Source organism: Pseudomonas sp. TMB3-21, assembly GCF_054898145.1.
Genome location: NZ_CM142718.1, coordinates 2,167,566 through 2,224,301, shown reverse-complemented (window position 1 = coordinate 2,224,301; position 56,736 = coordinate 2,167,566). Strand labels below are relative to the sequence as shown.

Sequence of the window (56,736 nt, the reverse complement as noted above, 5' to 3'; positions counted from 1 at the left end):
AAAGGTGCGCTCCTCCAGCCCCGCCTGCCCGGCCATCGCTGTCAGCGACACATCCGTCGCGCCATTGCCCTGCAGCCAGTGCTGCACCTTGAGAATCGACGCGTCGCCATGGTTGAGAATCGGTGAAAAGTTGCTGCCACACAGGCTGGCACTGTCGCTGTGTTCCACCACCAGAAAGCGCGCCGTGGCCGTAGCAATGCTCGGCCCCAATAACCGGTCGACCAGACGCAAACCCAGTTCCGACCAGGCCATCAGCCCAGCAGTAGTGATTAAATCGCCGTCGTCGACGATCGGCGTATCGGCCTTGAGCTTGATCGCCGGGTATCGCTCGGCGAAGGTTTTAGCCGAGGTCCAGTGGGTAGTGGCGCTGCGACCGTCGAGTAATCCACTTTCCGCCAGAAGAATCGAACCCACGCAAACACCGCCCAGCGTTGCACCGTTGGCATGCTGATCACGCAGCCACTGAATCAGCGCCTGCGGAGCCTGACCTTCAGAGAAACCGCCAATCGACGGGGGGATCAACAGCGCCACCAGCGCTCGTTCCGGCGCGGGATGACTGTCATGGATGCGCACGGGTGGCAGATCCGCGCTGCTTTGCCAATGCGTGACGCGCAGTATGGGCAGTTGCACAGCCTGATGCTCGGCTGCGATGGCATTGGCCACCCCGAACAGATCGGTCAGACCATGCACCGCCGCCATTTGCGCACCGGGATAAATCAGCACACCCAGCTCGGCAATAGCCCTTTGCGCAGTCATTGTCAGTTTTCCCCTCGTAATTGTCGGTGTGGCCAATCCTCAGCGTACCAGCCTGAGCCGATACTTGATTCCACACCCAAATGCATTTCGAGGAAACAGTCATGGCCAAGCAAGCACTCATCGTAGTCGATATCCAGAACGACTATTTCGCGCAAGGCAAATGGCCCTTGGTCGGTGCTGATGCGGCGGCGGACAACGCGGTACGATTGCTCGAAGCGTTTCGTGACGCCGGTGAGTCGGTGGTGCACATCCGTCACGAATTCACCTCCGACGATGCGCCGTTCTTCACCCCAGGTTCGGAAGGCGCAAAGCTGCACCCCAAAGTCCTCAACCGCGCCGACGAGCCAGTGGTGCTCAAGCACTTCGTCAACTCGTTCCGCGAAACCGAATTGAAGTCGATCCTCGACGAGCAGGACATCAAGGAACTGGTCGTTGTCGGCAGCATGAGCCACATGTGCATCGACGGCATCACCCGCGCCGCTGCGGATTTCGGCTACGCCGTCACCGTCATCCACGACGCCTGCGCCTCGCGGGATCTGGAGTTCAATGGTGTGACGGTGCCGGCTACTCAGGTGCATGCCGCGTTCATGGCGGCGCTGGGGTTTGCTTATGCGAGTGTGGTGTCTACGGCTGAGTTTTTGGCAGCGAAATAATCCATCAGTCAATTTTTCTCGCCCATGAAAAAAGGCCCGATGTGGTAAGCATCGGGCCTTCTTGTTCAGATCGAATGAAGCTGTTGATCAGAACGGAATATCATCATCAAAGCTGTCGAAATCCGGAGCCGGCTGCGGTGCGGCCTGCTGAGGCGCCGAACGCGACTGCTGTGGTGCTGCCGACTGCTGCGGACGCGGAGCCTGCTGCTGGCGCGGAGCCGGAGCGGACTGCTGATAGTTGTTGCCCCCGGCTTGCTGATCGCCCTGCTGTGGACGGCCGCCGAGCAATTGCATGGTGCCCTGCATGTCGACCACGATTTCGGTGGTGTAACGCTTGATACCGTCTTTTTCCCACTCGCGGGTCTGCAGCTTGCCTTCGATGTAGACCTGCGAACCTTTACGCAGGTATTCGCCGGCAATCTCTGCCACCTTGCCGAACATCGAGACACGGTGCCACTCGGTCTTCTCGACTTTCTGACCGGTTTGCTTGTCGGTCCACTGTTCGCTGGTCGCCAGACTCAGGTTGGTCACGGCGTTACCGTTAGGCAAGTAGCGAACTTCGGGATCCTGGCCGCAAGTGCCGACCAATATGACTTTGTTAACCCCACGGGCCATAACGTTCTCCTAGGCTTCGCACGCTGTCGCGGTCGGGTTGTTCACCAGACGCTCGAGGGTGGTGCGATCCAATAGTTCGGTGTCCAATTTGATGTAAATGGCCGCTTCATCAGCGACCACGACTGCATCTGTTACCCCTACAACGGCCATGAGGCGCTCGACCAGACCCGCTTCGCGGATGGCCTCCGGCGACAGCGGCACGCGCAGACTCGTTACGTAGGGAGGTTCGCGCATGGTAACAGCAAAGGCCAGCCAAAGTGCAGCCAGGCCAGCGCATCCCAGGAACACAACCGACAGACCGCCATGCTGGAACAGCCAGCCGCCCATGATCCCGCCCAACGCTGAACCGAGGAACTGGCTGGTGGAATAAACCCCCATTGCCGTGCCTTTGCCGCCTGCCGGTGAAACCTTGCTGATCAGCGATGGCAACGAAGCTTCCAGCAGATTGAACGCGGTGAAGAACACCACCGTACCGATCACCAGAGCCCGCAAGCTATCGCCGAACTGCCAGAAGAATAGCTCAGTGAGCATCAGCGTCAGCACCGCGCCCAATAAAACTCGTTTCATTTTGCGTTTCTTCTCGCCGTAGATAATGAACGGGATCATGGCGAAGAAAGAAATCAGCAGTGCCGTGAGGTAGACCCACCAGTGCTGCTCCTTGGGTAACCCGGCTTTTTCGACCAGGGCCAGGGGCAAGGCGACGAAGCTCGACATCAACATCGCGTGCAACACAAAAATGCCCAGGTCGAGGCGCAGCAGATCAGGATGTTTCAACGTTGGTATCAGCGCCTGACGCGCTACGCCCGACTCGCGGTGCTGCAACGGCCCGGTCGAACGCGGCACCATGAACATCACGATCACAATGCCGAGCAGCGCCATAGCGCCTGTGGCGAGGAACAACCCCGACAGCCCGAATGCGCGGGTCAGCAAGGGTCCTACAACCATGGCGACAGCGAACGACAGACCGATCGTCATGCCGATCATGGCCATGGCTTTGGTCCGATGCTGTTCGCGGGTCAGGTCCGACAGCAACGCCATGACTGCCGCAGAAATGGCCCCGGCGCCCTGCAGGATCCGTCCGGCGATCACGCCCCAGATCGAATCGGCATTGGCCGCCAGTACGCTGCCCAGGGCAAAAACAATCAGCCCGAGGTAGATCACCGGACGACGACCGATACGGTCGGAAATGAAACCGAAAGGAATCTGGAAAAGCGCCTGCGTCAGGCCATACGCGCCAATCGCCAGACCGATCAGGGCCGGGGTCGCGCCTGCCAGATCCATCCCATAGGTCGCCAACACCGGCAACACCATGAACATGCCCAGCATTCGAAAGGCGAACACGAGCGCCAGACCGCTTGCTGCGCGGGTCTCGCTGCCACTCATGCGTTCGCTGTGGGGATCGTGCATGGAAAAACCTCATGTGAACCGGCGGCGATTCTACCAGTCCCATCGATTGACAGGGTACATCGCGACGCTTTGACGCGCTCCGCTGACAGAGTCTTCATGCAAGCCTGCGACCCGGTCATTCGATAGTGTGCATCCATCCAGTATTTGGCCGTATACTGCTACGTTTTCGACGCCCGCCAAGCGAGGCCACTTTGGACAAGATCCTGATTCGTGGGGCCCGAACCCACAACCTGAAGAACATCGACCTGACCCTGCCACGGGACAAACTGATCGTTATCACCGGCCTGTCCGGATCCGGCAAATCGTCCCTGGCCTTCGACACGCTGTACGCCGAAGGCCAGCGCCGGTACGTCGAATCGCTGTCGGCTTATGCCCGGCAGTTTTTGTCGATGATGGAAAAGCCGGATGTCGACACCATTGAAGGTTTGTCGCCAGCCATTTCCATCGAACAGAAGTCGACCTCGCACAACCCGCGTTCGACGGTTGGCACCATTACCGAAATCTACGACTACCTGCGCCTGCTGTATGCGCGTGTGGGTATTCCGCGCTGCCCGGATCACGACATTCCGCTGGAAGCGCAAACGGTCAGCCAGATGGTCGATCTGGTCCTCGCGCAACCGGAGGGCAGTCGGCTCATGCTGCTGGCCCCGGTCATCCGCGAGCGCAAAGGCGAACACCTTTCCGTGTTTGAAGAGCTGCGCGCCCAGGGCTTTGTCCGGGCCCGGGTCAACGGCCGGCTGTGCGAGCTGGACGAATTGCCGAAGCTGGATAAACAGAAGAAGCATTCGATTGATGCTGTAGTGGACCGCTTCAAGGTCCGCGCCGATCTGCAACAACGTCTGGCGGAGTCTTTCGAGACCGCGCTGAAGCTGGCGGACGGCATTGCCCTGGTCGCTTCAATGGATGACGAGCCCGGTGAAGAGATGATCTTCTCCGCGCGTTTCGCCTGCCCGATTTGCGGTCACGCAATCAGCGAGCTTGAGCCGAAACTGTTTTCCTTCAACAACCCGGCCGGCGCCTGCCCAACCTGCGACGGTTTGGGTGTGAAGCAGTTCTTCGACATCAAACGCCTGGTCAATGGCGATCTGACACTGGCCGAGGGGGCGATCCGTGGATGGGACAGGCGAAATGTCTATTACTTCCAGATGCTGGGGTCCCTCGCCTCTCATTACAAATTCAGCCTGGACGTCCCTTTCAACGAACTGCCCGCCGACCAGCAGAAATTTATTCTGCACGGCAGCGGTTCGCAGAAAGTCGACTTCAAGTACCTGAACGATCGTGGCGACATCGTCAAACGCTCGCATCCGTTCGAAGGTATCGTGCCGAATCTCGATCGGCGCTACCGCGAAACCGAATCGGCCTCGGTGCGCGAAGAGCTCGCCAAGTTCCTCAGCACCCAGCCCTGCCCGGATTGCCGTGGTACGCGACTGCGCCGTGAAGCAAGGCATGTCTGGGTCGGCGAAAAAACCCTGCCGGCGGTGACCAACCTGCCGATTGGCGATGCGTGCGAATATTTTGGTGTGCTCAAGCTGACGGGCCGCCGGGGCGAAATTGCCGACAAGATTCTCAAGGAAATCCGCGAGCGTCTGCAGTTCCTGGTCAACGTCGGCCTGGATTACCTGTCGCTGGATCGTAGTGCAGACACCCTGTCCGGCGGTGAAGCCCAGCGAATCCGCCTGGCCAGCCAGATTGGTGCGGGTTTAGTTGGGGTTCTGTACATCCTCGATGAGCCGTCGATCGGCTTGCACCAGCGCGACAACGACCGTCTCCTCGGGACGCTCAAGCATCTGCGTGACATCGGCAACACGGTGATCGTGGTCGAGCACGATGAAGATGCGATCCGCCTGGCCGACTACGTAGTGGATATCGGCCCGGGTGCCGGCATACACGGTGGGCACATTGTTGCCGAAGGCACGCCGGCGGAAGTCATGGCGCATCCCGATTCGTTGACAGGCAAGTACCTGTCGGGCCGGGTGAAGATTGCAGTGCCAGCCAAGCGGACGCCACGCAACAAAAAATTGTCCTTGTCGCTCAAGGGTGCGCGGGGCAACAACCTTCGGAATGTCGATCTGGAGATTCCGATCGGTTTGCTGACGTGTGTCACCGGCGTGTCCGGCTCAGGCAAATCGACGCTGATCAACAACACGCTGTTTCCGCTGAGCGCCACGGCCCTCAACGGCGCGACCACGCTGGAAGCAGCCGCTCACGACAGCATCAAGGGGCTGGAGCACCTGGATAAAGTCGTCGACATCGACCAGAGCCCGATCGGCCGTACACCGCGCTCAAACCCGGCGACGTACACCGGTTTGTTCACGCCGATTCGCGAACTGTTCGCCGGTGTCCCGGAATCGCGCTCACGCGGTTATGGACCGGGCCGTTTCTCCTTCAACGTGAAAGGCGGACGGTGCGAAGCGTGCCAGGGCGATGGCCTGATCAAAGTGGAAATGCACTTTCTGCCGGACATCTATGTCCCTTGCGATGTCTGCAAGAGCAAGCGCTACAACCGCGAAACGCTGGAGATCAAGTACAAGGGCAAGAGCATCCACGAAACCCTCGAGATGACGATCGAGGAAGCCCGGGTGTTCTTCGACGCCGTTCCAGCGCTGGCGCGCAAACTGCAAACGCTGATGGACGTCGGGCTCTCGTACATCAAGCTCGGGCAGTCAGCGACCACACTGTCGGGCGGTGAAGCTCAACGCGTGAAGCTGTCCCGCGAACTGTCCAAGCGCGACACGGGCAAGACCCTGTACATCCTTGACGAGCCGACTACCGGTCTGCACTTTGCGGATATCCAGCAGTTGCTCGACGTGCTGCATAGGCTGCGCGACCACGGCAACACCGTAGTGGTCATCGAACACAACCTGGACGTGATCAAAACCGCTGACTGGCTGGTGGATCTTGGGCCAGAGGGCGGCTCGAAAGGTGGGCAGATCATCGCGGTCGGCACGCCGGAGGAAGTCTCGGAGATGAAGCAATCTCATACCGGGTTCTATCTCAAGCCACTGTTGGCAAGAGATCGGGATTAAATTGCAGGCATGAAAAAGCCCCTGTCACTTGATCAGTGACAGGGGCTTTTTATTGCGTTTCTTGCAGCGGCTTACTCCTGCAATAGCATCACTCGGCGTGCGATTGCAGGTAGTTCTCCAGCCCAATCAGCTTGATCAGCCCCAACTGCTTCTCGAGCCAGTAGGTGTGATCTTCTTCGGTGTCGTTCAGCTGAATACGCAGCATCTCGCGACTGACGTAGTCCCGGTGCAACTCGCAGAGCTCAATGCCCTTGCAGAGTGCGGCGCGGACTTTGTATTCCAGACGCAGGTCAGCCGCAAGCATGTCCGGCACTGTAGTGCCGACATCGAGATCGTCCGGACGCATGCGCGGCGTGCCTTCGAGCATCAGAATTCGACGCATCAAAGCATCGGCGTGCCCTGCTTCCTCTTCCATCTCGTGGTTGATTCGTTCGTAGAGCTTGGTGAATCCCCAGTCCTCATACATCCGCGAGTGAACAAAATACTGGTCACGCGCGGCCAGTTCGCCGGTCAGCAACGTGTTGAGGTAATCGATAACATCTGGGTGGCCGTGCATCGCCCTACATCTCCCTGCTTGAAAGTCTGTAGTTTGAACCAAGGCGACCGTTTGGTCACCCTGCTTACGCGATAAAAGAGAAGATATTCTGAGAAAAGTAGTTTAAATAACGCAAAAACCGCTCAAATGTGAGCGGTTCTGCTTCTCGTTTAGACTTCGTTAAGCTGTACGTTCAGCGCGGTTGCGATTGCTTCTCCGTACGCCGGATCTGCCCGGAAGAAATGCTGCAGCTGGCGATCAACCACATCGTTTGAGACTCCAGCCATGGCGCCTGCGATGTTGCTAACCAACAGCGCTTTTTGCTCATCGCTCATCAGGCGGAAGAGGGCACCGGCGTGACTGTAGTAATCGGTATCTTCGCGGTGATCGTATCGGTCAGCCGAACCGCTCAGTGCAAGAGCGGGCTCCGCGTAACGAGGCGCTTGTTTTGGCGATTCGACGTAGCTATTCGGTTCGTAGTTCGGCATCGCGCCACCATTGCTGCCGAACGCCATGGAGCCGTCGCGCTGGAAAGTGTTAACGGGGCTGCGCGGTGCGTTCACCGGCAATTGCTGGTGGTTGGTGCCAATGCGGTACCTATGAGCGTCCGCATAGGCGAAAACGCGTCCTTGCAGCATGCGGTCAGGCGAAAGGCCAACACCTGGCACCATGTTGCTGGGGCCAAACGCAGCTTGCTCGACTTCGGCGAAGTAATTTTGTGGATTGCGATTGAGCTCCAGCTCGCCCACTTCAATCAACGGGAATTCTTTCTGCGACCAGGTCTTGGTCACGTCAAATGGATTCTCATAGTGAGCCGCCGCTTGCGCTTCGCTCATGATCTGAATGCACACACGCCATTTGGGAAAATCCCCGCGCTCGATCGCCTCGAACAGATCCCGCTGGGCGTAATCCGGGTCAGTACCGGCCAAACGAGCGGCATCGGCCGGGGCCAAGTTCTTGATGCCCTGCTGGGTTTTATAGTGCCATTTGACCCAGTGACGTTCGCCGCTGGAACTGATCAAGCTATAGGTGTGGCTCCCGAAACCATGCATATGACGATAGCCGTCGGGAATGCCGCGATCGGAGAACAGGATGGTCACCTGGTGCAAAGCCTCAGGAGAATGAGACCAGAAGTCCCACATCATCTGCGCACTTTTGAGGTTACTTTGCGGCAGGCGTTTCTGGGTGTGAATGAAATCCGGGAATTTCATCGGATCCCGAATGAAGAACACGGGCGTGTTGTTGCCTACGATGTCCCAGTTACCTTCTTCGGTGTAAAACTTAAGCGCAAAGCCACGCGGATCGCGTTCTGTATCAGCCGAACCACGCTCACCGCCCACGGTGGAAAATCTGAGGAAGGTCGGGGTTTGTTTGCCGATGGCTTCGAACAGTTTTGCGCTGGTGTATTGGCTGATATCCCGTGTAACAGTGAATGTTCCGTATGCGCCCGAGCCCTTGGCGTGCACTCGACGCTCAGGGATGTTCTCGCGATTGAAATGCGCAAGCTTCTCGAGCAAGTGGAAGTCGTCAAGCAATAATGGGCCGCGCGGGCCGGCGGAACGAGAGTTCTGATTATCTGCGACAGGTGCACCACTGGCGGTGGTCAGCGTTTTATTCTGGCTCATGCATTTCTTCCTCTGTCAGTCTCTAGCTACCGTCTATCGGCTTGAGAGGATTGTTAACGATCAGCGGCCCACACACAAATTCATTAACTTGCGCACATCAATAGATAATTACTAATAGAGGGGTCATTCCGAACGCGACAATGTAGACCTGCCAACGCCTGAATCAGGACGAAGGTTTATTTCAGGCAACAAAAAACCGGGCACTAGGCCCGGTTTTATGTTTTCAGACTGACGTCTTACTCAGCGGATACAGCTTCACCACCGACAGGACGGTCAACCAACTCGACGTACGCCATAGGCGCGTTGTCGCCAGTGCGGAAACCGCACTTGAGGATGCGCAGGTAGCCACCCTCACGGGTAGCGTAACGCTTGCCCAGGTCGTTGAAGAGCTTACCAACGATAGCTTTCGAACGCGTACGGTCGAAGGCCAAACGGCGGTTAGCCAGGCTGTCTGTCTTGGCCAAAGTGATCAGCGGCTCAGCAACGCGACGCAGTTCTTTAGCTTTCGGCAGTGTAGTTTTGATCAGCTCGTGCTCGAACAGCGACACCGCCATGTTTTGAAACATGGCCTTGCGGTGCGAGCTGGTGCGGCTCAGGTGACGACCACTTTTACGATGACGCATGGTTCATTCCTTACCAAACACAACGTTCGGTGATTACGACGATCAGGCAGTCGCCTTGTCGTCCTTCTTAAGACTTGCAGGCGGCCAGTTGTCGAGGCGCATGCCGAGGGACAGACCGCGGGAGGCCAGAACGTCCTTGATTTCAGTCAAGGATTTCTTGCCAAGGTTCGGAGTCTTCAACAGCTCTACTTCGGTACGCTGAATCAGGTCACCGATGTAGTAGATGTTTTCCGCCTTAAGGCAGTTAGCCGAACGTACAGTCAGTTCCAGATCGTCAACCGGGCGAAGCAGGATCGGATCGATCTCGTCTTCCTGCTCGACAACCACTGGCTCACTGTCACCTTTGAGATCGACGAACGCAGCCAACTGCTGTTGCAGAATGGTTGCAGCGCGGCGAATAGCCTCTTCAGGATCCAGAGTACCGTTGGTTTCCAGATCAATAACCAGCTTATCCAGGTTAGTACGCTGCTCGACACGGGCGTTTTCCACCACGTATGCGATACGGCGAACCGGGCTGAACGAAGAGTCAAGCTGCAAGCGACCAATGCTGCGGCTTTCGTCTTCATCGCTCTGACGCGAGTCGGCCGGTTCATAACCACGACCACGAGCTACGGTGAGCTTCATGTTCAGGGCGCCGTTAGACGCCAGGTTAGCGATTACGTGATCGGGGTTAACGATCTCGACATCATGATCCAGCTGAATATCGGCAGCGGTAACCACCCCCGAACCCTTCTTCGACAAGGTCAGCGTAACTTCGTCACGACCGTGCAGCTTGATAGCCAGACCTTTAAGGTTCAACAGGATTTCAATTACATCTTCCTGTACACCTTCGATGGCGCTGTACTCATGGAGTACACCGTCAATCTCGGCCTCGACCACTGCACAGCCGGGCATTGAGGACAACAGGATGCGTCGCAGCGCGTTGCCCAGGGTGTGGCCAAAACCACGCTCGAGAGGCTCGAGAGTGATCTTGGCGCGGGTTGGACTGACAACCTGCACATCAATATGGCGGGGTGTCAGGAACTCATTTACCGAAATCTGCATGGATGCACCTATTTTCTAGCCCTTACTTGGAGTAGAGCTCGACAATCAGGCTTTCGTTGATGTCGGCGGACAGATCACTGCGAGCAGGAACGTTCTTGAAAACGCCCGACTTCTTCTCAGTGTCTACTTCTACCCATTCTACGCGGCCACGTTGGGCACACAGATCGAGAGCTTGGACAATGCGAAGTTGGTTCTTTGCTTTCTCGCGAATCGCGACCACGTCACCAGCACGAACCTGGTAGGACGGTACGTTTACGGTCTGACCGTTAACGCTGACGGACTTGTGCGATACCAGCTGACGGGATTCGGCACGAGTAGAACCAAAGCCCATACGGTATACAACGTTGTCCAGACGGCATTCGAGCAGCTGCAGCAGGTTTTCACCGGTTGCACCTTTCTTGCCAGCAGCTTCTTTGTAGTAGCCGCTGAATTGACGCTCGAGAACGCCGTAGATACGACGGACTTTCTGCTTTTCACGCAGTTGGGTGCCGTAATCGGACTGGCGACCGCGGCGTTGGCCGTGGATACCAGGTGCTGCTTCGATGTTGCACTTCGATTCGATCGCGCGCACGCCGCTCTTCAGAAAGAGATCGGTGCCTTCGCGACGAGCGAGTTTGCATTTTGGACCAATGTAACGAGCCATTCTTTACAATCTCCTGGATTACACGCGGCGCTTCTTCGGCGGACGGCACCCGTTGTGCGGGATTGGCGTCACGTCGGTGATGCTGGCGATCTTATAGCCACAGCCGTTCAATGCACGGACAGCAGACTCACGACCTGGACCTGGACCCTTGACGTTAACGTCGAGGTTTTTCAGGCCATATTCCAGCGCAGCTTGACCAGCACGTTCAGCAGCTACTTGAGCAGCAAACGGGGTGGACTTGCGGGAACCGCGGAAACCCGAACCACCGGAGGTAGCCCAAGAAAGCGCGTTACCTTGACGGTCGGTAATGGTCACGATTGTGTTGTTAAAAGAAGCATGGATGTGGGCGATGCCATCAACCACTGTCTTTTTAACTTTTTTACGAGGACGAGCAGCAGGTTTTGCCATGATTAATTTCCTGTCGATTCGCTGGGGCGATTACTTGCGGATCGGCTTACGCGGACCTTTACGGGTACGCGCGTTAGTCTTGGTACGCTGACCGCGTACTGGAAGACCACGACGATGACGCAGACCGCGATAGCAACCGAGGTCCATCAAACGCTTGATTTTCATGTTGATTTCGCGACGCAGGTCACCTTCAGTGGTGAACTTCGCCACTTCGCCACGCAGCTGTTCAATCTGCTCGTCGCTCAGATCCTTGATCTTTGCGGCTGGGTTTACCCCAGTCACTGCGCAAATTTTCTGCGCAGTAGTGCGACCAACACCATAGATGTAGGTCAGCGAGATAACAGTATGCTTGTTATCTGGAATGTTAACGCCTGCAATACGGGCCATTCAGTGGGACTCCAATTGACAGCTACCTACGCCCCGGAAGCCAAGAAATAGGGCGCGAGATAATATCGCTGTAATAACAAATAATCAACCCGGCAGCGCACTAGCTGCCGGGCTTGAAGCACAATCACACTCAGCCTTGGCGCTGTTTGTGACGCGGTTCCGCGCTGCAAATTACTCGAACAACACCTTCGCGGCGAATAATCTTGCAGTTACGGCACAGCTTTTTCACCGATGCACGAACTTTCATCACCAACTCCTCGAACCTTATGGGTACTCAGCGCAACATGCCGCTGCCGTAACCCTTCAGGTTGGCTTTCTTCATCAGGGATTCGTACTGGTGCGAAACGAGGTGCGATTGTACTTGGGACATGAAGTCCATCACAACCACGACGACGATCAGCAACGAGGTCCCGCCAAGGTAGAACGGAACGTTTGCTGCTACCACCAGGAACTGGGGCAACAAGCACACGGCCGTCATATATAGAGCACCGAACAGGGTCAAACGAGTCAGAACGCCATCAATGTAGCGCGCTGACTGCTCACCTGGACGGATGCCCGGAATAAAGGCACCGGACTTCTTCAGGTTTTCCGCTACGTCTTTCGGATTGAACATCAACGCCGTATAGAAGAAGCAGAAGAAAATAATCCCTGCACTAAACAGCAGAATATTCAACGGCTGACCAGGAGCGATCGACTGCGAGATGTCCTGCAGCCAGCCCATACCTTCAGACTGACCAAACCAGGTACCCAACGAAGCCGGGAACAGCAAAATGCTGCTCGCGAAAATGGCCGGAATAACGCCGGCCATGTTCACCTTCAGCGGCAAGTGGCTAGTCTGCGCAGCAAAGACCTTGCGGCCCTGCTGACGCTTGGCGTAGTGAACAGCAATACGACGCTGACCACGCTCAATGAACACCACAAAACCGATAATCGCTACTGCCAGCAAACCGATCGCAACCAGGGCGAAAATGTTGATGTCACCCTGACGCGCAGACTCGAAAGACTGCCCGATCGCTCTCGGAAGACCGGCGACGATACCTGCGAAAATCAACATCGAGATACCGTTGCCAACACCACGCTCAGTAATCTGCTCACCCAGCCACATCATGAACATCGCACCAGCCACAAAAGTGGATACCGCGACGAAATGGAAGCCAAAGTCACCAGTGAACGCTACGCCCTGCCCCGCAAGACCAATGGACATGCCAATAGCCTGAACGAGAGCAAGAACGACAGTGCCGTAGCGGGTGTACTGGGCAATCTTGCGACGCCCAGATTCACCTTCCTTCTTCAACTGTTCCAGCTGCGGGCTGACGGCGGTCATCAGCTGCATGATGATCGATGCCGAAATGTACGGCATGATCCCCAGTGCAAAGATGCTCATCCGTTCCAGCGCGCCGCCGGAAAACATGTTGAACAAGCTAAGAATGGTCCCCTCATTCTGTCGAAACAGGTCCGCGAGTCGGTCCGGGTTGATACCTGGAACCGGGATGTGTGCGCCTATTCGGTAGACGATAATCGCCAGGAACAGAAAACGCAGACGAGCCCAGAGTTCAGACATACCGCCTTTGCCGAGCGCAGAGAGAGCACCTTGCTTAGCCATTTATTCCTCGAACTTGCCGCCAGCTGCTTCGATAGCCGAACGCGCACCTTTGGTGGCGCCGATTCCCTTTCCGATGGTAACAGCGCGAGTAACTTCGCCGGACAGCATGATTTTCACACGCTGTACGTTGACGTTGATCACGTTGGCATCTTTCAGGGACTGCACGGTTACGATATCGCCTTCCACTTTAGCCAGCTCGGACAAACGCACTTCTGCGCGATCCATGGCTTTCAGGGAAACGAAACCGAACTTCGGCAGACGACGATGCAGCGGCTGTTGGCCGCCTTCAAAGCCTGGAGCAATGGTGCCACCGGAGCGGGAGGACTGACCTTTGTGGCCACGGCCACCGGTCTTGCCCAAACCACTACCGATACCACGGCCCGGACGATGCTTTTCGCGACGGGAACCCGGCGCTGGACTCAGATCATTGAGTTTCATCGATTAACCCTCGACACGCAGCATGTAGTAAGCCTTGTTGATCATCCCGCGATTCTCGGGAGTATCAACTACTTCTACAGTGTGACCGATGCGACGCAGACCCAGACCCTTAACGCACAATTTGTGGTTAGGGATACGGCCGGTCATGCTTTTGATCAGCGTTACTTTAACGGTAGCCATGATCAGAAGATCTCCTTGACGCTTTTGCCACGCTTGGCGGCAATGGATTCAGGAGACTGCATAGCCTTCAAACCCTTGAAAGTGGCGTGAACCACGTTTACCGGGTTAGTCGAGCCGTAGCACTTGGCCAGAACGTTCTGAACGCCAGCAACTTCGAGGACAGCACGCATAGCGCCGCCAGCGATGATACCGGTACCTTCAGAAGCAGGCTGCATGTACACCTTCGAAGCGCCATGAGCGGACTTCATTGCGTACTGCAGAGTGGTGCCGTTCAGGTCAACTTGGATCATGTTGCGGCGAGCAGCTTCCATTGCCTTCTGGATCGCAGCAGGCACTTCACGCGACTTGCCACGGCCGAAGCCAACGCGCCCTTTACCATCACCAACCACGGTCAACGCGGTGAAAGTGAAGATACGGCCGCCTTTAACGGTTTTGGCTACGCGGTTAACTTGAACCAGCTTCTCAATGTAGCCTTCGTCGCGCTTTTGGTCGTTATTTGACATAACTTAGAACTCCAGCCCAGCTTCACGAGCAGCATCAGCCAGCGCTTTAACGCGGCCGTGGTACTTGAAGCCAGAGCGGTCGAAAGCCACTTGCGAGACGCCAGCGGCCTTAGCACGCGTAGCGACCAGCTGGCCAACTTTAGTGGCCGCGTCGATGTTGCCAGTGGCACCATCACGCAGTTCTTTATCCAAAGTCGAGGCAGAAGCCAGAACTTTGGCGCCGTCGGCCGAAATGACCTGGGCGTAGATGTGCTGCGACGAGCGGAACACGCAGAGACGCACGACTTCGAGTTCGTGCATTTTCAGGCGTGCTTTGCGAGCGCGACGCAGTCGAGTAACTTTTTTGTCGGTCATTTGCTATGCCCTACTTCTTCTTGGCTTCTTTACGACGGACGACTTCGTCCGCGTAGCGCACACCTTTGCCTTTGTACGGCTCTGGTGGACGGAAGTCGCGGATCTCGGCGGCCACTTGACCTACCAGCTGCTTGTCGATGCCCTTGATCAGGATATCGGTCTGGCTAGGAGTCTCAGCGGTGATGCCTTCCGGCAGTTCATAATCCACTGGGTGCGAGAAGCCAAGAGCCAGGTTCAGCACTGTGCCTTTTGCTTGCGCTTTGTAACCAACACCGACCAGCTGGAGCTTGCGCTCGAAGCCTTGGCTTACGCCTTGGACCATGTTGTTTACCAACGCACGAGTGGTACCAGCCATTGCGCGAGTTTGTTGATCGCCATTGCGAGCAGCGAAACGCAGCTCACCAGCTTCTTCAACAATCTCAACGGACGAATGGATGTTCAGTTCGAGAGTGCCCTTGGCACCCTTCACCGAAAGCTGTTGACCTGCGAATTTGACTTCGACACCGGCTGGCAGCTTAACGGGGTTCTTAGCGACGCGTGACATGCTTATCCCCCCTTAGAACACAGTGCAAAGAACTTCGCCGCCGACACCGGCAGCGCGCGCAGCACGATCCGTCATCACACCTTTGTTGGTGGAGACGATAGACACACCGAGACCGCCACGAACTTTTGGCAGATCATCGACGGACTTGTACTGACGCAGGCCTGGACGGCTAACGCGCTTCACTTCCTCGATGACCGGACGGCCTTCGAAGTACTTCAGCTCGATGGACAGCAGTGGTTTGATTTCGCTGCTGATCTGATAACCCGCAATGTAACCCTCGTCCTTCAGGACTTTGGCAACAGCTACCTTCAAAGTAGAAGATGGCATGCTTACGACGGACTTTTCAGCCATCTGGGCATTACGGATACGAGTTAGCATGTCCGCTAACGGGTCCTGCATACTCATGGGCTAGACGCTCCTAATACAAAAAAATTAGCCTTACGGCTACTACGTGTCGCCGAGTACATCCATGCGAAAAAAGCACGGGCTCAGGCGAGCCGGGTATTCTAGACACACCCCACAAATGAATCAAGCCCCAAAAGGGGCTTGATTCAAGTTCAAGGTCACCGGCGGTCAGGATCTTGCGAACCCTTCCACCGAGACTTTGAGATGCTACTTACCAGCTGGCTTTAACCAGACCCGGTACGTCGCCACGCATTGCTGCTTGACGCAGCATGTTACGGCCGAGGCCGAACTTGCGGTAAACGCCGTGCGGACGACCGGTCAAGCGGCAGCGGTTACGCATGCGCGAAGCGCTTGCGTCACGTGGCTGCTTCTGCAGAGCAACTGTTGCTTCCCAACGCGCTTCTGGACTTGCGTTCAGATCCACGATGATAGCTTTCAGTGCTGCACGCTTTTTGGCGTACTTGGCAACAGTGAGCTGACGCTTCAGCTCACGGTTCTTCATGCTCGTCTTGGCCATTTTCCTACTCCAATCAGTTGCGGAACGGGAATTTGAAAGCACGCAACAAGGCGCGACCTTCATCATCGTTCTTGGCAGTGGTGGTCAGGGTAATGTCCAGACCGCGGAGAGCATCGATCTTGTCGTAGTCGATTTCCGGGAAGATGATCTGCTCTTTAACGCCCATGCTGTAGTTACCACGACCATCGAAGGACTTGGCATTCAGGCCGCGGAAGTCGCGAACCCGAGGCAGGGAGATCGACAGCAGACGATCCAGGAATTCATACATACGCTCACGGCGCAGGGTCACCTTGACGCCGATCGGCCAACCTTCACGGACTTTAAAGCCAGCGATGGATTTCCGAGCGTAAGTCACGATGACTTTCTGACCGGTGATCTTTTCCAGGTCGGCAACAGCGTGCTCGATGACTTTCTTGTCACCGACCGCTTCGCCCAGACCCATGTTCAGGGTGATTTTGGTAACGCGTGGAACTTCCATCACGTTCGAAAGCTTAAGTTCTTCCTTAAGTTTCGGTGCGATTTCCTTCCAGTAAATCTCTTTTAGTCGTGCCATGGTCTTCTACCTAGCAGTGTTCAAGCATCAACCGCTTTTTGGGTCGACTTGAAGACACGAATTTTCTTGCCGTCTTCTACTTTAAAACCAACGCGATCAGCCTTGTTGGTTTCGCCGTTGAAAATGGCGACGTTAGAAGCGTCCAGTGGAGCTTCTTTTTCGACGATACCGCCTTGTACGCCCGACATCGGGTTAGGCTTGGTATGACGCTTAACCAGGTTCAGACCACCAATAACCAGACGGTTGTTAGCGAGAACCTTAAGCACCTTACCGCGCTTACCTTTGTCTTTGCCGGCGATCACGATGATCTCGTCGTCACGACGAATCTTTTGCATGTCGGATCTCCTTACAGCACTTCTGGGGCGAGCGAGACGATCTTCATGAACTTCTCAGTACGAAGTTCACGGGTCACTGGCCCAAAGATACGGGTGCCGATCGGCTCTTGCTTGTTGTTCAGAAGAACAGCAGCGTTGCCATCAAAGCGGATAATGGAGCCATCAGCACGACGTACGCCGTGACGAGTGCGGACTACAACAGCAGTCATCACTTGGCCTTTTTTCACTTTACCGCGAGGAATTGCTTCCTTCACGGTAACTTTGATGATGTCACCGATACCAGCGTAACGACGATGGGAGCCACCCAGCACCTTGATGCACATAACGCGGCGTGCGCCGCTGTTATCGGCCACATCGAGCATGGATTGAGTCTGAATCATATAATTTCTCCGACCCCTAGTCCTTAGACTTCCACAGCGCGTTCGAGAACATCAACCAGCGCCCAAGACTTGGTCTTGGCCAAAGGACGAGTTTCACGAATAGTGACTTTGTCGCCGATGTGGCACTGATTGGTTTCGTCGTGCGCGTGCAGCTTAGTCGAACGCTTAACGTATTTACCGTAGATCGGGTGCTTTACGCGACGCTCGATCAGAACGGTGATGGTCTTGTCCATTTTGTCGCTGACAACACGGCCAGTCAGCGTACGGACGGTTTTTTCGGCTTCAGCCATGATTACTTACCTGCCTGCTGTTTGAGCACAGTCTTCACGCGAGCGATGTCACGCTTAACTTGCCGGAGCAGGTGAGACTGCCCCAACTGGCCAGTTGCTTTCTGCATACGCAGATTGAACTGGTCGCGCAGCAGGCCGAGCAGTTGCTCGTTAAGCTGCGGCGCGTCTTTTTCACGAAGTTCGTTCGCTTTCATCACATCACCGTCCGTTTAACAAAGGCGGTGGCGAGCGGCAGCTTTGCAGCAGCCAAGGCAAAAGCCTCACGCGCCAGCTCTTCAGTAACACCCTCGATTTCATACAGGACTTTGCCTGGCTGAATCTGGGCAACCCAGTATTCCACGCTACCTTTACCTTTACCCATCCGAACTTCGAGTGGCTTTTTGGTGACAGGCTTGTCCGGGAATACACGGATCCAGATCTTTCCGCCACGTTTTACGTGACGGGTCAGAGCACGACGCGCTGACTCGATCTGACGAGCGGTGAGACGACCACGAGCAACAGACTTCAGCGCGAACTCGCCGAAGCTGACTTTGCTACCGCGCAATGCCAGGCCACGGTTGTGACCAGTCATTTGCTTGCGGAACTTCGTACGCTTTGGTTGCAACATTTGGCGTACCCCTTACTTAGCAGCTTTTTTACGAGGCGCTGGTGCTTGTGGTTTCAGCTCTTCTTGGCGACCACCAATTACTTCGCCTTTGAAGATCCAAACCTTTACACCGATCACACCATAAGTGGTGTGAGCTTCGTAGTTGGCATAGTCGATGTCGGCACGCAGGGTGTGCAGAGGCACACGACCTTCGCGATACCATTCAGTACGTGCGATTTCAGCACCGCCGAGACGACCGCTCACTTGGATTTTGATGCCTTTGGCACCAATGCGCATGGCGTTCTGTACAGCGCGCTTCATAGCGCGACGGAACATTACGCGACGCTCCAGCTGCTGAGCTACGCTCTGCGCAACCAACATACCGTCGAGTTCCGGCTTGCGGATTTCTTCGATATTGATGTGCACAGGCACACCCATTTGTTTGGTCAGGTCCTGACGCAGTTTCTCAACATCTTCACCTTTCTTCCCGATAACGATACCCGGACGAGCGGTGTGGATGGTGATACGTGCTGTTTGAGCCGGACGATGGATATCGATACGGCTTACGGACGCGCTTTTTAGTTTGTCTTGGAGATACTCACGCACTTTCAGATCAGCGAACAAATAGTCCGCATAAGTCCGACCGTCTGCGTACCAGACGGAGGTGTGCTCCTTGACGATTCCCAGGCGAATGCCAATGGGATGTACTTTCTGACCCATCTCTTCGACTCCGTTACTTGTCAGCAACCTTGACAGTGATATGGCAAGACCGCTTGACGATGCGATCAGCACGGCCTTTGGCACGTGGCATGATTCGCTTCAGCGAACGCCCTTCGTTGACGAAAACGGTGCTGACTTTAAGGTCATCAACGTCTGCGCCTTCGTTATGCTCGGCGTTGGCTACGGCCGACTCCAGCACTTTCTTCATGATCTCGGCGGCTTTCTTACTGCTGAAAGCCAACAGGTTGAGCGCTTCGCCCACCTTCTTCCCGCGGATCTGGTCGGCGACCAAGCGGGCTTTCTGGGCGGAGATTCGAGCGCCCGACAACTTAGCGGCTACTTCCATCGTTCCTTACCCCTTAACGCTTGGCTTTCTTGTCTGCCACGTGCCCACGATATGTGCGGGTACCGGCAAACTCGCCTAGTTTGTGGCCGACCATGTCTTCGTTCACGAGAACTGGGACATGTTGACGACCGTTATGCACTGCAATGGTCAGACCGACCATTTGTGGCAGGATCATCGAACGACGCGACCAGGTTTTAACTGGTTTGCGATCGTTCTTTTCCGCCGCCACTTCGATCTTCTTCAGTAGGTGAAGATCAATAAAAGGACCTTTTTTCAGAGAACGTGGCACTGTCGTATCCCTCTATTTACTTGCGACGACGGACGATCATTTTGTCGGTACGCTTATTACCACGAGTCTTCGCGCCCTTAGTCGGGAAGCCCCATGGCGATACCGGATGACGACCACCAGAGGTACGACCTTCACCACCACCATGTGGGTGGTCAACCGGGTTCATGGCAACACCACGAACGGTTGGGCGAACGCCACGCCAGCGTTTGGCACCAGCTTTACCCAGCGAACGCAGGCTGTGCTCGGAGTTCGAGACTTCACCCAGGGTCGCGCGGCATTCAGCCAGCACTTTACGCATCTCACCAGAACGCAGACGCAGGGTCACGTAGACACCTTCACGAGCGATCAGCTGAGCCGAAGCACCAGCGGAACGAGCGATTTGTGCGCCTTTACCTGGCTTCAATTCGATGCCGTGTACGGTACTACCAACTGGAATGCTGCGCAGTTGCAACTGGTTGCCCGGCTTGATCGGAGCCAAAGCACCCGAAATCAGCTGGTCGCCAGCGTTCACGCCTTTAGGGGCGATGATGTAACGGCGTTCGCCGTCTGCGTACAACATAAGAGCGATGTGAGCAGTACGGTTTGGATCGTATTCGATACGCTCGACAGTGGCCGGGATGCCATCTTTGTCGTTGCGACGGAAATCGACCAGACGATAATGCTGCTTATGGCCACCACCGATGTGACGAGTGGTAATGCGACCATTGTTGTTACGACCACCAGACTTCGATTTCTTCTCGAGCAGCGGTGCGTGAGGAGCGCCTTTATGCAGCTCCTGGTTGACCACCTTGACCACATGACGGCGGCCAGGGGAAGTCGGTTTGCATTTAACGATTGCCATGATGCACCCCTTCCTTACTCAGCACTGCTGCTGAAATCGAGATCTTGGCCTGGCTGAAGGGAGATAACCGCCTTCTTCCAGTCATTACGCTTGCCCAGACCGCGAGCAGTGCGCTTGCTCTTACCCAGAACATTCAGGGTAGTAACACGCTCTACTTTCACGCTGAACAGGCTTTCGACGGCCTTCTTGATTTCCAGCTTGGTTGCGTCAGTTGCAACCTTGAAAACGAACTGGCCTTTTTTGTCAGCCAGAACCGTAGCCTTCTCGGAAACGTGCGGGCCGAGCAGAACTTTAAATACGCGTTCCTGGTTCATCCCAGCAGCTCCTCGAATTTCTTCACGGCCGACACGGTGATCAACACCTTGTCGTATGCGATCAGACTAACTGGATCGGAACCTTGCACGTCACGTACATCGACGTGTGGCAGGTTGCGAGCAGCCAGGTACAGGTTCTGATCAACAACTTCAGACACGATCAAGACGTCAGTCAGGCCCATGCCAGTCAGTTTGTTCAGCAGATCTTTGGTCTTCGGTGCATCAACAGCGAAGTCCTGAACCACAACCAGACGATCAGTACGCACCAGCTCAGCAAGGATGGAACGCATTGCTGCGCGATACATCTTCTTGTTCAGCTTCTGGGTGTGATCCTGAGGACGAGCTGCGAAAGTGGTACCGCCGCCACGCCAGATTGGGCTACGGATAGTACCGGCACGAGCACGGCCAGTACCTTTCTGACGCCAAGGGCGCTTACCGCCACCACGAACGTCGGAACGGGTCTTTTGCTGCTTGCTACCTTGACGGCCGCCGGCCATGTAGGCCACGACTGCTTGGTGAACCAGCGTCTCGTTGAATTCGCCGCCAAATGTCAGTTCGGAAACTTCGATCGCTTGAGCGTCATTTACATTTAATTGCATGTCAGCTTCCCCTTAACCGCGAGCCTTGGCTGCTGGACGTACAACCAAGTTGCCGCCAGTAGCGCCAGGAACAGCACCCTTGACCAACAACAGATTGCGTTCAGCGTCCACGCGCACTACTTCAAGAGACTGCACGGTCACGCGCTCAGCGCCCATATGACCGGACATTTTTTTGCCCTTGAATACACGACCAGGAGTCTGGCACTGGCCGATAGAGCCTGGAACGCGGTGGGACACGGAGTTACCGTGGGTATTATCTTGCCCGCGGAAGTTCCAACGCTTGATCGTACCCTGGAAGCCTTTACCCTTGGACTGACCGGTTACATCAACCAGTTGACCAGCGGCGAAGATTTCAGCGTTGATCAGATCGCCGGCCTGGTACTCGCCTTCTTCAAGGCGGAATTCCATTACGGTACGACCAGCGGCAACGTTCGCCTTAGCGAAGTGGCCAGCCTGAGCAGCTGTAACACGCGAAGCACGACGCTCGCCTACAGTGACTTGCACTGCACGATAGCCATCGGTCTCTTCAGTTTTGAACTGGGTGACGCGATTCGGCTCGATCTCAATGACCGTGACCGGAATGGAGACACCTTCTTCGGTGAAAATACGGGTCATACCGCATTTACGACCGACTACACCAATAGTCATGTTGTAAACCTCATGAGTGTACGGGGCTTTCACCCGCTATGGCCGCCCATTTCAGAGCGTTACACGACTAAGACCGAGTCTTAGCCGAGGCTGATCTGTACTTCCACACCGGCCGCAAGATCAAGCTTCATAAGAGCATCAACGGTTTTATCCGTTGGCTGGACGATGTCCAGAACGCGCTTATGAGTACGGATCTCGTACTGGTCACGCGCGTCTTTGTTGACGTGCGGGGAGACCAGAACGGTGAACCGCTCTTTACGGGTAGGCAGTGGAATTGGACCACGCACTTGAGCACCAGTACGTTTCGCGGTTTCCACGATTTCCTGGGTGGATTGGTCGATCAGGCGATGGTCAAAAGCCTTCAACCTGATACGGATTTGCTGATTTTGCATTGGATTTCAGACTCCGGCTGCTATTCCCACCGAGCGCAATACGCCCGTTAAAAGGAGGCGCAATTCTATAGACGCCCCATATAGGTGTCAACCCAATAAAAAAGCCCCCGCTAAGCGGGGGCTTTTTCAGACCATCACTTATTAAGCGATGATTTTGGCTACGACGCCAGCGCCGACGGTACGACCGCCTTCACGAATAGCGAAACGCAGACCGTCTTCCATTGCGATGGTTTTGATCAGGGTGACAACCATTTTGATGTTGTCGCCTGGCATTACCATTTCAACGCCTTCCGGCAGTTCGCAGTTACCGGTCACGTCAGTGGTCCGGAAGTAGAACTGTGGACGGTAGCCTTTGAAGAACGGAGTGTGACGACCGCCTTCTTCTTTGCTCAACACGTACACTTCAGCTTCGAAGGTAGTGTGCGGCTTGACCGAACCTGGCTTGACCAGAACCTGGCCACGCTCAACGTCGTCACGCTTGGTGCCGCGCAGCAGCACGCCGCAGTTCTCGCCAGCACGACCTTCGTCGAGCAGCTTACGGAACATTTCAACACCGGTGCAGGTGGTCACGGTAGTGTCACGCAGACCAACGATTTCCAGTGGATCCTGAACCTTGACGATACCGCGCTCGATACGACCGGTAACAACAGTACCGCGACCGGAGATCGAGAATACGTCTTCGATTGGCATCAGGAACGGCTTGTCGATAACACGGACTGGATCTGGAATGTAGCTGTCCAGAGTCTCAACCAGTTTACGAACGGCAGTGGTGCCCATTTCGTTGTCGTCTTGGCCGTTCAGAGCCATCAGAGCCGAACCGATGATGATCGGAGTGTCGTCACCTGGGAAGTCGTAAGTGCTCAGCAGATCGCGCACTTCCATCTCAACCAGTTCCAGCAGCTCAGCGTCGTCTACCATGTCAGCCTTGTTCAGGAAGACAACGATGTACGGAACGCCAACCTGACGGGACAGCAGGATGTGCTCACGGGTTTGCGGCATCGGACCATCAGCGGCCGAACAAACCAGAATAGCGCCGTCCATTTGAGCAGCACCGGTGATCATGTTCTTCACATAGTCAGCGTGACCTGGGCAGTCAACGTGAGCGTAGTGACGGATCAGCGAGTTGTATTCAACGTGAGCGGTGTTGATGGTGATACCACGAGCCTTCTCTTCCGGAGCGCTGTCGATTTTGTCGAAAGCAACAACGGCCGAACCGAAAACTTCGGAGCAGACGCGAGTGAGAGCAGCGGTCAGCGTGGTTTTACCGTGGTCGACGTGACCGATGGTGCCAACGTTGACGTGCGGGAGGGTACGGTCAAATTTTTCTTTAGCCACGACAATTAACTCCTAGCCTAAAGGGGCTGAATCAGCCTTGTTTTTTGGTAACGGTTTCGACGATGTGCGACGGAGCCGTATTGTATTTTTTGAATTCCATAGAGTAGCTAGCGCGACCTTGGGACATGGAGCGAACGTCGGTTGCGTAACCGAACATCTCACCCAACGGAACCTCGGCACGAATCACTTTGCCGGAAACCGTATCTTCCATACCCAGAATCATGCCGCGACGACGGTTAAGGTCGCCCATCACGTCACCCATATAGTCTTCAGGTGTAACAACCTCTACCGCCATGATCGGCTCAAGCAACTCACCACCGCCCTTCTGGGCCAGCTGCTTGGTCGCCATGGATGCAGCCACCTTAAACGCCATCTCGTTGGAGTCGACGTCGTGGTAGGAACCATCAAACACAGTAGCCTTCAGGCCGATCAGCGGATAGCCGGCAACAACGCCGTTCTTCATCTGCTCTTCGATACCCTTCTGGATAGCCGGGATGTATTCCTTAGGAACCACACCACCCACTACTTCGTTCACGAATTGCAGACCTTCCTGACCTTCGTCAGCAGGAGCAAAACGGATCCAGCAGTGGCCGAACTGACCACGACCGCCGGACTGACGAACGAACTTGCCTTCGATTTCACAGTTCTTCGTGATGCGCTCACGATAGGAAACCTGAGGCTTACCGATGTTGGCTTCGACGTTGAACTCACGGCGCATCCGGTCAACCAGGATGTCCAGGTGCAACTCGCCCATGCCAGAGATGATCGTTTGACCCGTCTCTTCATCAGTCTTGACGCGGAAAGATGGATCTTCCTGAGCAAGTTTGCCCAGAGCGATACCCATTTTTTCCTGGTCGTCCTTGGTCTTAGGCTCAACGGCAACCGAGATAACCGGCTCCGGGAAGTCCATACGAACCAGGATGATTGGCTTGTCAGCGCTGCACAAGGTTTCGCCAGTGGTGACGTCCTTCATGCCGATCAAGGCCGCGATGTCACCAGCGCGTACTTCCTTGATTTCTTCACGGGCGTTTGCGTGCATTTGCACCATACGACCCACGCGCTCTTTCTTGCCTTTGACCGAGTTGATCACGCCGTCGCCGGAGGCCAACACGCCCGAGTAAACTCGAACAAAGGTCAATGTACCCACGAATGGGTCGGTAGCGATTTTGAAAGCCAGAGCCGAGAACGGCTCGCTATCATCTGCATGACGCTCCATCTGCTTTTCCTCGTCATCCGGGTCAGAACCCTTGATGGCAGGAATGTCAGTTGGTGCAGGCAGGTAATCGATAACGGCGTCGAGAACCAGGGGAACACCCTTGTTCTTGAAGGAAGAACCGCAAACAGCCAGGACGATTTCGCCAGCGATAGTACGCTGACGCAGTGCGGCCTTGATTTCCGCGTTGGTGAGTTCTTCACCTTCGAGGTACTTGTTCATCAGCTCTTCGCTGGCTTCAGCCGCAGCCTCAACCATGTTACCGCGCCACTCGTCAGCCAGTTCCTGCAATTCAGCAGGGATAGGCTTGCGAACTGGGACCATGCCTTTGTCGGAGTCATTCCAGTAAACAGCTTCCATGGCCATCAGATCGATCTGACCCTGGAAGTTGTCTTCGGAACCGATAGCCAACTGGATTGGAACCGGAGTGTGACCCAAACGCTGCTTGATCTGACCGATCACGCGCAGGAAGTTCGCACCAGCACGGTCCATCTTGTTTACGTAAACAAGACGTGGAACGCCGTATTTGTTGGCTTGACGCCATACGGTTTCCGACTGAGGCTCAACACCCGAGGTGCCGCAGAACACAACGACCGCGCCGTCGAGAACACGCAGGGAACGCTCAACTTCAATAGTGAAGTCAACGTGGCCCGGGGTGTCGATGACGTTAAAGCGGTATTGGTCCTTGTGCTGCTTCTCGGAACCCTGCCAGAAGGCGGTAATGGCAGCAGAAGTAATGGTAATACCACGCTCCTGCTCCTGAACCATCCAGTCTGTGGTCGCGGCGCCGTCATGCACCTCGCCCATTTTGTGACTTTTGCCAGTGTAAAAAAGGACGCGCTCGGTGGTGGTGGTTTTACCAGCATCCACGTGAGCAACGATACCAATGTTACGGTAGCGATTAATCGGTGTTGTACGAGCCATAAAGCCCTCGCAAAATTAGTGACGCTAAAATTAGAAGCGGTAGTGCGAGAAAGCTTTGTTGGCTTCAGCCATACGGTGCACGTCTTCACGCTTCTTAACTGCAGCACCTTTACCTTCAGCAGCGTCCAACAGTTCGCCAGCCAAACGCAGGGCCATAGACTTCTCGCCGCGCTTACGGGCGAAGTCTACCAACCAGCGCATTGCCAGGGCGTTACGACGGGACGGACGAACTTCAACCGGAACCTGGTAAGTAGCACCGCCTACACGGCGCGACTTTACTTCGACCAGCGGAGCGATGGCGTCGAGAGCTTTCTCGAAGATTTCCAGGGGGTCGCTGTTCTTGCGTTCTTTAACCTTTTCCAGCGCGCCATAAACGATACGCTCGGCAACGGCTTTCTTGCCGCTTTCCATCACGTGGTTCATGAACTTGGCCAGAATTTGGCTTCCGTATTTTGGATCGTCAAGCACTTCGCGCTTGGCTGCTACGCGTCTTCTTGGCATGGATAAGCCCTCAAACGGTCTTCAGGTTCGCTCGGAATCGGTGCCCTTGCGGGACGCCTCCGACCTTACTCTTATCGACTCAGAAAAATAGATGATTCAGTTTTTACAAAAAGCCGCTACTACTTAGGCTTCTTGGTACCGTACTTCGAACGACCCTGGTTACGACCTTTAACGCCGGAAGTATCCAAAGAACCGCGAACGGTGTGGTAACGAACACCTGGCAAGTCTTTTACACGACCGCCGCGGATCAGTACCACGCTGTGCTCTTGCAGGTTGTGGCCTTCACCGCCGATGTACGAGGAAACCTCGAAACCGTTGGTCAGGCGAACACGGCATACTTTACGCAGTGCCGAGTTAGGTTTTTTCGGCGTGGTGGTATACACACGGGTGCATACGCCACGACGTTGCGGGCAGTTCTGCAGCGCAGGCACGTCGGATTTCTCGACGATACGCTTACGCGGCTGACGTACCAGCTGGTTGATAGTTGCCATCTACTAGCTCCACTGTTGTCTTGCGACGCTATTGTCTTGCAAGAAAAGCAAAATGGCAGGAACGAATTCCCGCCAAATTTAGGGGTACAAGAGTCTAAAGAGGATCTTGCCCCCAGTCAAGGCAAGGCCCCGACGTCTCCTCTCATCCAACCTCGACAAATTGTCTCGATTCGATGAACGGAGCGGCCAGGGCCTTACGCTCATTTAGTGCAGAACTCAGTTACCGCTTGAGTTCAGCGCTTCGGTCAGTGCAGCTTCCACTTCACTGGCGCTTACGCGCAGCGGCTTGTCTGCTTCACGACGACGCTTACGTTCGCTGTGATAAGCCAAACCGGTACCGGCAGGGATCAAACGACCCACAACCACGTTTTCTTTCAGGCCGCGCAGGTAATCCCGCTTGCCGGTTACCGCCGCTTCGGTCAGCACTCGAGTGGTTTCCTGGAAGGAAGCCGCCGAGATGAACGATTCGGTGGACAAGGACGCCTTGGTGATACCCAACAGCACGCGGGTGAACTTGGAAACGAATTTCTCGTCGCCAGCCAGACGCTCGTTCTCTACCAGAACGTGAGTTAACTCCATCTGGTCGCCCTTGATGAAAGTCGAGTCGCCGGATTCAGCAATTTCAACTTTACGCAGCATCTGACGCAGGATGGTCTCGATGTGCTTGTCGTTGATCTTCACGCCTTGCAGACGATAAACGTCCTGGATCTCGTTCACGATGTACTTGGCCAGCGCACTCACACCCAGCAGACGCAGGATGTCGTGTGGATCGCTCGGACCGTCGGAGATAACTTCGCCGCGGTTTACCTGTTCGCCTTCGAAGACGTTCAGGTGACGCCACTTCGGAATCAGCTCTTCGTACGGATCAGTACCGTCGTTCGGAGTGATGACCAGACGGCGCTTGCCTTTGGTCTCTTTACCGAACGCGATGGTGCCGCTGACTTCAGCCAGAATCGAGGCTTCTTTCGGACGACGCGCTTCGAACAAGTCGGCAACACGTGGCAGACCACCGGTGATGTCACGGGTCTTCGAAGTCTCTTGCGGGATACGAGCGATAACATCACCGATCGCAATCTTCGCGCCGTCCGCTACACCAACCAGGGCGTTGGCAGGCAGGAAGTACTGAGCAATTACGTCAGTACCCGGCAGCAAGAGATCCTTGCCGTTGTCATCAACCATCTTCACAGCAGGACGGATATCTTTACCGGCAGCTGGACGGTCTTTGGCGTCGAGTACTTCAATGTTGGTCATACCGGTCAATTCGTCAGTCTGACGCTTGATCGTGATGCCTTCTTCCATGCCCACGTAGGTCACGGTACCTTTCATTTCGGTAACGATTGGGTGAGTGTGCGGATCCCACTTGGCCACGATTGCGCCAGCGTCGACCTTGTCACCTTCTTTAACCGAAATCACAGCACCGTACGGCAGCTTGTAACGCTCACGCTCACGACCGAAGTCATCAGCGATTGCCAGCTCACCGGAACGAGACACAGCAACCAGGCAACCATCCACTCGCTCAACGTGCTTCAGGTTATGCAGGCGGACGGTACCGCCATTCTTCACCTGAACGCTGTCGGCTGCGGAGGTCCGGCTTGCCGCACCACCGATGTGGAACGTACGCATGGTCAGCTGGGTACCCGGCTCACCGATGGACTGGGCAGCGATAACGCCGACCGCTTCACCGATGTTCACCTGGTGACCACGAGCCAAGTCACGGCCGTAGCACTTGGCGCAAATGCCGTAGCGGGTTTCGCAGCTGATCGGCGAACGCACGATCACTTCATCAATGCTGTTCAGCTCGATGAACTCGACCCACTTCTCGTCCACCAGAGTGCCACCAGGAACAATAACTTCCTCGGTACCCGGCTTGAACACGTCACGAGCGATGACACGACCCAGTACGCGCTCACCCAACGGTTCAACAACGTCACCGCCTTCAATGTGCGGAGTCATTACCAGGCCGTGTTCGGTGCCGCAATCGATCTCGGTCACGACCAGATCCTGCGCCACGTCTACAAGACGACGAGTCAGGTAACCGGAGTTCGCAGTTTTCAATGCGGTATCCGCCAAACCTTTACGAGCACCGTGAGTGGAGATGAAGTACTGAAGTACGCTCAAACCTTCACGGAAGTTCGCAGTAATCGGCGTTTCGATGATGGAACCGTCCGGCTTGGCCATCAGGCCGCGCATACCGGCGAGCTGACGGATCTGCGCAGCAGAACCCCGTGCGCCCGAGTCGGCCATCATGTACATCGAGTTAAAGGACTCTTGGTCGACTTCGACGCCATGACGGTCGATGACTTTCTCTTTCGAGAGGTTGGCCATCATCGCCTTGGAAACTTCGTCGTTCGCCTTGGACCAAAGGTCGATCACTTTGTTGTACTTCTCGCCCTGAGTTACCAGGCCTGAGGCGTACTGACTTTCGATCTCTTTCACTTCATCAGTTGCAGCATTGATGATGCGGGCTTTCTCGTCCGGGATAACAAAGTCGTTAACACCGATGGAAACGCCGGAGATGGTCGAATAAGCAAAACCGGTGTACATCAACTGGTCAGCGAAGATCACGGTCTCTTTCAAACCAACCACGCGGTAGCACTGGTTGATCAGCTTGGAGATCGCCTTTTTCTTCATCGGCTGGTTGACGACGTCGTACGACAGGCCAGGTGGAACAACCTGGAACAACAGCGCACGACCGACGGTTGTGTCGACGATACGGGTGTTCTTGACGCTGCCACCGTCACGATCGTTCACGGTTTCGTGGATGCGGACTTTGACTTTGGCGTGCAGTGCGGCTTCGCCGGCACGGAACACACGGTCAACTTCCTGCAGATCCGCGAACACACGACCTTCGCCCTTGGCGTTGATCGCTTCACGAGTCATGTAGTACAGACCCAATACAACGTCCTGCGAAGGAACGATGATTGGCTCACCGTTGGCTGGCGACAGAATGTTGTTGGTCGACATCATCAACGCACGCGCTTCCAACTGGGCTTCCAGTGTCAGCGGTACGTGCACGGCCATTTGGTCGCCGTCGAAGTCGGCGTTGTACGCAGCACAGACCAGAGGGTGCAGCTGGATAGCCTTGCCTTCGATCAGTACTGGTTCAAACGCCTGGATACCCAGACGGTGAAGGGTCGGTGCACGGTTGAGGAGAACCGGGTGTTCGCGAATTACTTCAGCGAGAACGTCCCAGACTTCCGGCAGCTCGCGCTCGACCATCTTCTTGGCAGCTTTGATGGTGGTAGCAAGACCACGCATTTCCAGCTTGCCGAAAATGAACGGCTTGAACAGCTCGAGGGCCATTTTCTTCGGCAGACCGCACTGATGCAGACGCAGGGTCGGACCTACGGTAATTACCGAACGACCGGAATAGTCAACACGCTTACCGAGCAAGTTCTGACGGAAACGACCCTGCTTACCCTTGATCATGTCAGCCAGGGATTTCAGAGGACGCTTGTTCGAACCAGTGATAGCGCGGCCACGACGACCGTTGTCGAGCAGTGCATCGACAGCTTCCTGCAACATACGCTTTTCGTTGCGCACGATGATGTCCGGAGCGGACAGATCAAGCAGGCGCTTCAAGCGGTTGTTACGGTTGATCACTCGACGATACAGATCGTTGAGATCGGAAGTCGCGAAGCGACCGCCATCCAGCGGGACCAGTGGACGCAGATCTGGCGGCAGAACCGGCAGAACGGTCAGCACCATCCATTCTGGAAGGTTGCCGGAACCCTGGAAGGCTTCCATCAACTTCAGACGCTTGGACAGCTTCTTGATTTTGGTTTCGGAATTGGTTTGCGGAATTTCTTCACGCAGACGGCCAATCTCGTGCTCCAGGTCGATAGCGTGCAGCAGTTCACGGACAGCTTCAGCACCCATGCGGGCATCAAAATCGTCGCCGAACTCTTCCAGCGCTTCGAAGTACTGCTCGTCGTTCAGCAGCTGACCTTTCTCAAGGGTGGTCATGCCTGGATCGATAACGACATAGCTCTCGAAGTAGAGAACACGTTCGATATCACGCAGGGTCATGTCCATCAGCAAGCCGATACGGGACGGCAGCGATTTCAGGAACCAGATGTGGGCAACCGGCGAAGCCAGTTCGATGTGCGCCATGCGCTCACGACGAACCTTGGCCAGTGCAACTTCAACGCCGCACTTCTCGCAGATCACGCCGCGATGCTTCAAGCGCTTGTACTTACCGCACAGGCACTCGTAATCCTTTACCGGGCCAAAGATCTTGGCGCAGAACAGGCCGTCACGCTCAGGTTTGAACGTACGGTAGTTGATCGTTTCCGGCTTTTTAACTTCACCGAACGACCACGATCGGATCATCTCAGGCGATGCCAATCCAATACGGATGGCGTCGAACTCTTCGACTTGACCCTGGTTTTTCAGCAAATTCAGTAGGTCTTTCAAGGCCTTTCCTCCTGGCGGAGCAGAGAGCGGACAATCCTGCCCCGCTCTCGATTCGCGTCACGTGTTATTCGGTTTCCAGATCGATATCGATGCCGAGGGAACGAATTTCCTTGATCAACACGTTGAAAGACTCGGGCATGCCCGGCTCCATACGGTGATCGCCATCCACGATGTTTTTGTACATCTTGGTACGGCCGTTCACATCGTCCGACTTCACTGTGAGCATTTCTTGCAGAGTGTAAGCAGCACCATATGCTTCCAGTGCCCAGACCTCCATCTCCCCGAAACGCTGACCACCGAACTGTGCCTTACCACCCAGCGGCTGCTGGGTAACCAGGCTGTACGAACCGGTAGAACGAGCGTGCATCTTGTCGTCTACCAAGTGGTTCAGCTTCAGCATGTACATGTAGCCAACAGTAACCGGGCGCTCGAACTTGTTGCCGGTACGGCCGTCAGTCAGCTGCATCTGGCCGCTTTCCGGCAGGTCTGCCAGTTTCAGCATGGCCTTGATTTCGCTTTCCTTGGCACCGTCGAACACTGGAGTGGCCATTGGAACGCCGCCACGCAGGTTCTTCGCCAGATCCAGGATTTCCTGGTCGGAGAAGCTATCCAGATCTTCGTTACGACCGCCGATCTGGTTGTAGATCTCGTCGAGGAATTTACGAAGCTCGGCGACTTTGCGCTGCTCTTCGATCATCCGGTTGATCTTCTCGCCCAGACCTTTAGCCGCGAGGCCGAGGTGAGTTTCGAGGATCTGACCAACGTTCATACGCGAAGGTACGCCCAACGGGTTGAGGACGACATCGACCGGTGTGCCATTGGCATCGTGCGGCATGTCTTCAACCGGCATGATCACGGAGACCACACCTTTGTTACCGTGACGACCAGCCATCTTGTCGCCCGGCTGGATGCGACGACGGATTGCCAGGTAAACCTTGACGATTTTCAGCACGCCTGGAGCCAGGTCATCGCCCTGCTGCAGTTTGCGCTTCTTGTCTTCGAACTTGTCGTCCAGCAGACGGCGGCGATCAACGATGTAGGCCTGAGCCTTCTCGAGCTGATCGTTCAGAGCATCTTCAGCCATGCGCAGTTTGAACCACTGACCATGCTCAAGACCGTCGAGCACTTCGTCGGTGATTTCCTGACCTTTCTTCAGACCGGCGCCGCCTTCAGCCTTGTGGCCTACCAGAGCGGAACGCAGACGTTCGAAAGTGGCGCCTTCAACGATACGGAACTCTTCGTTCAGGTCCTTGCGGATCTCGTCGAGTTGAGTCTTCTCGATCGACAGTGCACGAGCATCACGCTCAACGCCGTCGCGAGTGAAGACCTGTACGTCGATCACAGTACCTTTGGTGCCGGTAGGCACACGCAGGGAAGTGTCTTTAACGTCGCTGGCTTTTTCACCGAAGATGGCACGCAGCAGCTTCTCTTCCGGAGTCAGTTGGGTCTCGCCTTTCGGAGTGACCTTACCTACCAGAATGTCGCCTGCGCCTACTTCAGCACCTACGTAAACGATACCGGCTTCGTCCAGTTTGTTCAGTGCAGCTTCACCCACGTTCGGGATGTCTGCCGTGATTTCCTCAGGCCCAAGCTTGGTGTCACGCGCCACACAGGTCAGTTCCTGGATGTGGATCGTGGTGAAGCGATCTTCCTGAACCACACGCTCGGACAGGCAGATGGAGTCTTCGAAGTTGAAGCCGTTCCATGCCATGAACGCGATGCGCATGTTCTGGCCCAGAGCCAGTTCACCCATGTCGGTGGACGGACCGTCGGCCATGATGTCGCTACGCTGAACCCGATCACCTTTACGCACCAGCGGACGCTGGTTGATGCAGGTGTTCTGGTTGGAGCGGGTGTATTTGGTCAGGTTGTAGATGTCGACACCAGCTTCGCCGGTTTCAACTTCATCATCAGCAACACGAACCACGATACGGCTGGCGTCGACGGAATCGATAACGCCGCCACGACGAGCCACGACGCAAACGCCGGAGTCACGAGCTACGTTACGCTCCATGCCGGTACCGACCAGCGGCTTGTCAGCGCGCAGGGTTGGTACAGCTTGACGCTGCATGTTCGAACCCATCAACGCACGGTTGGCGTCATCGTGCTCGAGGAACGGGATCAGCGACGCTGCGACCGAAACTACCTGCTTCGGCGACACGTCCATCAAGGTGACGTCTTCCGGCGCCTTGACGGTGAACTCGTTCAAGTGACGAACCGCTACCAGCTCATCGATCAGGACTTTCTTGTCGTTCATCGTGGCCGAAGCCTGAGCGATCACGTGATCGGCTTCTTCAATGGCGGACAGGAAAACGATCTCGTCGGTGACCAGAGCATCTTTCACCACACGGTACGGGCTCTCAAGGAAGCCGTACTGGTTGGTGCGCGCATAGGCAGCCAGGGAGTTGATCAGACCGATGTTCGGACCTTCCGGCGTTTCAATCGGGCATACACGACCATAGTGAGTCGGGTGTACGTCACGAACTTCAAAGCCAGCACGCTCACGAGTCAAACCGCCAGGGCCGAGTGCAGACACACGACGCTTGTGGGTGATCTCGGACAGCGGGTTGTTCTGGTCCATGAACTGCGAGAGCTGGCTGGAACCGAAGAACTCTTTCACCGCCGCAGCAACTGGCTTGGCGTTGATCAGGTCTTGCGGCATCAGGCCTTCGCTTTCAGCCATCGACAGACGCTCTTTGACCGCACGCTCTACACGTACCAGGCCAACGCGGAACTGGTTCTCGGCCATTTCGCCTACACAGCGAACACGACGGTTACCCAGGTGGTCGATGTCATCGACGATGCCTTTACCGTTACGGATGTCGACCAGAGTCTTCAGAACCGCGACGATGTCTTCTTTGCACAGCACGCCCGAACCTTCGATCTCGGTACGACCGATACGACGGTTGAACTTCATCCGGCCGACCGCAGACAGGTCATAGCGCTCAGGGCTGAAGAACAGGTTGTTGAACAGAGTCTCGGCAGCGTCTTTGGTTGGCGGCTCGCCTGGACGCATCATGCGATAGATCTCGACCAGCGCTTCCAATTGGTTGCTGGTGGAATCGATCTTCAGAGTGTCGGAGACGAACGGACCGCAGTCGATATCGTTGGTGTACAGAGTTTCGATACGAACAACCTGGGACTTGGCGATTTTTGCCAGGATTTCGGTGTTCAGCTCGGTGTTGCACTCAGCCAGGATTTCGCCGGTTGCCGGATGCACGATGGCCTTGGCAGTAGTGCGACCCAGGACGTAGTCCAGAGGCACTTCCAGGGTTTTGAGACCGGCTTTTTCGATCTGGTTGATATGGCGCGCAGTGATGCGACGACCAGCCTCAACGATGACCTTGCCCTTCTCGTCCTGAATATCAAGAACCGCAATTTCACCACGCAGACGCGAAGCAATCAGTTCCAGGCTGAGGGTTTCGCCGCTCAGATGGAAGACATTGGTGGTGTAGAACGCGTCAAGCACTTCTTCAGTGGTATAGCCGAGCGCGCGCAGCAGTACCGATGCCGGCAGCTTGCGACGACGGTCGATACGCACGAATACGCAGTCTTTCGGGTCGAACTCGAAGTCCAGCCACGAACCGCGGTATGGAATGATGCGCGCGGAGTAAAGCAGTTTGCCGGAGCTATGCGTCTTGCCGCGGTCGTGGTCAAAAAACACGCCCGGGGAACGGTGCAGCTGGGAAACGATTACACGCTCGGTACCGTTGATTACGAAGGTACCGTTTTCAGTCATCAGGGGGATTTCACCCATGTAGACTTCTTGCTCTTTGATGTCCTTGATCGCTTTGTTCGACGATTCTTTGTCGAAAATGATCAGGCGCACTTTTACCCGCAAAGGTACGGCGTAAGTCACACCGCGCAACACGCATTCTTTGACATCAAATGCCGGTTCGCCCAGGCGATAACCGACGTACTCCAGCGCAGCATTGCCGGAGTAGCTGATGATCGGGAAAACGGATTTGAAGGCCGCATGCAGGCCCACGTCGCGGAACTGATCTTTAGTCGCTCCCGCCTGCAAGAATTCACGATACGAATCCAGCTGGATTGCCAAGAGATACGGCACATCCATGACGTCCGGCAACTTGCTAAAGTCCTTGCGGATACGTTTTTTCTCAGTATATGAGTAAGCCATCAGCGTTCCCCAGCTTGGTCACCTGCTTGTTTGGCCCCTCCCGACGGGAGCAGCCAGAAAATCTTGCAAACCCCATGGTTTGCGCCACCGCATCGGGTGGTTACAGCTCGCTACCAGCATCGACCCAGTCGGTTGCCAATAACGGAAAAAGGCCGGTGGCAAGAGCCACCAGCCATCAGCCTTTTGCTTAACGCTTGGGCTGGAGGTGCAAAGTCGATGCTTACTTCAGCTCGACTTTAGCGCCTGCTTCTTCCAGAGTGACCTTGGCTTTGTCAGCTGCGTCTTTCGATACAGCTTCCAGAACCATGCCAGGAGCGCCGTCAACTACAGCCTTGGCTTCTTTCAGGCCCAGACCGGTCAGTTCACGTACTGCCTTGATCACGTTAACTTTCTTCTCGCCAGCTTCCAGCAGCATGACGTTGAATTCAGTTTGTTCTTCAACAACGGCAGCAACAGCAGCTGGACCAGCGGAAGCAGCGGCAGCAGATACGCCGAACTTCTCTTCCATGGCCTTGATCAGCTCAACGATTTCCAGAACGGATTTTTCGCCGATTGCTTCGATGATTTGGTCGTTAGTCAGAGACATGACTATAAATTCCTGTATTGGGGTGACAGCCTACGCGGCCATCGAAATAAACAATAAACGCTGAAAGTAGTTGCGTAGCCTTAGGCTGCGGCAGCTTCTTTCTGGTCGCGAAGGGCCGCCAGAGTACGAGCCAATTTGCTGGTTGCGCCTTGAATCACGCTCATCAGCTGAGAAATTGCTTCGTCACGGGTCGGCAGACTTGCCAGTACGTCGATCTGATTAGCTGCGAGGAACTTGCCCTCGAACGCAGCTGCCTTGATCTCGAACTTATCCTGACCTTTTGCGAATTCTTTGAAGATACGAGCAGCAGCGCCCGGATGTTCTTTCGAAAATGCAATCAAGGTCGGGCCAGTGAACACGTCGTTGAGCACGTCATATTGAGTGCCAGCAACGGCGCGCTTCAGCAGGGTGTTACGTACAACACGTACGTAAACGCCAGCTTCACGAGCCTCTTTACGGAGTCCGGTCATAGCGCTCACTGTCACGCCGCGGGCATCAGCCACAACAGCAGACAGGGCAACATTGGCAGCCTCGTTGACTTCAGCGACGATGGCCTTCTTGTCTTCGAGTTTAATTGCCACGGGTTTAACTCCTGCTTGTTACCGTTTCATCCAGCCGGAGCCGGATGTCGTTTTGGTGTCTGATTCGGTAAGGAACCGGGAGCACCATCTGCGTAGGCTTGAGGTTTAAGACTTGCGTCGCCTACGGTCTTGGATAGCCCCCGCCAGGCAGGGACCCCAATTTTTCAACTGACGCGATCACTCGCGCCAGTCTGTGTCTCACGCGTCGAGCGAGCCTTGGTCGATGACCAGACCTGGGCCCATGGTAGTGCTCAGGGTAACGCGCTTGACGTAAATGCCTTTCGAGGAAGCTGGCTTGATACGCTTCAAATCAGCGATCAGGGCTTCAACGTTTTCCTTCAGCTTGACAGCGTCGAAACCGACCTTGCCAACCGAAGTGTGGATGATGCCGTTTTTGTCTGTGCGATAACGAACCTGACCAGCCTTGGCGTTTTTAACCGCTGTAGCTACGTCTGGAGTTACGGTACCGACTTTAGGGTTAGGCATCAGACCACGTGGGCCGAGGATCTGACCCAACTGACCAACAACGCGCATTGCATCCGGGGATGCGATAACTACGTCATAGTTCAGGTCGCCGCCTTTCATTTCGGCAGCCAGATCGTCCATACCTACACGGTCAGCGCCGGCAGCCAGAGCGGCCTCAGCAGCTGGACCCTGGGTGAACACGGCAACGCGAACAGTCTTGCCAGTGCCGTGCGGCAGCACAGTAGCGCTACGAACGACCTGGTCGGATTTACGCGGGTCAACACCCAGGTTCACAGCTACGTCGAACGACTCGCTGAACTTTACAGTCGACAATTCAGCCAGCAGAGCAGCAGCGTCTACAAAGTTGTAGGACTTGCCTGCTTCGATTTTGTCGGCGATAGCCTTTTGACGCTTGGTCAACTTAGCCATTACACACCCTCCACGTTAAGGCCCATGCTACGAGCAGAACCGGCGATAGTGCGCACGGCTGCATCCATATCAGCTGCAGTCAGATCCGCGTTTTTGGTTTTCGCGATTTCTTCCAGCTGAGCACGGGTCACGGTGCCAACCTTAACGGTGTTCGGACGAGCGGAACCGCTAGTCAGACCAGCCGCCTTCTTCAGCAGAACCGAAGCAGGGGTGGATTTGGTTTCAAAAGTGAAGCTACGGTCGCTGTAGACAGTGATGATCACTGGAGTCGGCAGGCCTGGCTCAATACCCTGAGTACGGGCGTTGAAAGCTTTGCAGAACTCCATGATGTTCACGCCGTGCTGACCCAGTGCAGGACCAACAGGTGGGCTTGGGTTAGCCTGAGCGGCCTTCACTTGCAGCTTGATGTAAGCGGTAATCTTCTTGGCCATGAGGCACTCCAATTACGGGTTCGAACGCCTCGAAAGGCTCCCCGGTTACTTGCGCGTTTATCCCAGTGACGACAAAACCCCACAGCCTAGGGCTGCGGGGTTGGGATGCTTGCTCAGCTAGACTTTTTCGACCTGGCTGAACTCTAACTCTACCGGAGTAGAGCGACCGAAAATGAGCACTGCCACTTGGATGCGACTCTTTTCGTAATTAACCTCTTCAACCGTGCCGGTAAAATCAGCAAACGGTCCGTCGTTGACACGCACCGACTCGCCTGGCTCGAACAACGTCTTCGGCTTCGGCTTGTCGCTACCATCAGCAACACGACGCAGAATCGCTTCTGCCTCTTTATCTGTGATAGGTGCAGGCTTATCAGCAGTACCACCGATAAAACCCATCACCCGAGGAGTATCCTTGACCAAGTGCCAGGTACCCTCATTCATGTCCATCTGGACCAGCACATAACCTGGGAAGAACTTGCGCTCGCTTTTGCGTTTCTGGCCATTACGCATTTCAACCACTTCTTCAGTGGGAACCAGAATTTCGCCGAAGCCATCTTCCATGCCAGCCAGCTTTACGCGCTCTACCAACGAGCGCATGACATGCTTCTCGTAACCGGAGTAAGCATGCACAACGTACCAACGCTTAGCCACGGGACACCCTTAGCCGACAATCAAGGAAACAAGCCAGCCGAGCAGGGAATCAAGACCCCACAACAGCAACGCCATAACCAGAACAACAGCCACTACGATCAATGTGGTCTGCGTGGTTTCTTGGCGAGTTGGCCAAACGACTTTACGAATCTCGGTGCGAGCTTCCTTAACCAGTACAAAGAAAGACTTGCCCTTGGCAGTCTGCAGGCCTACAAAGGCAGCTACAGCAGCAATGGCAAGCAAAGCTAGTACGCGGTACAGGATCGGCGAAGCAGAGTAATACTGATTGCCAACAACGCCAACAACCACCAAGGCGACTACTACTAGCCACTTGAGCAGATCGAAGCGAGAGCCTTGAGCTTCAGCTTTAGGAGTCATCTATGAAGATCCTGTGAAAAGAAAGCCAAACCCACCAAGTGAATCTGGCAGGTCAGGAGGGAATCGAACCCCCAACCTACGGTTTTGGAGACCGTCGCTCTGCCAATTGAGCTACTGACCTAAAACAAAATCAGGCCGACCATTATGCCGGCCCGAAAAAGACATTACAACAACTTACTCGATGACTTTTGCCACAACCCCAGCGCCGACGGTACGACCGCCCTCACGGATTGCAAAGCGCAAACCATCTTCCATCGCAATGGTTTTGATCAGGGTAACGGTCATCTGAACGTTATCCCCAGGCATCACCATCTCAACACCTTCGGGCAACTCACAGTTACCGGTCACATCAGTCGTACGGAAGTAGAACTGTGGACGGTAGCCCTTGAAGAATGGCGTATGACGACCACCCTCCTCTTTGCTCAAAACGTAAACTTCTGCAGTAAACTTGGTGTGCGGCTTGACGGTACCGGGCTTGACCAGAACCTGGCCACGCTCAACATCATCACGCTTGGTACCGCGGAGCAATACCCCGCAATTCTCACCAGCACGACCTTCGTCGAGCAATTTGCGGAACATTTCGACGCCAGTACAAGTCGTTTTGACAGTATCACGAAGACCTACAATCTCAACTTCTTCCTGAATGCGTACAATGCCACGCTCTACACGACCCGTTACAACAGTACCGCGACCAGAAATCGAGAAAACATCCTCGATCGGCATCAGGAACGGCTTATCAATAGCTCGCTCCGGCTGCGGAATGTAGCTATCCAGAGTCTCAACCAAACGCTTGACAGCAGTCGTGCCCATCTCGTTATCGTCTTGACCGTTCAACGCCATCAGCGCCGAACCAATGATGATCGGAGTGTCATCACCTGGGAAATCATAAGTGCTCAACAGATCGCGCACTTCCATCTCTACGAGCTCGAGCAGCTCAGCATCATCGACCATGTCAGCCTTGTTAAGGAAGACAACGATGTACGGAACGCCAACCTGACGGGAGAGCAGAATGTGCTCACGGGTTTGAGGCATCGGACCATCAGCGGCCGAGCAAACCAGAATCGCACCATCCATCTGAGCCGCGCCGGTAATCATGTTTTTTACGTAGTCGGCGTGACCAGGACAGTCAACGTGTGCGTAGTGACGCACTGCCGAATCGTACTCAACGTGAGCAGTGTTGATGGTAATACCGCGAGCTTTTTCTTCAGGGGCGCTATCGATCTTGTCGAAGTCAACCTTTGCCGAACCGAAAACTTCGGAGCAGACACGGGTCAAGGCAGCAGTCAAAGTAGTTTTACCGTGGTCAACATGACCAATGGTACCCACATTGACGTGCGGCTTGTTACGTTCGAACTTTTCCTTAGCCATCAAGATCACCCTCAGGAGAAGAATTGAGCAGGCCAAACAAGCCATTAAAACAAAGGCAGATATTTTCATATCTGCCTTGTTATATGGAGCTCTTGAGCGGATTTGAACCGCTGACCTCACCCTTACCAAGGGTGTGCTCTACCAACTGAGCTACAAGAGCGAAACACTTTGCAGGATCTGCAAACTTGGAGCGGGTAGCGGGAATCGAACCCGCATCATCAGCTTGGAAGGCTGAGGTTCTACCACTAAACTATACCCGCGAGGCTTGCAGCTCTCGCTAAAAATGGTGGAGGGGGAAGGATTCGAACCTTCGAAGTCGTAGACGTCAGATTTACAGTCTGATCCCTTTGGCCGCTCGGGAACCCCTCCTAAGCGAGCCGGCATTCTATATCATGCCGACCTTCTGTCAAGCATTTTCTCATTAAAAACCTGAGGTTAGCTGCATTGACATCACTTCTCAGCGTCAACCTGTAAAGGTCTTCACTGCGAAGCGGGCGCCATTCTATGCAAACTATTGGGCAGGTGCAACCCCCTCACACGGCATTATTTTATGTTTTAACTCATTGAATTCTCTGGAAAGGTTTTGCAACTGCACGTCACCCAACCAGCGCCGACTCTCGGGGGCTACGCGAACCCAATATCCGTTCAATTCTGGGAGGTCTTTCGCCAGGGACTGGAAGTTGATCTCCATCCCGATTAAACGTCGCTCCACTGCCTGAGCGACCTCTTGCCGGCCATAGCCACCAAGATATAAACAACTGTTATTAGTCGGTACTGTTTTGGCCGTATCGGCTTTTGCCTCGACCGTCTCGCTAAGCAGCTTTATATCCTGCTGCCCACCCCGGTATAAGCTCAATGGTGTGACATCTTTTGCACGCAGAGGAGCCTCTTGCTGATGCCAGATGTAGTAGAACACGTTGAGAACAAGCAGCAGCAGGAACAACCAACGCATAAAGACCTCAGGACAAAGGACACGCCATAGCCAAGCCGACAAACACTAGATCCGGAACCACTCTAGCCTCTGGGACGATTCCAGAAACAAGATCAGCATCTCCGCCAGTCAGAAACACTGAATAGTCCGCTCCCCAATAGCTGCGCGCCAAGTCAAGCTGTGTCAGGACAAAGCCTCGCAACATCAATGAGCATCCCCGCTCGACTGCCTCGACGGTAGTTCGCCCAGGCACGAGACTTTCCAGAGCCCGTTCGGCAGCGAGGTCGCCGTAACGTATCTTGCGTGTATGCGTGCGCAGTTGATTCCGCATCAAGGGTATTCCGGGACAGATGAATCCCCCCAGATGCTCACCATCACTACTTACGAAATCTGCCGTTACCGCAGTACCGAAATCAAGCACGAGACATGCGCCCCGAGCCAAATGGTACCCGCCAAGCATTGCGAGCCAGCGATCAAGCCCCAAACGCTCAAAATCCTCATAGCCATTGCGAACCCCACCCATTTCACGAGCGGGGATCGCGCTCGCCACGGAAACGCTAAACGTCTCCTCCAGAAGGGATATCAATGCACTCGTCTCTTCCTCTGTTCTGACACTGACTAACCGACAGTACCGCAGTGAGAGCACGGGAAGTGCCTGAAGGCTCTCCAGCAAGGCCGCATTGGAATCAACGACCCCCTCGCCAATCGTTTGCCGGACGTTGGTTGTGATCACCCGCCACTTGATAAAACTATTTCCGCAGTCGAGCTCAAGAATCATCGCGCAACCTCAGACTGAGCTCACCGCCACTAAATACTTTTTCCACACCACCCACCTTCAGGCGAAGAGCACCCTGACTATCAATACCCAACACCTCACCATCTATCTGGTTAGATCCGGCAGTCAGTGAGACTAAACGACCTTGCCATAAATGATTCTGCTCCCACTCGCGCTGGATCGCAGTGAATCCGCCAACCTGATGTCGATCCAAATATTTCTGCAGCGTGACTCCCAAGAGCGCGACCAGTGCGTTGCGGTCAAATAGCCGACCAGACTCCAGCTTCATTGACGTCCACTGCTGATCAACCTCATCTGCGGACTGCATGTTCACATTGATACCAACACCCAGGACCACGTGACAAACATCAGCAGGATCGCCTACCAACTCAAGCAGAATCCCTGCAATCTTCTTTTGGCCGACGAGTAGATCGTTGGGCCACTTCAAGCCCGCACTCTGAACCCCCGACTCTCTTAGCGCTTGCAGGACGGCCAACCCTACAACAAGGCTCAAGCCCTCGAGCTGTCGCATGCCACCTTGAATCCGCAGCACGAGACTGTAATAGATATTTTCAGCAAAAGGACTCACCCACTTGCGACCGCGCCGGCCCCGCCCCGCAGTTTGCCTCTCGGCAAGCACCAAAAAAGGCGCAGCCTCCCCGCGCTGTATTGCGCGTAGCGCTTCAGCATTTGTGGAGTCAATCGAATCGAAAACCAGGATAGGCCAATCGCAGGAAGCCGACTGGCGCCTTATCGCATCCGCGTCGAGTAGCGTTAGCGGCGCAGCCAACTGATAACCACGCCCCCGAACCTTATGGATAGACAAACCGAGCTCAGCCTCAAGATGTTGAAGTTGCTTCCACACAGCACTGCGACTGACGCCCAACGCAGCGCCCAGAGTCTGGCCCGAATGGAATCGGCCATCTTTAAGTAGCTTTAACAACGTCAGCATGCAAGCCTCGCCCCACAATGAGGCCCGCATGATAGCCATGCTCCGCGCGGTTGCATATGTTGGGCTATATTTTCCGGCAGGTCACTTTCCTTCGGCCAAAACAAAACCCCTACCTGCATACGCAGATAGGGGTTTCGGAATTTAATCTTGACGATGACCTACTCTCACATGGGGAAACCCCACACTACCATCGGCGATGCATCGTTTCACTGCTGAGTTCGGGATGGGATCAGGTGGTTCCAATGCTCTATGGTCGTCAAGAAATTCGGGTACTGAGTCGTGGCCAGCTGGCCGCGCTTCAGCAAATTGGGTATGTGACAGCTTTCGGTGTTTGTGAGCATCGAACTTTCGGTTCATCTCGTCTTCACACACCGCAATCTGGTGCTCATTAGAGCAAGCAAATTGCTTGGGTGTTATATGGTCAAGCCTCACGGGCAATTAGTATTGGTTAGCTCAACGCCTCACAGCGCTTACACACCCAACCTATCAACGTCGTAGTCTTCGACGGCCCTTCAGGGGACTCAAGGTCCCAGTGAGATCTCATCTTGAGGCTAGTTTCCCGCTTAGATGCTTTCAGCGGTTATCTATTCCGAACATAGCTACCCGGCAATGCCACTGGCGTGACAACCGGAACACCAGAGGTTCGTCCACTCCGGTCCTCTCGTACTAGGAGCAGCCCCTCTCAAATCTCAAACGTCCACGGCAGATAGGGACCGAACTGTCTCACGACGTTCTAAACCCAGCTCGCGTACCACTTTAAATGGCGAACAGCCATACCCTTGGGACCGGCTTCAGCCCCAGGATGTGATGAGCCGACATCGAGGTGCCAAACACCGCCGTCGATATGAACTCTTGGGCGGTATCAGCCTGTTATCCCCGGAGTACCTTTTATCCGTTGAGCGATGGCCCTTCCATACAGAACCACCGGATCACTAAGACCTACTTTCGTACCTGCTCGACGTGTCTGTCTCGCAGTCAAGCGCGCTTTTGCCTTTATACTCTACGACCGATTTCCGACCGGTCTGAGCGCACCTTCGTACTCCTCCGTTACTCTTTAGGAGGAGACCGCCCCAGTCAAACTACCCACCATACACTGTCCTCGATCCGGATAACGGACCTGAGTTAGAACCTCAAAGTTGCCAGGGTGGTATTTCAAGGTTGGCTCCACGCGAACTGGCGTCCACGCTTCAAAGCCTCCCACCTATCCTACACAAGCAAATTCAAAGTCCAGTGCAAAGCTATAGTAAAGGTTCACGGGGTCTTTCCGTCTAGCCGCGGATACACTGCATCTTCACAGCGATTTCAATTTCACTGAGTCTCGGGTGGAGACAGCGCCGCCATCGTTACGCCATTCGTGCAGGTCGGAACTTACCCGACAAGGAATTTCGCTACCTTAGGACCGTTATAGTTACGGCCGCCGTTTACCGGGGCTTCGATCAAGAGCTTCGCGTTAGCTAACCCCATCAATTAACCTTCCGGCACCGGGCAGGCGTCACACCCTATACGTCCACTTTCGTGTTTGCAGAGTGCTGTGTTTTTAATAAACAGTCGCAGCGGCCTGGTATCTTCGACCGGCATGAGCTTACGGAGCAAGTCCTTCACCCTCACCGGCGCACCTTCTCCCGAAGTTACGGTGCCATTTTGCCTAGTTCCTTCACCCGAGTTCTCTCAAGCGCCTTGGTATTCTCTACCCAACCACCTGTGTCGGTTTGGGGTACGGTTCCTGGTTACCTGAAGCTTAGAAGCTTTTCTTGGAAGCATGGCATCAACCACTTCGTGTTCTAAAAGAACACTCGTCATCAGCTCTCGGCCTTAAGATCCCGGATTTACCTAAGATCTCAGCCTACCACCTTAAACTTGGACAACCAACGCCAAGCTGGCCTAGCCTTCTCCGTCCCTCCATCGCAATAACCAGAAGTACAGGAATATTAACCTGTTTTCCATCGACTACGCTTTTCAGCCTCGCCTTAGGGACCGACTAACCCTGCGTCGATTAACGTTGCGCAGGAAACCTTGGTCTTTCGGCGTGGGTGTTTTTCACACCCATTGTCGTTACTCATGTCAGCATTCGCACTTCTGATACCTCCAGCAAGCTTCTCAACTCACCTTCACAGGCTTACAGAACGCTCCTCTACCGCATCACCTAAGTGATACCCGTAGCTTCGGTGTATGGTTTGAGCCCCGTTACATCTTCCGCGCAGGCCGACTCGACTAGTGAGCTATTACGCTTTCTTTAAAGGGTGGCTGCTTCTAAGCCAACCTCCTAGCTGTCTAAGCCTTCCCACATCGTTTCCCACTTAACCATAACTTTGGGACCTTAGCTGACGGTCTGGGTTGTTTCCCTTTTCACGACGGACGTTAGCACCCGCCGTGTGTCTCCCATGCTCGGCACTTGTAGGTATTCGGAGTTTGCATCGGTTTGGTAAGTCGGGATGACCCCCTAGCCGAAACAGTGCTCTACCCCCTACAGTGATACATGAGGCGCTACCTAAATAGCTTTCGAGGAGAACCAGCTATCTCCGAGCTTGATTAGCCTTTCACTCCGATCCACAGGTCATCCGCTAACTTTTCAACGGTAGTCGGTTCGGTCCTCCAGTTAGTGTTACCCAACCTTCAACCTGCCCATGGATAGATCGCCCGGTTTCGGGTCTATTCCCAGCGACTAGACGCCCTATTAAGACTCGCTTTCGCTACGCCTCCCCTATTCGGTTAAGCTCGCCACTGAAAATAAGTCGCTGACCCATTATACAAAAGGTACGCAGTCACCCAACAAAGTGGGCTCCCACTGCTTGTACGCATACGGTTTCAGGATCTATTTCACTCCCCTCTCCGGGGTTCTTTTCGCCTTTCCCTCACGGTACTAGTTCACTATCGGTCAGTCAGTAGTATTTAGCCTTGGAGGATGGTCCCCCCATATTCAGACAAAGTTTCTCGTGCTCCGTCCTACTCGATTTCATGACTAAGAGATTTTCGCGTACAGGGCTATCACCCACTATGGCCGTACTTTCCAGAACGTTCCGCTAATCTCAAAGCCACTTAAGGGCTAGTCCCCGTTCGCTCGCCACTACTAAGGGAATCTCGGTTGATTTCTTTTCCTCAGGGTACTTAGATGTTTCAGTTCCCCTGGTTCGCTTCTTAAGCCTATGTATTCAGCTTAAGATACCTAACTTATGTTAGGTGGGTTCCCCCATTCAGACATCTCCGGATCAAAGTCTGTTTGCCGACTCCCCGAAGCTTTTCGCAGGCTACCACGTCTTTCATCGCCTCTGACTGCCAAGGCATCCACCGTATGCGCTTCTTCACTTGACCATATAACCCCAAGCAATCTGGTTATACTGTGAAGACGACATTCGCCGAAAATTCGATAATACTCAATTAAGAGCAACTCACAAATTTTACCTTAGCCTGATCCCACACCAGTGAAAGTGTGGTCCAGTCTATCTTTCTATCACATACCCAAATTTTTAAAGAACGAACTAGTCAAAGACTAGAAATCAACATTCACCATCGAACCGATGGAATGCTCATTTCTAAGCTTTATACAATCAGAAGCAGTAGTGGTGGAGCCAAACGGGATCGAACCGTTGACCTCCTGCGTGCAAGGCAGGCGCTCTCCCAGCTGAGCTATGGCCCCGTATTACTACAGGTTCCCACACAAAATTGGTGGGTCTGGGCAGATTCGAACTGCCGACCTCACCCTTATCAGGGGTGCGCTCTAACCAACTGAGCTACAGACCCAATTTCGGGCTGCTTCTAAATCGTCTTTTCCAATGAATCAAGCAATTCGTGTGGGAGCTCATGGAGCAGCTGATGTCGTCGATTAAGGAGGTGATCCAGCCGCAGGTTCCCCTACGGCTACCTTGTTACGACTTCACCCCAGTCATGAATCACACCGTGGTAACCGTCCCCCCGAAGGTTAGACTAGCTACTTCTGGTGCAACCCACTCCCATGGTGTGACGGGCGGTGTGTACAAGGCCCGGGAACGTATTCACCGCGACATTCTGATTCGCGATTACTAGCGATTCCGACTTCACGCAGTCGAGTTGCAGACTGCGATCCGGACTACGATCGGTTTTCTGGGATTAGCTCCACCTCGCGGCTTGGCAACCCTCTGTACCGACCATTGTAGCACGTGTGTAGCCCAGGCCGTAAGGGCCATGATGACTTGACGTCATCCCCACCTTCCTCCGGTTTGTCACCGGCAGTCTCCTTAGAGTGCCCACCATTACGTGCTGGTAACTAAGGACAAGGGTTGCGCTCGTTACGGGACTTAACCCAACATCTCACGACACGAGCTGACGACAGCCATGCAGCACCTGTCTCAATGTTCCCGAAGGCACCAATCCATCTCTGGAAAGTTCATTGGATGTCAAGGCCTGGTAAGGTTCTTCGCGTTGCTTCGAATTAAACCACATGCTCCACCGCTTGTGCGGGCCCCCGTCAATTCATTTGAGTTTTAACCTTGCGGCCGTACTCCCCAGGCGGTCAACTTAATGCGTTAGCTGCGCCACTAAGAGCTCAAGGCTCCCAACGGCTAGTTGACATCGTTTACGGCGTGGACTACCAGGGTATCTAATCCTGTTTGCTCCCCACGCTTTCGCACCTCAGTGTCAGTATCAGTCCAGGTGGTCGCCTTCGCCACTGGTGTTCCTTCCTATATCTACGCATTTCACCGCTACACAGGAAATTCCACCACCCTCTACCATACTCTAGCTTGTCAGTTTTGAATGCAGTTCCCAGGTTGAGCCCGGGGATTTCACATCCAACTTAACAAACCACCTACGCGCGCTTTACGCCCAGTAATTCCGATTAACGCTTGCACCCTCTGTATTACCGCGGCTGCTGGCACAGAGTTAGCCGGTGCTTATTCTGTCGGTAACGTCAAAACAGCAAAGTATTAATTTACTGCCCTTCCTCCCAACTTAAAGTGCTTTACAATCCGAAGACCTTCTTCACACACGCGGCATGGCTGGATCAGGCTTTCGCCCATTGTCCAATATTCCCCACTGCTGCCTCCCGTAGGAGTCTGGACCGTGTCTCAGTTCCAGTGTGACTGATCATCCTCTCAGACCAGTTACGGATCGTCGCCTTGGTGAGCCATTACCTCACCAACTAGCTAATCCGACCTAGGCTCATCTGATAGCGCAAGGCCCGAAGGTCCCCTGCTTTCTCCCGTAGGACGTATGCGGTATTAGCGTCCGTTTCCGAGCGTTATCCCCCACTACCAGGCAGATTCCTAGGCATTACTCACCCGTCCGCCGCTCGCCACCAGGTACAAGTACCCGTGCTGCCGCTCGACTTGCATGTGTTAGGCCTGCCGCCAGCGTTCAATCTGAGCCATGATCAAACTCTTCAGTTCAAACATCTTTGGGTTTTTAAGAAACCCTAAACTTGGCTCAGCAATCGTTGGTTACATCTTTGATTTCTCGCGGAGTAACTTGTGATGCTGATAATCTTGTTGACTATCAGTCTGACTCCACAAGCACCCACACGAATTGCTTGATTCAGTTGTTAAAGAGCGGTTGGTTAAGATCTTTCGTCTCAACCGAGGCGCGCATTCTACAGCGCTCCGTGTTTCTGTCAAGCGATTATTTTAAGAAGTTTTCAAAGTTTCGCTTGGAAATCCTCAACAACTTCAACCACTTGCGCTTCCGATCTCTCGTTAGCGGGAGGCGAATTCTACAGCGTTACTCGCTGCTGTCAACACCTCTTTTTCTCCGCTTTCGACCGAGAAGATCGAATCGTCAAAAGAGCAACACCGCTCTTTCAACTCCTTCCAGGCTTCGATGATCTGAAGAAAGCCGTTGTCGAAAACCGCGTAACTCATTGTTTACCAAGGAGTTTTCCGTTTCGACTGCGCCGGAAGTGGTGCGAATTATAGACTTCCAGAATCTGCCGTCAACCCCTAATTTATGCTTTATTCAGATTTAAGCGTAATCCGCGCAAATGCCTTCTTACCGGCCTGGCAAACATGGGTCGCGCCCACTGCGCATATAAAGGTGCGATCAACAACTTCACCATCTATACGCACACCACCGGAATTGAGCAGATCACGGGCCACAGCTGAATTTTTCACCAGCCCCGCCTTATTAAGGACAGCAGCGATCGGCATATCTTCAGCGGCAGTCAGTTCGATCTCAGGCAGATCATCCGGCAGCTCGCCTTCTTTCATACGGTTGCCCGCTGCCCGGTGAGCATTGGCCGCAGCCTCCTCACCATGGAAGCGCGCCACAATCTCTTCAGCCAGCTTGATTTTGATATCACGCGGATTGGCACCCGCCTCGACATCCGCACGGAATGCATTGATTTCATCCATCGAACGAAAGCTGAGCAGCTCGAAGTAACGCCACATCAGCGCATCAGGAATGGAAACCAGCTTGCTATACATAACGCCAGGCGCTTCCTGAATACCGACATAGTTGCCCAACGACTTGGACATCTTCTTCACGCCATCCAGACCTTCAAGCAACGGCATCGTCAAAATGCACTGTGGCTCCTGACCATACCCGCGCTGCAGCTCGCGCCCCATCAGCAGGTTGAATTTCTGATCAGTCCCGCCCAGCTCGACATCCGCACGCAAAGCGACCGAGTCATAACCCTGTACCAGCGGATAGAGAAACTCATGAATAGCGATTGGCTGGTTAGTTGTGTAGCGCTTGTCGAAGTCATCGCGCTCCAGCATGCGAGCTACGGTGTACTGCGACGTCAGGCGAATGAAATCGGCCGGCCCCATCTGATCCATCCAGGTGGAGTTGAAAGCCACTTCGGTCTTGGCCGGATCAAGAATCTTGAAGACCTGGGTCTTGTAGGTTTCCGCGTTTTCGAGAACCTGCTCGCGGGTCAGAGGAGGACGGGTCGCACTCTTACCGCTCGGATCACCAATCATCCCGGTGAAGTCACCTATAAGGAAGATCACCTGATGCCCCAGCTCCTGGAACTGGCGCAGCTTATTAATAAGCACGGTGTGACCGAGGTGCAGATCCGGTGCGGTTGGGTCGAAGCCTGCTTTAATACGTAGCGGTTGGCCACGTTTGAGCTTTTCAATCAGCTCGGACTCGACCAACAACTCTTCCGCACCACGTTTGATCAGCGCTAGCTGCTCTTCAACCGACTTCATAACAGACCCGTAAGGCTTGAATTCAAAGGGAACCAACCATACAAGATCGCGCGCCAAATACAAAATCTGGCCGGCGCAATGACGCCAATCCGCTGGCAGAGTGTTCGCGGACTTGCTTCAGCGATGATTTGGTTATATTTTATACAGTTATTTCATCTTCATCATGTCATTCATCTTTTCCAATCCATCTTTTTCAAAGTCAAAATTACCTATGACCAAAGAATCGTCTAAAGCGCCACCGCTTTACCCGAAGACCCACCTGCTAGCAGCAAGCGGTATTGCCGCCCTTCTGAGCCTGGCCCTTCTGGTATTCCCATCCAGCGACGTTGAAGCAAAAAAGACAACCCTGAGCCTTGAACTGGAAAGCCCTGCTGAACAACTGACACAGGATCAAGACGCCGCTGAAGCCGTTCAAGCCACAAATGAGCCGGCAGAATCGCCGTTTGCGCAGATTGAAAACACTGCCGAAGATGCCCCGCAAACAGCCGAAGCAACTCCAGCGTCCGAGCCCGAGCCGGTCGTTGAAGAGCAGAAGGCGCCAAATCACAGGGAAGTCGTGGTTGCCAGAGGCGATACGCTCTCTACCCTGTTCGAGAAAGTAGGCCTTCCAGCCACTTCGGTGCATGAGGTATTGGCCAGCGACAAGCAGGCCAGGCAATTCAGCCAGCTGAAACGCGGCCAGAAACTCGAATTCGAACTCAATCCGGAAGGCCAGCTGACCAACCTGCACAGCAAAGTCAGCGACCTGGAAACCATCACCCTGACCAAGAACGACAAGGGTTACGCGTTTAATCGCATTACCACCAAACCCACCGTTCGCTCGGCATATGTGCACGGCGTGATCAACAGTTCGCTGTCGCAATCGGCAGCACGGGCAGGCTTGTCGCACAGTCTGACCATGGACATGGCCAGCGTGTTTGGCTACGACGTCGACTTCGCCCAGGACATCCGTCAAGGTGACGAATTTGACGTCATCTACGAACAGAAAGTTATCAACGGCAAGCCTGTCGGCAATGGTCCGATCCTTTCCGCACGCTTCACCAACCGCGGCAAGACTTACACCGCTGTGCGTTACACCAATAAACAAGGCAATAGCAGTTACTACACTGCTGATGGCAACAGCATGCGCAAGGCGTTCATCCGTACCCCGGTTGACTTCGCTCGCATCAGCTCGAAATTCTCCATGGGCCGCAAGCACCCGATCCTGAACAAGATCCGTGCCCACAAAGGTGTCGACTACGCAGCCCCGCGCGGCACGCCAATCAAGGCTGCCGGTGACGGCAAGGTATTGCTGGCCGGTCGCCGCGGCGGTTATGGCAACACCGTGATCATCCAGCACGGCAATACTTACCGCACCCTGTACGGCCACATGCAAGGCTTCGCCAAAGGCGTGAAAACCGGTGGCAGCGTAAAGCAAGGCCAGGTGATCGGTTACATCGGCACCACGGGTCTCTCAACCGGCCCGCACTTGCACTACGAGTTCCAGGTCAACGGCGTACACGTCGATCCATTGGGGCAGAAAGTAGCCATGGCTGATCCGATCTCGAAAGGCGAGCGCTCACGCTTCCTGGCTCAGAGCAAACCGTTGATGGCGCGCATGGATCAAGAGAAATCCACCATGCTGGCTTCGAAGCGTTAAGTCATGGCGCTCTATATAGGCGTGATGTCCGGCACCAGCCTTGATGGACTGGACATTGCGCTAATCGAGCTGACCCCGGTGATCAAGCTGATCGCCACGCATTACATTCCCATGCCCGACAACCTGCGCATCGAGCTGCTCGGCTTGTGCGCCAGCGGGCCAGACGAGATCGCCCGCTCCGCCATTGCCCAGCAGAACTGGGTGAAGCTGGCCGCGCAAGGCATTCACACGCTCCTCGACCAGCAACTGCTGAAACCTGAAGACATTCGCGCGATTGGCAGCCACGGCCAGACCATTCGCCACGAACCGGCGCGCGGTTTTACCGTGCAGATCGGCAATCCTGCCCTGCTGACAGAGCTGACCGGCATCACCGTCGTTGGCGATTTTCGCAGTCGCGATGTCGCAGCAGGTGGCCAAGGCGCCCCTCTGGTACCCGCCTTTCATGAAGCGCTATTTGAAGAACAGGCCGGCAACCGTGCAGTGTTGAATGTTGGCGGCTTCAGCAATCTCAGCCTGATCGAACCAGGCAAGCCCGTGGCGGGTTTCGACTGCGGACCGGGCAATGTGTTGCTGGATGCCTGGATCCACCAGCAGCGCGGCGACAATTTCGATCGCGACGGCCAATGGGCTGCTACGGGCAGCGTTCAACCCGCTTTGTTGAAAGCATTGCTCAGCGATCCGTTCTTCTTCACACAAGGTCCGAAAAGCACAGGGCGCGAAGTATTCAACCTGCCGTGGCTGACGCGGAAGCTGTCACAGTTGCCGCAGTTTGCCCCCCAAGACGTGCAGGCCACCCTGCTTGAACTGACGGCACAGACCATCATCGAATCGCTGCGAAGCGCCCAGTCGGATACCCGTGAACTACTGGTCTGCGGCGGAGGCGCGCATAACGCCACGTTGATGAACAGGCTGGCGACGCTCTTGCCCAACGCAAAAGTCAGCAGCACTGACGCTTATGGAGTAGATCCGGACTGGGTCGAAGCGATGGCGTTCGCATGGCTGGCTCATTGTTGCCTGGAGGGTATTGCGGCCAATCGCCCAAGCGTCACCGGCGCCCGGGGCTTGCGGGTACTCGGCGCGATTTACCCCGCCTGACTTCTCCGAGAAATTACACACAGCAAAACGCCGCAGAGCTTTAAGGCCCTGCGGCGTTTTGTAATGCAGAGTGTTATCAGATCGAGAACGAAGACCCGCAACCACAGGTGGTGCTGGCATTCGGGTTCTTGATCACGAACCGCGAACCTTCCAGACCTTCCTGATAATCCACCTCGGCACCCGCCAGGTACTGGAAACTCATTGGATCGACCACCAGACTCACACCTTCGCGCTCGACGATGGTGTCGTCATCGGCCACTTCCTCATCGAAAGTGAAACCGTACTGAAAACCTGAACAACCGCCACCCGTAACAAATACGCGCAGCTTCAAGCGATCATTCCCCTCTTCATCGACCAGGCTCTTCACTTTGTGCGCAGCACCGTGAGTGAATTGCAAAGCCGTGGGGGTGAAGGATTCGACGCTCATGCTGACTATCTCCCGGCGTTACGCCGCCATAATGCGTGATGACGCGCATTATCCGCTTCTCCTAGAAAATCGGTCAACTATTGTTACGGTATATCAATCGAACCAAACACCAATCCTAAATGCAAAAAGGCCCTTCCGAGGGCCTTTGTGCTGAGTTCAAACCGGTGTTACGGCAGCATGCCTGCATGAGACAGACCGAAGCGCTCGTCCAGACCGAACAGGATGTTCATGTTCTGCACCGCTTGCCCCGACGCGCCTTTGACCAGATTGTCGATGACCGAGAGCACGACCACCAGATCACCGTCCTGAGGACGATGTACAGCGATGCGGCACACATTGGCACCACGCACGCTGCGGGTTTCCGGATGACTGCCGGCCGGCATCACATCGACGAACGGTTCGTTGGCATAACGCTTTTCAAACAGCGCCTGCAGATCCACCGAGCGATCGACAACGCTTGCGTACAGTGTCGAGTGGATGCCGCGAATCATCGGCGTCAGGTGCGGCACGAACGTCAAACCGACGTCCTTGCCGGCGGCACGACGCAGGCCCTGGCGAATTTCCGGCAAATGACGATGCCCTTTGACCGCGTAGGCCTTCATGCTTTCTGAAGTCTCGGCGTACAGCGAACCGACAGAAGCGCCACGACCGGCGCCACTGACACCGGATTTGCAATCGGCGATCAGACGCGTGGTGTCGGCCAGACCGGCTTCGAGCAATGGCAGGAACCCCAGCTGAGTGGCCGTCGGGTAGCAACCCGGCACCGCGATCAGACGCGCCTGCTTGATCTGCTCACGATTGACTTCCGGCAGACCGTAGACCGCCTCTTCCAGCAGCTGCGGCGCACCGTGCGGCTGACCGTACCACTTGGCCCACTCATCGGCGTCCTGCAGACGGAAATCGGCGGACAGATCGATGACCTTCGTGCCCGCGGCCAGCAACTCGCCAGCCAGAGCGTGGGCAACACCGTGCGGCGTGGCGAAGAACACCACGTCGCAAGCGCCGAGAGTTTTCACGTCCGGCACGCTGAATGCCAGACCGTCGTAGTGGCCGCGCAGGTTCGGGTACATGTCAGCCACGGCCAGACCGGCCTCGGATCGGGAAGTGATCACGACCACTTCTGCTTGCGGATGCTGTGCCAACAGACGCAACAGTTCGACACCGGTGTAACCCGTACCGCCGACGATACCGACCTTGACCATAAACCTGCCCTCAACGAACCCACTGGAAAGCCGTCGATAATAGGGGCCGCGCGCCCCTGCGACAACCGCCAAGGTGACGTGCGGCCGCTCTACCCTCTACTATCGTGGCTACCGTGAACCTGGGAATAACTAAAAATGCTCTATCTGTGGCTAAAAGCGTTTCACATCATCAGCATGGTCTGCTGGTTTGCCGGCCTGTTCTACCTGCCGCGACTGTTCGTCTATCACGCTCAAAGTGAGGATACGGTCAGCAAGGAACGCTTCAGCGTCATGGAGCGCAAGTTGTACCGCGGCATCATGGGTCCGGCGATGATCGCCACGCTGATTTTCGGTATTGCGCTGATCTACCTCAACCCGAGCATATTCAGCCAGGGCGGGTGGATTCACGCCAAACTGACCCTGGTCGTGCTGCTGATTGGCTACCACCACATGTGCGGCGCGCAGGTAAAACGCTTTGCCCGTGGCGAAAACACCCGCAGCCATGTCTTTTATCGCTGGTTCAATGAAGTGCCGGTTCTGATATTGCTGGCTATCGTAATTCTCGTCGTCGTTCGGCCGTTCTAACTTAAATCGGCACCACTTATCGGGGTACTTCCAATGTCGCTGCCCGCTTTGCTCGAACAACGTCTGCGTCTGCCCGTAGTGGCTGCGCCGATGTTCTTGATTTCCAACCCGCAACTGGTCCTTGCCTGCTGCCGCAACGGCGTGGTGGGCAGTTTTCCCGCACTCAATCAGCGTGAAAGCAGTGGCTTCAAGGCCTGGCTGGAAGAGATCGAAGCGGGCCTGGCGACACTGGAAAACCCGGCGCCGTATGCCGTGAACCTGATCGTGCACAACAGCAATCCGCGCCTGCAAGCGGACCTCGACATCTGCATCGAACATAAAGTACCGATCGTGATCACCAGCCTTGGCGCGGTAAAAGAGCTGGTGGATGCCGTGCACGGTTATGGCGGTCTGGTATTCCATGACGTGACGACTCGCCGCCATGCGGAAAAAGCCGCGGAGGCTGGCGTCGATGGTTTGATCGCCGTGGCCGCAGGCGCTGGTGGCCATGCCGGTACCTGGAGTCCGTTTTCGCTGATTGCCGAAATCCGTCAGTTCTTCGACAAGACCCTGTTGCTCGCCGGCTGCCTCAACCACGGCCATGAAATTCTGGCGGCACAATTGCTGGGGGCTGATCTGGCCTACTTCGGCACGCGATTTATCGGTACCACTGAAAGTCACGCGCCTGACGCCTACAAGGAGATGCTGCTGACTTCCAGAGCGGCCGACATCGTTCATACTCCGGCGGTGTCCGGCGTGCCGGCAAGTTTCATGCGTCAGAGCCTCGAAGCCGCGGGTTTCGACATGGCAGCGCTTCAGGGCAAGGGCGAAGTCAACTTCGGCTCCAAGCTCAAGCCGCTGAGTGATGAAGCCAAGGCGTGGAAAACCGTGTGGTCCGCCGGCCAAGGTGTCGGCGACATCAATGATCTGCCCAGCGTAGATGAACTGGTGGCACGCCTTGATGCCGAATACCGCAATGCGTTGCAACGAGCGAGCGAATTCCCCAAACGCTGGCCGCGCTGATCCACCGTTCGGCCAGCGCTTCACGGCTGACCTTATTACATTCGTATTTTTTTCTGACTACGCGACAAGGATGCCTCGCAATGAGCGATAACCGCTTCAAGATCGTCTTCGACGGCGCTCTGCTGCCTGGCGTGGATATCACGACTGCCAAATTCAATCTGGCCGAACTGTTCAAAAGTGACGTCGCCGCCATCGAACGCTTGTTCAGTGGCCGACCGGTCGCACTCAAGCGTGACCTGTCACAGGCAGATGCACAGACTTATCTTCAGGCACTGAAAAAAACCGGCATCGATGCACGAATCGAAAGCGAGCCTTCGATCGAACTCAGTCTGGCCGATGTCCACGAGCATGCCGCGCCCGATAACCAATTATCGGCAGAGCCTTCTTCGCCTTACGCGCCACCACGCGCAGCAGTCGGCGATACGCTGCCGGCGTTTGCAGCTCTGAAGCCGTTCAGCGTTGAAGGTCGCATCGGTCGCTTGCGCTATCTGGCCTGGACCATGGTGCTGACGCTAGTGACGCTCGGCATCGGCAGCATATTTGCCATGTTCGGTTTTGCCCTCAT

Annotated in this window: 59 protein-coding genes, 6 tRNA genes and 3 rRNA genes (2 of these 68 running past the window's edge); 7 read left to right on the top strand and 61 right to left on the bottom strand. The window is 55.1% G+C overall.

Annotation, left to right across the window (positions count from 1 at the left end):
- A protein-coding gene (locus tag ACYZTS_RS10300) for a GlxA family transcriptional regulator (RefSeq protein WP_461995683.1) crosses the window boundary here: on the bottom strand, nt 1-756 show its 5' portion. 237 nt of this gene lie to the left of the window's left edge; only the first 756 of its 993 coding nucleotides appear in the window; it begins with the start codon at nt 754-756; its stop codon lies beyond the left edge, outside the window.
- A 101-nt stretch (nt 757-857) separates the two neighbouring features.
- Here ACYZTS_RS10300 and ACYZTS_RS10295 point away from each other — a divergent pair, with 101 nt between their 5' ends.
- Nucleotides 858-1,409 (top strand): cysteine hydrolase family protein, encoded by a 552-nt coding sequence (locus ACYZTS_RS10295; RefSeq protein ID WP_461995681.1) that lies wholly within the window; start codon nt 858-860, stop codon nt 1,407-1,409.
- Nucleotides 1,410-1,496: 87 nt separating this feature from the next.
- On the opposite strand, the gene ACYZTS_RS10290 is transcribed toward ACYZTS_RS10295, so the two are convergent.
- Entirely contained in the window at nt 1,497-2,024 is a 528-nt protein-coding gene (locus ACYZTS_RS10290) for a single-stranded DNA-binding protein (RefSeq protein ID WP_461995679.1), read from the bottom strand.
- Nucleotides 2,025-2,033: 9 nt separating this feature from the next.
- The gene (locus tag ACYZTS_RS10285; RefSeq protein ID WP_461995677.1) at nt 2,034-3,431 is read right to left on the bottom strand and encodes an MFS transporter; all 1,398 of its coding nucleotides are present in this window, start codon (nt 3,429-3,431) and stop codon (nt 2,034-2,036) included.
- A 191-nt stretch (nt 3,432-3,622) separates the two neighbouring features.
- Here ACYZTS_RS10285 and uvrA point away from each other — a divergent pair, with 191 nt between their 5' ends.
- Nucleotides 3,623-6,457, top strand: a complete 2,835-nt coding sequence (gene uvrA / locus ACYZTS_RS10280) for an excinuclease ABC subunit UvrA (RefSeq protein WP_461995675.1) — start codon at nt 3,623-3,625, stop codon at nt 6,455-6,457.
- 88 nt (nt 6,458-6,545) lie between these two features.
- On the opposite strand, the gene bfr is transcribed toward uvrA, so the two are convergent.
- The 56 genes from bfr to tyrS form a co-directional block, all read right to left on the bottom strand.
- Nucleotides 6,546-7,013, bottom strand: a complete 468-nt coding sequence (bfr, locus tag ACYZTS_RS10275) for a bacterioferritin (protein ID WP_461995673.1) — start codon at nt 7,011-7,013, stop codon at nt 6,546-6,548.
- Between the two features lie 149 nt (nt 7,014-7,162).
- The gene (locus ACYZTS_RS10270) at nt 7,163-8,617 is read right to left on the bottom strand and encodes a catalase (protein ID WP_461995671.1); all 1,455 of its coding nucleotides are present in this window, start codon (nt 8,615-8,617) and stop codon (nt 7,163-7,165) included.
- A 236-nt stretch (nt 8,618-8,853) separates the two neighbouring features.
- Complete coding sequence (rplQ, locus tag ACYZTS_RS10265; RefSeq protein WP_007896790.1) at nt 8,854-9,240, bottom strand: 50S ribosomal protein L17; 387 nt, start codon at nt 9,238-9,240, stop codon at nt 8,854-8,856.
- Between the two features lie 42 nt (nt 9,241-9,282).
- Nucleotides 9,283-10,284 (bottom strand): DNA-directed RNA polymerase subunit alpha, encoded by a 1,002-nt coding sequence (locus ACYZTS_RS10260; RefSeq protein WP_003186012.1) that lies wholly within the window; start codon nt 10,282-10,284, stop codon nt 9,283-9,285.
- A 22-nt stretch (nt 10,285-10,306) separates the two neighbouring features.
- Nucleotides 10,307-10,927 (bottom strand): 30S ribosomal protein S4, encoded by a 621-nt coding sequence (gene rpsD / locus ACYZTS_RS10255; RefSeq protein WP_003210056.1) that lies wholly within the window; start codon nt 10,925-10,927, stop codon nt 10,307-10,309.
- An 18-nt stretch (nt 10,928-10,945) separates the two neighbouring features.
- Complete coding sequence (gene rpsK / locus ACYZTS_RS10250) at nt 10,946-11,335, bottom strand: 30S ribosomal protein S11 (protein ID WP_002555466.1); 390 nt, start codon at nt 11,333-11,335, stop codon at nt 10,946-10,948.
- A 30-nt stretch (nt 11,336-11,365) separates the two neighbouring features.
- Entirely contained in the window at nt 11,366-11,722 is a 357-nt protein-coding gene (gene rpsM / locus ACYZTS_RS10245; protein ID WP_003186020.1) for a 30S ribosomal protein S13, read from the bottom strand.
- Nucleotides 11,723-11,852: 130 nt separating this feature from the next.
- A complete protein-coding gene (gene rpmJ / locus ACYZTS_RS10240) occupies nt 11,853-11,969 on the bottom strand; it encodes a 50S ribosomal protein L36 (RefSeq protein WP_002555468.1) in 117 nt (38 codons plus the stop codon).
- Nucleotides 11,970-11,996: 27 nt separating this feature from the next.
- On the bottom strand, nt 11,997-13,325 hold the full coding sequence (gene secY, locus ACYZTS_RS10235; protein WP_028621548.1) for a preprotein translocase subunit SecY: 1,329 nt from the start codon (nt 13,323-13,325) through the stop codon (nt 11,997-11,999).
- Complete coding sequence (gene rplO, locus ACYZTS_RS10230; RefSeq protein WP_010467269.1) at nt 13,326-13,763, bottom strand: 50S ribosomal protein L15; 438 nt, start codon at nt 13,761-13,763, stop codon at nt 13,326-13,328. It abuts the gene before it with no gap.
- A 3-nt stretch (nt 13,764-13,766) separates the two neighbouring features.
- Nucleotides 13,767-13,943 carry a 50S ribosomal protein L30 gene (gene rpmD / locus ACYZTS_RS10225; RefSeq protein ID WP_028621547.1) on the bottom strand — a complete coding sequence of 59 codons (177 nt, stop codon included), beginning with the start codon at nt 13,941-13,943 and terminating at the stop codon, nt 13,767-13,769.
- Nucleotides 13,944-13,945: 2 nt separating this feature from the next.
- On the bottom strand, nt 13,946-14,446 hold the full coding sequence (gene rpsE, locus ACYZTS_RS10220) for a 30S ribosomal protein S5 (protein ID WP_003186035.1): 501 nt from the start codon (nt 14,444-14,446) through the stop codon (nt 13,946-13,948).
- A gap of 3 nt (nt 14,447-14,449) precedes the next feature.
- A complete protein-coding gene (rplR, locus tag ACYZTS_RS10215) occupies nt 14,450-14,800 on the bottom strand; it encodes a 50S ribosomal protein L18 (RefSeq protein ID WP_017341069.1) in 351 nt (116 codons plus the stop codon).
- A gap of 10 nt (nt 14,801-14,810) precedes the next feature.
- A complete protein-coding gene (rplF, locus tag ACYZTS_RS10210) occupies nt 14,811-15,344 on the bottom strand; it encodes a 50S ribosomal protein L6 (RefSeq protein ID WP_003176412.1) in 534 nt (177 codons plus the stop codon).
- Nucleotides 15,345-15,356: 12 nt separating this feature from the next.
- Nucleotides 15,357-15,749, bottom strand: a complete 393-nt coding sequence (gene rpsH / locus ACYZTS_RS10205; protein WP_003186040.1) for a 30S ribosomal protein S8 — start codon at nt 15,747-15,749, stop codon at nt 15,357-15,359.
- A 211-nt stretch (nt 15,750-15,960) separates the two neighbouring features.
- Nucleotides 15,961-16,266 carry a 30S ribosomal protein S14 gene (gene rpsN, locus ACYZTS_RS10200; protein ID WP_028621546.1) on the bottom strand — a complete coding sequence of 102 codons (306 nt, stop codon included), beginning with the start codon at nt 16,264-16,266 and terminating at the stop codon, nt 15,961-15,963.
- Between the two features lie 13 nt (nt 16,267-16,279).
- The gene (gene rplE, locus ACYZTS_RS10195; RefSeq protein ID WP_028621545.1) at nt 16,280-16,819 is read right to left on the bottom strand and encodes a 50S ribosomal protein L5; all 540 of its coding nucleotides are present in this window, start codon (nt 16,817-16,819) and stop codon (nt 16,280-16,282) included.
- A gap of 20 nt (nt 16,820-16,839) precedes the next feature.
- Complete coding sequence (rplX, locus tag ACYZTS_RS10190) at nt 16,840-17,154, bottom strand: 50S ribosomal protein L24 (RefSeq protein ID WP_003176416.1); 315 nt, start codon at nt 17,152-17,154, stop codon at nt 16,840-16,842.
- 11 nt (nt 17,155-17,165) lie between these two features.
- Nucleotides 17,166-17,534, bottom strand: a complete 369-nt coding sequence (rplN, locus tag ACYZTS_RS10185) for a 50S ribosomal protein L14 (protein WP_002555479.1) — start codon at nt 17,532-17,534, stop codon at nt 17,166-17,168.
- A gap of 23 nt (nt 17,535-17,557) precedes the next feature.
- Nucleotides 17,558-17,824 (bottom strand): 30S ribosomal protein S17, encoded by a 267-nt coding sequence (gene rpsQ / locus ACYZTS_RS10180; protein WP_003176419.1) that lies wholly within the window; start codon nt 17,822-17,824, stop codon nt 17,558-17,560.
- Between the two features lie 2 nt (nt 17,825-17,826).
- The gene (gene rpmC, locus ACYZTS_RS10175; protein ID WP_008030901.1) at nt 17,827-18,018 is read right to left on the bottom strand and encodes a 50S ribosomal protein L29; all 192 of its coding nucleotides are present in this window, start codon (nt 18,016-18,018) and stop codon (nt 17,827-17,829) included.
- Nucleotides 18,018-18,431 carry a 50S ribosomal protein L16 gene (rplP, locus tag ACYZTS_RS10170; RefSeq protein ID WP_028621544.1) on the bottom strand — a complete coding sequence of 138 codons (414 nt, stop codon included), beginning with the start codon at nt 18,429-18,431 and terminating at the stop codon, nt 18,018-18,020. Before rplP ends, rpmC begins: the two co-directional genes overlap by 1 nt.
- A 12-nt stretch (nt 18,432-18,443) precedes the next feature.
- Nucleotides 18,444-19,130: a 30S ribosomal protein S3 gene (gene rpsC, locus ACYZTS_RS10165; protein WP_003176422.1), complete on the bottom strand. Its 687-nt coding sequence runs from the start codon at nt 19,128-19,130 to the stop codon at nt 18,444-18,446.
- A gap of 13 nt (nt 19,131-19,143) precedes the next feature.
- On the bottom strand, nt 19,144-19,476 hold the full coding sequence (gene rplV, locus ACYZTS_RS10160) for a 50S ribosomal protein L22 (RefSeq protein ID WP_003103908.1): 333 nt from the start codon (nt 19,474-19,476) through the stop codon (nt 19,144-19,146).
- A gap of 13 nt (nt 19,477-19,489) precedes the next feature.
- Entirely contained in the window at nt 19,490-19,765 is a 276-nt protein-coding gene (gene rpsS, locus ACYZTS_RS10155) for a 30S ribosomal protein S19 (RefSeq protein WP_002555486.1), read from the bottom strand.
- Nucleotides 19,766-19,781: 16 nt separating this feature from the next.
- The gene (gene rplB / locus ACYZTS_RS10150) at nt 19,782-20,606 is read right to left on the bottom strand and encodes a 50S ribosomal protein L2 (RefSeq protein ID WP_008030897.1); all 825 of its coding nucleotides are present in this window, start codon (nt 20,604-20,606) and stop codon (nt 19,782-19,784) included.
- Nucleotides 20,607-20,620: 14 nt separating this feature from the next.
- Nucleotides 20,621-20,920, bottom strand: a complete 300-nt coding sequence (rplW, locus tag ACYZTS_RS10145) for a 50S ribosomal protein L23 (protein ID WP_002555488.1) — start codon at nt 20,918-20,920, stop codon at nt 20,621-20,623.
- Nucleotides 20,917-21,519, bottom strand: a complete 603-nt coding sequence (gene rplD / locus ACYZTS_RS10140) for a 50S ribosomal protein L4 (protein ID WP_007896707.1) — start codon at nt 21,517-21,519, stop codon at nt 20,917-20,919. The genes rplW and rplD overlap by 4 nt, the downstream gene beginning before the upstream one ends.
- A gap of 12 nt (nt 21,520-21,531) precedes the next feature.
- Entirely contained in the window at nt 21,532-22,167 is a 636-nt protein-coding gene (gene rplC, locus ACYZTS_RS10135) for a 50S ribosomal protein L3 (protein WP_003186059.1), read from the bottom strand.
- A gap of 80 nt (nt 22,168-22,247) precedes the next feature.
- The gene (gene rpsJ, locus ACYZTS_RS10130; RefSeq protein ID WP_003186070.1) at nt 22,248-22,559 is read right to left on the bottom strand and encodes a 30S ribosomal protein S10; all 312 of its coding nucleotides are present in this window, start codon (nt 22,557-22,559) and stop codon (nt 22,248-22,250) included.
- Nucleotides 22,560-22,700: 141 nt separating this feature from the next.
- Nucleotides 22,701-23,894: an elongation factor Tu gene (tuf, locus tag ACYZTS_RS10125; RefSeq protein WP_008145495.1), complete on the bottom strand. Its 1,194-nt coding sequence runs from the start codon at nt 23,892-23,894 to the stop codon at nt 22,701-22,703.
- A 31-nt stretch (nt 23,895-23,925) separates the two neighbouring features.
- The gene (fusA, locus tag ACYZTS_RS10120) at nt 23,926-26,031 is read right to left on the bottom strand and encodes an elongation factor G (RefSeq protein ID WP_461995664.1); all 2,106 of its coding nucleotides are present in this window, start codon (nt 26,029-26,031) and stop codon (nt 23,926-23,928) included.
- Nucleotides 26,032-26,061: 30 nt separating this feature from the next.
- Complete coding sequence (rpsG, locus tag ACYZTS_RS10115; RefSeq protein ID WP_002555493.1) at nt 26,062-26,532, bottom strand: 30S ribosomal protein S7; 471 nt, start codon at nt 26,530-26,532, stop codon at nt 26,062-26,064.
- Between the two features lie 119 nt (nt 26,533-26,651).
- The gene (gene rpsL, locus ACYZTS_RS10110) at nt 26,652-27,023 is read right to left on the bottom strand and encodes a 30S ribosomal protein S12 (RefSeq protein WP_002555494.1); all 372 of its coding nucleotides are present in this window, start codon (nt 27,021-27,023) and stop codon (nt 26,652-26,654) included.
- A gap of 216 nt (nt 27,024-27,239) precedes the next feature.
- The gene (rpoC, locus tag ACYZTS_RS10105; protein WP_028621542.1) at nt 27,240-31,439 is read right to left on the bottom strand and encodes a DNA-directed RNA polymerase subunit beta'; all 4,200 of its coding nucleotides are present in this window, start codon (nt 31,437-31,439) and stop codon (nt 27,240-27,242) included.
- A 64-nt stretch (nt 31,440-31,503) separates the two neighbouring features.
- The gene (gene rpoB / locus ACYZTS_RS10100) at nt 31,504-35,577 is read right to left on the bottom strand and encodes a DNA-directed RNA polymerase subunit beta (RefSeq protein WP_461995662.1); all 4,074 of its coding nucleotides are present in this window, start codon (nt 35,575-35,577) and stop codon (nt 31,504-31,506) included.
- A 220-nt stretch (nt 35,578-35,797) separates the two neighbouring features.
- A complete protein-coding gene (gene rplL, locus ACYZTS_RS10095) occupies nt 35,798-36,163 on the bottom strand; it encodes a 50S ribosomal protein L7/L12 (protein ID WP_028621540.1) in 366 nt (121 codons plus the stop codon).
- Nucleotides 36,164-36,243: 80 nt separating this feature from the next.
- Nucleotides 36,244-36,744, bottom strand: coding sequence for a 50S ribosomal protein L10 (gene rplJ, locus ACYZTS_RS10090; protein ID WP_028621539.1), 501 nt, complete (start codon nt 36,742-36,744; stop codon nt 36,244-36,246).
- 198 nt (nt 36,745-36,942) lie between these two features.
- On the bottom strand, nt 36,943-37,638 hold the full coding sequence (gene rplA / locus ACYZTS_RS10085) for a 50S ribosomal protein L1 (RefSeq protein WP_028621538.1): 696 nt from the start codon (nt 37,636-37,638) through the stop codon (nt 36,943-36,945).
- Nucleotides 37,638-38,069, bottom strand: a complete 432-nt coding sequence (gene rplK, locus ACYZTS_RS10080) for a 50S ribosomal protein L11 (RefSeq protein WP_003210097.1) — start codon at nt 38,067-38,069, stop codon at nt 37,638-37,640. The genes rplA and rplK overlap by 1 nt, the downstream gene beginning before the upstream one ends.
- 117 nt (nt 38,070-38,186) lie before the next feature.
- Nucleotides 38,187-38,720 (bottom strand): transcription termination/antitermination protein NusG, encoded by a 534-nt coding sequence (gene nusG / locus ACYZTS_RS10075; protein ID WP_007896622.1) that lies wholly within the window; start codon nt 38,718-38,720, stop codon nt 38,187-38,189.
- A gap of 9 nt (nt 38,721-38,729) precedes the next feature.
- On the bottom strand, nt 38,730-39,098 hold the full coding sequence (gene secE / locus ACYZTS_RS10070) for a preprotein translocase subunit SecE (RefSeq protein ID WP_009045851.1): 369 nt from the start codon (nt 39,096-39,098) through the stop codon (nt 38,730-38,732).
- Nucleotides 39,099-39,143: 45 nt separating this feature from the next.
- Nucleotides 39,144-39,219, bottom strand: a tRNA-Trp gene (locus tag ACYZTS_RS10065).
- A 53-nt stretch (nt 39,220-39,272) separates the two neighbouring features.
- Nucleotides 39,273-40,466 carry an elongation factor Tu gene (tuf, locus tag ACYZTS_RS10060; protein WP_028621537.1) on the bottom strand — a complete coding sequence of 398 codons (1,194 nt, stop codon included), beginning with the start codon at nt 40,464-40,466 and terminating at the stop codon, nt 39,273-39,275.
- 84 nt (nt 40,467-40,550) lie between these two features.
- Nucleotides 40,551-40,626: transfer RNA gene (locus ACYZTS_RS10055), tRNA-Thr, on the bottom strand.
- A gap of 26 nt (nt 40,627-40,652) precedes the next feature.
- A tRNA-Gly gene (locus tag ACYZTS_RS10050) sits at nt 40,653-40,726 on the bottom strand.
- A 24-nt stretch (nt 40,727-40,750) separates the two neighbouring features.
- A tRNA-Tyr gene (locus ACYZTS_RS10045) sits at nt 40,751-40,835 on the bottom strand.
- 142 nt (nt 40,836-40,977) lie between these two features.
- Nucleotides 40,978-41,418 carry a hypothetical protein gene (locus ACYZTS_RS10040; RefSeq protein ID WP_461995658.1) on the bottom strand — a complete coding sequence of 147 codons (441 nt, stop codon included), beginning with the start codon at nt 41,416-41,418 and terminating at the stop codon, nt 40,978-40,980.
- A 7-nt stretch (nt 41,419-41,425) separates the two neighbouring features.
- Nucleotides 41,426-42,175, bottom strand: a complete 750-nt coding sequence (locus ACYZTS_RS10035) for a pantothenate kinase (RefSeq protein WP_461995656.1) — start codon at nt 42,173-42,175, stop codon at nt 41,426-41,428.
- Nucleotides 42,165-43,124 carry a bifunctional biotin--[acetyl-CoA-carboxylase] ligase/biotin operon repressor BirA gene (gene birA, locus ACYZTS_RS10030; protein ID WP_461995654.1) on the bottom strand — a complete coding sequence of 320 codons (960 nt, stop codon included), beginning with the start codon at nt 43,122-43,124 and terminating at the stop codon, nt 42,165-42,167. Before birA ends, ACYZTS_RS10035 begins: the two co-directional genes overlap by 11 nt.
- A 145-nt stretch (nt 43,125-43,269) precedes the next feature.
- A 5S ribosomal RNA gene (gene rrf / locus ACYZTS_RS10025) occupies nt 43,270-43,385 on the bottom strand.
- Between the two features lie 156 nt (nt 43,386-43,541).
- Nucleotides 43,542-46,433: ribosomal RNA gene (locus tag ACYZTS_RS10020) — 23S ribosomal RNA — on the bottom strand.
- 249 nt (nt 46,434-46,682) lie between these two features.
- Nucleotides 46,683-46,758, bottom strand: a tRNA-Ala gene (locus tag ACYZTS_RS10015).
- 27 nt (nt 46,759-46,785) lie between these two features.
- A tRNA-Ile gene (locus tag ACYZTS_RS10010) sits at nt 46,786-46,862 on the bottom strand.
- A gap of 83 nt (nt 46,863-46,945) precedes the next feature.
- Nucleotides 46,946-48,484: ribosomal RNA gene (locus ACYZTS_RS10005) — 16S ribosomal RNA — on the bottom strand.
- The 16S, 23S and 5S rRNA genes sit together here with 2 tRNA genes alongside, the layout of an rRNA operon.
- A 558-nt stretch (nt 48,485-49,042) precedes the next feature.
- Entirely contained in the window at nt 49,043-50,242 is a 1,200-nt protein-coding gene (tyrS, locus tag ACYZTS_RS10000; RefSeq protein WP_461996394.1) for a tyrosine--tRNA ligase, read from the bottom strand.
- A gap of 211 nt (nt 50,243-50,453) precedes the next feature.
- Here tyrS and ACYZTS_RS09995 point away from each other — a divergent pair, with 211 nt between their 5' ends.
- On the top strand, nt 50,454-51,881 hold the full coding sequence (locus tag ACYZTS_RS09995; protein WP_461995652.1) for a peptidoglycan DD-metalloendopeptidase family protein: 1,428 nt from the start codon (nt 50,454-50,456) through the stop codon (nt 51,879-51,881).
- Between the two features lie 3 nt (nt 51,882-51,884).
- Entirely contained in the window at nt 51,885-52,976 is a 1,092-nt protein-coding gene (locus ACYZTS_RS09990; protein ID WP_461995650.1) for an anhydro-N-acetylmuramic acid kinase, read from the top strand.
- Nucleotides 52,977-53,052: 76 nt separating this feature from the next.
- Here the strand turns inward: ACYZTS_RS09990 and erpA are convergent, their stop codons facing one another.
- Nucleotides 53,053-53,403 carry an iron-sulfur cluster insertion protein ErpA gene (gene erpA, locus ACYZTS_RS09985; RefSeq protein WP_007947969.1) on the bottom strand — a complete coding sequence of 117 codons (351 nt, stop codon included), beginning with the start codon at nt 53,401-53,403 and terminating at the stop codon, nt 53,053-53,055.
- A 167-nt stretch (nt 53,404-53,570) separates the two neighbouring features.
- Nucleotides 53,571-54,605 carry an N-acetyl-gamma-glutamyl-phosphate reductase gene (gene argC / locus ACYZTS_RS09980; RefSeq protein WP_028621475.1) on the bottom strand — a complete coding sequence of 345 codons (1,035 nt, stop codon included), beginning with the start codon at nt 54,603-54,605 and terminating at the stop codon, nt 53,571-53,573.
- A gap of 135 nt (nt 54,606-54,740) precedes the next feature.
- Here argC and hemJ point away from each other — a divergent pair, with 135 nt between their 5' ends.
- The 3 genes from hemJ to ACYZTS_RS09965 form a co-directional block, all read left to right on the top strand.
- Entirely contained in the window at nt 54,741-55,169 is a 429-nt protein-coding gene (gene hemJ / locus ACYZTS_RS09975) for a protoporphyrinogen oxidase HemJ (RefSeq protein WP_028621476.1), read from the top strand.
- Nucleotides 55,170-55,202: 33 nt separating this feature from the next.
- Complete coding sequence (locus ACYZTS_RS09970; protein WP_461995647.1) at nt 55,203-56,171, top strand: NAD(P)H-dependent flavin oxidoreductase; 969 nt, start codon at nt 55,203-55,205, stop codon at nt 56,169-56,171.
- Between the two features lie 80 nt (nt 56,172-56,251).
- Nucleotides 56,252-56,736: the beginning of a DUF805 domain-containing protein gene (locus tag ACYZTS_RS09965; protein ID WP_461995645.1), read on the top strand. Its footprint extends 490 nt past the window's final position; 485 of the gene's 975 nt are visible here — the first part of the coding sequence; its start codon is at nt 56,252-56,254; its stop codon lies beyond the right edge, outside the window.

Coding starts and splice junctions, on each gene's coding strand:
- rplQ (WP_007896790.1), bottom strand. CDS start 9,240: ATGCGTCATCGTAAAAGTGGTCGTCACCTGAGCCGCACCAGCTCGCAC.
- erpA (WP_007947969.1), bottom strand. CDS start 53,403: ATGAGCGTCGAATCCTTCACCCCCACGGCTTTGCAATTCACTCACGGT.
- rplF (WP_003176412.1), bottom strand. CDS start 15,344: ATGTCACGCGTCGCTAAGAACCCCGTTAAGCTGCCAGCCGGTGTCGAA.
- rplX (WP_003176416.1), bottom strand. CDS start 17,154: ATGCAAAAGATTCGTCGTGACGACGAGATCATCGTGATCGCCGGCAAA.
- rplN (WP_002555479.1), bottom strand. CDS start 17,534: ATGATTCAGACTCAATCCATGCTCGATGTGGCCGATAACAGCGGCGCA.
- ACYZTS_RS10035 (WP_461995656.1), bottom strand. CDS start 42,175: ATGATTCTTGAGCTCGACTGCGGAAATAGTTTTATCAAGTGGCGGGTG.
- argC (WP_028621475.1), bottom strand. CDS start 54,605: ATGGTCAAGGTCGGTATCGTCGGCGGTACGGGTTACACCGGTGTCGAA.
- ACYZTS_RS09990 (WP_461995650.1), top strand. CDS start 51,885: ATGGCGCTCTATATAGGCGTGATGTCCGGCACCAGCCTTGATGGACTG.
- ACYZTS_RS09970 (WP_461995647.1), top strand. CDS start 55,203: ATGTCGCTGCCCGCTTTGCTCGAACAACGTCTGCGTCTGCCCGTAGTG.
- rplP (WP_028621544.1), bottom strand. CDS start 18,431: ATGTTGCAACCAAAGCGTACGAAGTTCCGCAAGCAAATGACTGGTCAC.
- rpsC (WP_003176422.1), bottom strand. CDS start 19,130: ATGGGTCAGAAAGTACATCCCATTGGCATTCGCCTGGGAATCGTCAAG.
- tyrS (WP_461996394.1), bottom strand. CDS start 50,242: ATGAAGTCGGTTGAAGAGCAGCTAGCGCTGATCAAACGTGGTGCGGAA.
- rpsQ (WP_003176419.1), bottom strand. CDS start 17,824: ATGGCTGAAGCCGAAAAAACCGTCCGTACGCTGACTGGCCGTGTTGTC.
- rpmC (WP_008030901.1), bottom strand. CDS start 18,018: ATGAAAGCGAACGAACTTCGTGAAAAAGACGCGCCGCAGCTTAACGAG.
- rpsK (WP_002555466.1), bottom strand. CDS start 11,335: ATGGCAAAACCTGCTGCTCGTCCTCGTAAAAAAGTTAAAAAGACAGTG.
- rpmD (WP_028621547.1), bottom strand. CDS start 13,943: ATGGCTACCGTTAAAGTAACGCTGATCAAAAGCATGACCGGCCGTATC.
- rplB (WP_008030897.1), bottom strand. CDS start 20,606: ATGGCAATCGTTAAATGCAAACCGACTTCCCCTGGCCGCCGTCATGTG.
- secE (WP_009045851.1), bottom strand. CDS start 39,098: ATGACTCCTAAAGCTGAAGCTCAAGGCTCTCGCTTCGATCTGCTCAAG.
- ACYZTS_RS10270 (WP_461995671.1), bottom strand. CDS start 8,617: ATGAGCCAGAATAAAACGCTGACCACCGCCAGTGGTGCACCTGTCGCA.
- rplE (WP_028621545.1), bottom strand. CDS start 16,819: ATGGCACGACTAAAAGAGATTTACTGGAAGGAAATCGCACCGAAACTT.
- rpsM (WP_003186020.1), bottom strand. CDS start 11,722: ATGGCCCGTATTGCAGGCGTTAACATTCCAGATAACAAGCATACTGTT.
- rpsH (WP_003186040.1), bottom strand. CDS start 15,749: ATGAGTATGCAGGACCCGTTAGCGGACATGCTAACTCGTATCCGTAAT.
- rpsJ (WP_003186070.1), bottom strand. CDS start 22,559: ATGCAAAATCAGCAAATCCGTATCAGGTTGAAGGCTTTTGACCATCGC.
- rpsD (WP_003210056.1), bottom strand. CDS start 10,927: ATGGCTCGTTACATTGGTCCAAAATGCAAACTCGCTCGTCGCGAAGGC.
- ACYZTS_RS10285 (WP_461995677.1), bottom strand. CDS start 3,431: ATGCACGATCCCCACAGCGAACGCATGAGTGGCAGCGAGACCCGCGCA.
- rpoB (WP_461995662.1), bottom strand. CDS start 35,577: ATGGCTTACTCATATACTGAGAAAAAACGTATCCGCAAGGACTTTAGC.
- rplV (WP_003103908.1), bottom strand. CDS start 19,476: ATGGAAGTAGCCGCTAAGTTGTCGGGCGCTCGAATCTCCGCCCAGAAA.
- bfr (WP_461995673.1), bottom strand. CDS start 7,013: ATGCACGGCCACCCAGATGTTATCGATTACCTCAACACGTTGCTGACC.
- rplL (WP_028621540.1), bottom strand. CDS start 36,163: ATGTCTCTGACTAACGACCAAATCATCGAAGCAATCGGCGAAAAATCC.
- ACYZTS_RS10290 (WP_461995679.1), bottom strand. CDS start 2,024: ATGGCCCGTGGGGTTAACAAAGTCATATTGGTCGGCACTTGCGGCCAG.
- rpmJ (WP_002555468.1), bottom strand. CDS start 11,969: ATGAAAGTTCGTGCATCGGTGAAAAAGCTGTGCCGTAACTGCAAGATT.
- rplO (WP_010467269.1), bottom strand. CDS start 13,763: ATGAAACTCAATGATCTGAGTCCAGCGCCGGGTTCCCGTCGCGAAAAG.
- rpsL (WP_002555494.1), bottom strand. CDS start 27,023: ATGGCAACTATCAACCAGCTGGTACGTCAGCCGCGTAAGCGTATCGTC.
- birA (WP_461995654.1), bottom strand. CDS start 43,124: ATGCTGACGTTGTTAAAGCTACTTAAAGATGGCCGATTCCATTCGGGC.
- rplA (WP_028621538.1), bottom strand. CDS start 37,638: ATGGCTAAGTTGACCAAGCGTCAAAAGGCTATCGCCGACAAAATCGAA.
- ACYZTS_RS10295 (WP_461995681.1), top strand. CDS start 858: ATGGCCAAGCAAGCACTCATCGTAGTCGATATCCAGAACGACTATTTC.
- rplC (WP_003186059.1), bottom strand. CDS start 22,167: ATGACTATTGGTGTAGTCGGTCGTAAATGCGGTATGACCCGTATTTTC.
- ACYZTS_RS09995 (WP_461995652.1), top strand. CDS start 50,454: ATGACCAAAGAATCGTCTAAAGCGCCACCGCTTTACCCGAAGACCCAC.
- tuf (WP_028621537.1), bottom strand. CDS start 40,466: ATGGCTAAGGAAAAGTTCGAACGTAACAAGCCGCACGTCAATGTGGGT.
- ACYZTS_RS10260 (WP_003186012.1), bottom strand. CDS start 10,284: ATGCAGATTTCGGTAAATGAGTTCCTGACACCCCGCCATATTGATGTG.
- secY (WP_028621548.1), bottom strand. CDS start 13,325: ATGGCTAAGCAAGGTGCTCTCTCTGCGCTCGGCAAAGGCGGTATGTCT.
- ACYZTS_RS10040 (WP_461995658.1), bottom strand. CDS start 41,418: ATGCGTTGGTTGTTCCTGCTGCTGCTTGTTCTCAACGTGTTCTACTAC.
- rpsG (WP_002555493.1), bottom strand. CDS start 26,532: ATGCCAAGAAGACGCGTAGCAGCCAAGCGCGAAGTGCTTGACGATCCA.
- hemJ (WP_028621476.1), top strand. CDS start 54,741: ATGCTCTATCTGTGGCTAAAAGCGTTTCACATCATCAGCATGGTCTGC.
- fusA (WP_461995664.1), bottom strand. CDS start 26,031: ATGGCTCGTACAACACCGATTAATCGCTACCGTAACATTGGTATCGTT.
- rplW (WP_002555488.1), bottom strand. CDS start 20,920: ATGAACCAGGAACGCGTATTTAAAGTTCTGCTCGGCCCGCACGTTTCC.
- rplK (WP_003210097.1), bottom strand. CDS start 38,069: ATGGCCAAGAAGATTACCGCTTACATCAAGCTGCAAGTGAAGGCCGCT.
- rpsE (WP_003186035.1), bottom strand. CDS start 14,446: ATGTCAAATAACGACCAAAAGCGCGACGAAGGCTACATTGAGAAGCTG.
- rplR (WP_017341069.1), bottom strand. CDS start 14,800: ATGACCGACAAAAAAGTTACTCGACTGCGTCGCGCTCGCAAAGCACGC.
- rplD (WP_007896707.1), bottom strand. CDS start 21,519: ATGCAATTAAATGTAAATGACGCTCAAGCGATCGAAGTTTCCGAACTG.
- rpsN (WP_028621546.1), bottom strand. CDS start 16,266: ATGGCCAAGACGAGCATGAAGAACCGTGAGCTGAAGCGTCAGCTCACT.